The sequence below is a fragment of the Vibrio sp. 10N.286.52.F8 genome (genome assembly GCF_041468745.1).
In the GTDB taxonomy this organism is placed as follows: domain Bacteria; phylum Pseudomonadota; class Gammaproteobacteria; order Enterobacterales; family Vibrionaceae; genus Vibrio; species Vibrio crassostreae_C.
Genome location: NZ_JBFRJF010000040.1, coordinates 1 through 46,450 on the forward strand (window position 1 = coordinate 1; position 46,450 = coordinate 46,450).

Sequence of the window (46,450 nt, forward strand, 5' to 3'; positions counted from 1 at the left end):
ATATTATTTCACATCTAATATTATTAATTTAATGATACTAGAAATATACTTACCAGATAATACGTAATATCTGGTAAGTATATTAAATAAGAAAATGGCCGCTTATAGCGACCATTTGATATTAAAAATACGAGTTAAGGGGTATGAATCGCGCCATCAGGAAGGCGACTTTGAGTCCACTCGTGGGGGCGATACATAACAGGGAACTCGGCTGCAACCTCTCGGTCGATTTCAACACCAATACCTGCGATTTCAGAAGCGTATAAGTAGCCATTAATTGGCTCTGCAGCGTTCGGGAATACCTTGTGTGTATTCTCGTTGTACTCGACATGTTCTTGAATGGCAGCATTGTGTAAATGCACATTCAAATGCGTGTTTACCGCTGCGCCAATTGGCGTCATATCTGGCGGGCAATGCCATGCAATACGAACACCGAAGTTCTGACATAGATGGCCGAGTTTCAGAGCTGGGGTAATACCACCAATCTGTGAAACATGGCAACGAATGAAATCAATGCGGCGGTTAGCAATCAATGATTTCCACTCTTCAGGGTTATTAAATAACTCCCCTAAACCTAATGAAACTGAGCTCTGGCTGCGAATATTATCCAACCATTCCGTTTGATTTGGCGGCAGAATATCTTCAATGAAATACGGCTTATATTGCTCGACTTCCTTCGCAAATTGTATCGCTTGGTTCGGGAATAGGCGCTCATGAACATCATGAAGAATATGGAATTGGTTACCATATTTCTCTCTCAGCGACTTAAACATCGTTAGAGTATTGTCCATGTACTGATCTTGGTCGTAGTACGAACCTTCAGTCGGGTTTTGAGTGGTATGCAAATCCGTTGGAACGCCGCCATAGAAACCAAGCTGACAACGAATGTGCTTGTAGCCTTTGTCTAGGAAAGATTCCACCAGCTCATAAATCCCTTCCATCGTGTCGCTCGTCGCGTGTGTGTATACAGGAATAGCATCACGAGACTTACCACCAAATAACTGGTGTAACGGCATACCCGCCAATTTGGCTTTAATATCCCACAGTGCCATATCAACACCGGAAATTGCATTATTGATAACAGGGCCATTTCGCCAATAAGCGTTGACCATCATCATTTGCCATAAGTCTTCAATATTATTGGCGTTTTTACCAATAAGAATAGGTTTTAAATATTCATCGACCATTGTTTTTACAGCAAGCGGTCTTTGTTGGAATGTCGCACAACCAAACCCTGTCACGCCTTCATTCGTTTCAACTACCACGGTAATGAGGTTGTGTCTGTCTGGTTTAGTAATAATACAATGGATATCAGATATAATAGTTTCTTTCACAATTAAATAACCTAAACTTAAGTCAACTCCTATTATCTAACCGCTTTAAAAACCACATTTCAAGCGCTAATTTTGCGTAAAAATAATTGGTACGTTAAGTGATTTTTTTTGATAACCAAAACATACCAATTGGCCAAAAACGGTGAAAAAATAATTGTTCGGATTTTAAGTGTGATTGAGATCTCTTTTTACTCCGTTGGATTTAAATTGGTTGTCGTTATGATTGCTCGAGTTAAATATATTCCAATAACAGGTGTAGTATGCAAATGGTAGAAAAAAGTGATGCCGTTATTAATAACTCGAAGTCATCATCGAAGAAGAAAAATTTCAAAGAAAATATACAGTTATTAATCACTGCACTTGGTGGTGAAGACAATATCGTGAGTATCACGCACTGTATGACAAGGCTGAGATTCAAATTAGCAGACGAGTCGCTGGTAGACGAAGAAGCAATCAAGCAGATCGCAGATGTGAAAGGTGTGGTACTTCAACAAGGCCAAACTCAAGTCATCATCGGTGTTGAGGTCGAGAAGTGGTTCAACGCGCTATCAAACACTCAACAAGCTGACGCAGCTCCTGCTGATGAGCTAGAGAAAGGCAAGCTGTTCCAAGGCGTGATGCGTATTGTCGCAGGCATCTTTGGTCCGGTTGTACCCGCAATCGCTGGCGCGGGTATGTTGATGGGCCTGTTGTCTGGTCTTATTGCAACCAATGTTATCTCTGAAACCTCAGACACAGTTTATTTCTTCCGCTCGATCTCTGTTGCTGTGTTCTTCTTCTTACCTATGCTGGTTTCTTTCTCTGCTGCTAAGGTATTCAAAGTAAACGAATACATTGCGCTTGCTGTCTCTTCAGCAATGCTAGCGCCTCTGCTTGTTGATAAAGCAACAATGCTAAAAGACGCAGGCGCTGCACCTGAGCTGACGGTTCTTGGCGTGGTTCCTATTGAGCTGCTCAACTACGGCGGCGCGATTGTTCCTGCGATTCTAGCAATCTGGTTATTGTCTAAAGTGACTCCGTTAGTTGACCGCCTAGTTCCTTCTTCTGCGAAGCCTGTATTTACACCACTGCTTGCCTTTACGGTAACTTCGACCATCACGCTATCATTTGTTGGCCCTGCTGGTATCTGGCTAAGTAATGGCGCAGGTTGGGTGATGAGCTCACTACTGGAAATCTCTCCGACGTTAACAGGCTTTGTGTTTGGTCTAACTCGCCCGATCACCATCGTATTTGGTATCCACCACAGCATGACGCCAATCAGCCTGAACAACTTTGCACTGTATGGTAAGGATCTACTTATGCCAATCATGTGTTTGGGTAACATGGCAATTGCTGGCGCGACAATGGCTATCTGGCACAAGCAACGTAAAACGGTTTCTAAAGAGCAATCTTCAATCACAATGGGCTCAAGTGTTACCGCTATCTTAGGCATCACGGAACCGGCTCTATTTGGTGTACTCACGAAATACACCAAAGCGATGATGACCGCGAGCTTGGCTGCAGGCGTGTTCGGTGCTATCTCGGTAACAATCGATACGCACTTAACAAGCTACATTCTTTCTTCTGTATTCAGCTTGCCAGCTTACCTTGCAGGCGGTACGCAAAACTTCATTCAAGCACTGATGGGCGTGGTGGGTGTATTTGCACTGTCTTTCGTCCTAACGATGTTGTTCGTAAAACTAGACAACAAGTAATCGGCTAGTCTCACTCCCGTAAGATTAGAATCGAAAAAGCATGACCATATCTCATTATGGTCATGCTTTCCTCAATACGAACAAACCCAACCTTTCCTTTCTAAGGCTATATTATGACCCACATCGCAATCATCGGTGAGTGCATGATTGAACTGAATGGGGCTCCATTTGGCGACATGCATCAAAGCTATGGTGGAGACACATTAAACGCGGCAATCTACTTGAACCGCAGCGCTGCGGTTAGCAACCCCATGAACTGCAATAACACTGCGAATCCAGCGATGCGAACTAGCTATGTCTCGGCGCTTGGCTCTGACGCTATCAGCCAAGAGATGCTTAACCGATGGCAAGATGAAGGACTATCAACCGAATTCGTGCTTATTGACGAGCAGCGTTCACCCGGGCTCTATCTCATTCAACTCGACGATGTTGGTGAGCGCACCTTCCTATACTGGCGCAACGATTCGGCGGCTCGCTACATGGTACAGCACCCCGATTTCGATAAGATAGCCAACCAACTTCACGATGTTGATATGGTGTTTCTGAGTGGTATTTCCCTCGCGATATTGCCACACAGCGATCAGTTAAAGTTACTCACTATCATCGAAGGCCTACGTGAACATGGCGTTACCATCGCCTTTGATAGTAACTATCGACCAAAGTTGTGGAGCTCAGAGGCCGCAACTAAAGAATGCTATCTATTAGGCTATAAAACGACCGATATAGCCCTAGTCACATTCGATGATGAACAACTGTTGTGGACGCCACAAGACACCATAACAAGGCTGCATACGCTCGGTGTCAAAACCGTTGTTGTCAAGCTTGGTGCTGAAGGCTGCTTGATCAGCGAAAACCCCGCAAATGAGCCAGTAAAAATCACAACGACACCTGTCGAGACTGTGGTTGATAGCACCTCTGCTGGCGACTCTTTTAACGGCGGTTTCTTATCTTGCTATCTCGCTGGAGGTTCTATTGAAGAAGCCTGCCATCAAGGTAATGCATTAGCCAGATTGGTGATTCAACATCACGGCGCAATCATCCCAAAATCCATCACCGACACTCTTTCAAACTGATATTAAGAAGTACACATGTCTACAATTAACGAACAGCTAAACGCACTTAAAGTTATCCCTGTTATCGCCATTGATAACGCAGAGGATATTATCCCTCTAGGCAAAGTATTGGCTGAGAATGGGCTTCCCGCCGCTGAAATTACGTTCCGTTCAGACGCCGCTGTTGAAGCTATCCGACTGCTTCGAGAAGCTCAGCCTGACATGCTGATCGGCGCGGGCACCATCTTGAACCGTGAGCAAGCACTCGCAGCAAAAGAAGCGGGCGCAACGTTTGTGGTTTCACCGGGCTTTAATCCGAACACAGTTAAAGCATGCCAAGAGATCGGCATCGATATCATTCCAGGTGTGAACAATCCAAGCACCGTTGAAGCGGCATTAGAGATGGGCTTAACAACCTTGAAGTTCTTCCCAGCAGAAGCATCTGGTGGGATCAGCATGGTTAAATCGCTCGTTGGCCCATACGGCGATATTCGACTCATGCCTACAGGCGGCATTACGCCATCAAACATCGATAACTACTTAGCAGTGCCTCAAGTATTAGCCTGCGGTGGTACATGGATGGTCGACAAGAAGCTGGTTGAAAACGGTAAGTGGGACGAGATCGCGCGCCTAACACGCGAGGTTGTTGAGCAAGTGAATCGCTAGTCGAAAGCTAGTCGAAAACGTTCTAGAAAGGACAAACTCCCTTGATTCCATAGCAACAAAGCCACAGCACATGCTGTGGCTTTTGTTTTCGCTGCTAACTCTAATGAGTCGGTTAATTGAGCAACCAATAACTCACTGGGTTATCAGGACATTGATAAGGCCCACACTCAGTAAACGTAGCAATGGCATTGAGCGCAACCACAACGATTGCCAGTAAGCACGCAATACGCCCTAGATTGCTCATTTTGTATGGTTCTTGAGTCTCTGTCTTATTCGTTAGTATCAAGATCACAGCAACCGCAAAGATAGTGGCCGTGAACAAAACAAAAGCCCACGTATAGTAATGCATCCCGAGGATGGGGCTACCATAACCCGGAGTTCCGGGAATCACATGTAATGAGACCTGTCTTAGGGAGGTTGCAACACCATATAAAGCACCAATTAGGACGATGCCATAGTGGCGAGATTGAGGCCCATAAACCACATTCAACATGAAGCCAAACACCACCATCACAAAGCCAATACGTTGTAATAAGCATAACGGACAAGGCAACTCATTAAGAACAAACTGAAGAATAAAGCCGATCAACAAAACGGCTGTCATACCCAGCAAGCCTAGTGTATTCAAGAGAGTTAACTGATTTCGATTCATGCTAACTCCTTACAATAAGATCGATAGTGGGTCGGTGGCATGATGGTTAAACCAATACAAACCTAGGATCACTGAGCTAGCAAAAAAGCCATAAGCAGCGGTCTTCTTATCGAAAAACGCGCATAGCATCGCCACAAGTAACAACAAAAACAGTAAAGACATCATAAGAGGAATTTCCTTTCTATTTATTCTGTTCAGTCAGACTAAACGTCATAATGAATATCCACACCGATGCTCTTAATCATTCAACTTCGGTAAATCGATGGATTACGAATTGAAAATCATCAACTTAATAGTTGTTAGTAAGATCCAAGCGGTCAAGTTTGGAGCCTCGTACTTAATGCTCACAAATACGTTGAGGCAACTAATGAACCGATGATGCGCATTAATGTTGATGGGCAGGTAAGGTTGGCGAATCTGTGAATGAAGTTAGGCTTAGGAGATATCAAGAGGCTATTTTTACTGCTCCATAAAGCAAAAAACCCAGCGAAAAATCGCTAGGTTTCAAATATAAAAAATGAGGTAATACAAGTTTACTTCAGCGGGTCATTGTCCGGCAGTGCCTTATGAAGCCAGAGTGCTAAACGCTTCTTGATGTTCGCGCCATCAAGCTTATCGTCCGGTAACGGTGTGATCTGATTGACTTCAACAAGGAACAAGTACACCGCTTTAACCTTTATCGGTTGGGATGAATTTGGCAAATCAAAACCTTGTAGCTTAGCCATCTTAAAACCGACTTCAACTGCTTTTTTTACCAGCTTATCTTCATTAATGATCTTCGCGGTTTTCGACATATCATCTCCATCATCTTTATCGAATGAATATTGAGTATATCAAACCGAAAAATTCACAAGATTACTTCGCTCTCAATTTGAGGAGTCACTTTGATAAATAACATAAAACGAATAACAGGCTCTAGGATGACTCTAATTCGCTTGATAGTTACGCCACCAATACCTGTACGCAAACGGTCTCTTAACAGAACACTCAATAAATGAGATCTTAAGTCAAAAAACAAAAATTCGAATAATATTTGACTTAGCATTCCAAAGAATACGGAATATTATGATGTTCATTTTGAAAGTTAAAATTCAATAAAAGATCAATAAACTGCTGTTATTTAACTGGTTTAATACTAATTCGACTTAGATCATATTTACAACCAATTGTAACCAATTGTTATTTACAAAATACTCACTAAGAAAATAGAATAAAACCACTAATTTTATACTGGTGTTGAAAATGCGTTACCTCTGGGCTTCATTCTGTCATAAAAATCCAATTCCGGGTCGAATTGTTCATATCCTTGTTATGTTGATAGCGCTAGCTTCTATCACAATTCCATTGATTTCAAAAGACGCCACAACCATCTTAACTTCACTGTGTGCTGCTCTAGTCTGTTTCGTCGTTTTTGTCTTCTTTGCGCTCGCCGACAAAATGCGCTCAGGCATGCATTAATCAACCAATCAGTTCTCTATCACCAAGCATTCTCTTTTTAAAAATTCATTATAAAATGCTGGTTACCAAATACGGAAAAGCCCAAAGTTATTAGCTTTGGGCTTTTCTTCTATAGCGAATTCTTACATATTCCAAATAGCCTGTAGTTAGAAATTACAGCTATCAATCAGGCATCACCACAATACCCATGGTTTCAAGCAGTTGCTCTTGCTGCCAAGCAACGATTTTAATCCCCGATGTGTCTACCTTGCGAGGATCTAACCCTTCTAATTCAGCATGGCATAAATTAGCACCTTGCATACTGAATTGCCCCCATACATCTTCCGAGAACACACCTCGGCTGAGATCAGACTCTTTCAGTGACGCACCGCCAAGGTAAGTGCCTATCCAACGGTTCTCAAACAGCTCACACTTCTCTAAACAAGCTTGTTCAAAATTGGCGTATGACAGATTACAGCCCGTAATATACGCAGAGCAAAAGTACATTCTATTGCTTACCTGATTGGCAAAATTCGCACGAGTAAAGTTCGCCCCTTTCAGGTCACAATCACGTAACTCAATACCATAGCAATTCGTATTACTAAAATTCGCCATCGCCAACTGACAGTTCTGAAAACTTGCATCACGCAAATCTGCAACATCGAAGTGGCATCCCTCAATATAGCCTTGTTCGATAAACTTACAGTTAATAAACGTTGCATCACGTAAGTTCGAACGTCTGAAATCACAACGGATAAACGTACAGGCTGTAAATGTAAGCTCTGATAAGTCTTGCTGAGCAAAATTGTGGTGATGATAAGTGCTGTTATTGGTGTCCATTTAGCCCCCTAAAGAAATTAAGCTAAGACTACCATTGCGATCTTAAGAAAACACCAAATTAAAAACGAACAAAAACAGCAACTTAAAACACCCAAATTTAGCCATTTTAAGGCACCAAACAGGCCCTTTAAGGTTGTTATTTTCGATTTATAGGATGTGCTTATCTTGAAAAAAGTTTTGTCGCTTAGAAGTACCAATAAGAGAAAAAGTTACTTTGACGAAACGAGTCAATTATTGACCGCGTCCTAACGCGCTAGACTGGACGGTTGGTATGTTGCTCGTTACACTATTCCTCATTCTCAGCATAAAGAGTAAGAACAATGAAAGACATGCGACAAGCTATGCTCGATGCAGGATTTAGCCTTATTAATGAACACGGGTTTGCTGGTGTTGGCCTGATGAAGATCATCAACCAAGCGGAAGGCACGAAGGGTTCTTTTTACCACTACTTTAAATCCAAAGAGCACTTTGGTGAGATCCTTCTTACTAACTACTTTGATGAGCATCTCGCTAAGCTGGATGACTTTTTAAGTGATGAATCGCTTTCTCGTCGTGATCGCGTTAAAGCCTATTTCGAGTTTTGGTGTGCATCGAAACTGACTGAAGACTTCAATATCCAATGTCTTGTCGTAAAACTGGCGGGAGAAGTAGCTGGATCTGAAAACCCGTTGCAATCGACCATGGCTGAAGGCGCGGAAAAGATCATCCTGCGTATGGCGAAGCTGTTTGAAGAAGGCAATGAGGCCGGTGATTTCACTATCGCAGAGCCAGAATCGCTATCTCGAACGCTTTATGGTTTATGGCTTGGCTCAACGCTCATGGCCGCCATGCAGCGTAACCGTTCGATTCTAAACAATGCCATGGATGAGACCATTCTTGCCATGATCTCGGCACAAGAATCGGCTGACTAAATACCCCCGTAACCAGAAGCCAAATACCAAATACCAAATACCAAAAGGCTCGCACAATTTAGTGAGCCTTTTATCTAACTTTAAATCTTGATTGAATCCATTCACGCCTACTCCATTACCCCAGACGAGACGCAATATTATTGGCTTTGAGTAAACCCTTAATAACCGGGTCGACATGCTTGAAGAAGCTCAGCCAACCTTCACAGAGATAATTTAACCCCGCTTCACCATCTCGGCTTGTGATGATACGGTTTTTGGGGCATTCGCCATGACATGCAAATTTAAACTCACAGGCTTGGCATTGTTTCGGCAGAGACTTTTGTTTGGCGAACCCAAAACGCTGCTGCTTTGGCGAAAAGGCTAAAGTTGAAAGTGCTTGTTCCTGAATATTACCCAGCTGAAATTCAGGAAAGACATAATGATCACATGAGTACACATCGCCATTGGGCTCAACTGCTAACCCTTTGCCGCAGATCTCACTCAAGGTACACATGGTGCTTTCTCTGCCCATCCATACGCCGACAAAATTTTCAAAGTACGGCACTAATACCCGACCAAAATCATGCTCGAACCATTCGTCAAAAATGGTAGTGAGGAACTCTCCCCATTGCGCAGAGCCGACACTCCACGGTTCAACCTCACCTGATACAGGAATGATCGCTTGTTGGTTGCTCAACCATTTATTGTTGGTATGAGCTTCGCGCTTATCGACGACAGGAATAAACTGCAATTGCTTCGAACCCACTTCATCGCGTAGAAAGCGATAGACCTCTAATGGATACTTACCTGTCACATCATTCACGCAGCTTAGAGTCGCGAACTCGACGTTATGTTGTTTCAAGTAGCGAATGCCACGCATTGTTTGAGAAAAAGTGCCTTTGCCTGCACGGTTAGTTCGGTAGTGATTATGTAGGTGCTCTGGTCCATCAATACTCACGCCAATGATAAAGTCATTGTTCTTGAAGAACTCACACCACGCATCATTCAGTAAGATGCCGTTGGTTTGAAGGTCATTGCTGATCTTACTGTAGCTAGGACAATATTTTTTCTGCAGCTCGACGACCTTTTGAAAGTACTCAAGCCCCAACAAAGTAGGCTCTCCACCATGCCAAGAAAAGATGATTTCAGGCGTGTTCTGCCCCTCTATGTACTGTTTGATATAACGCTCTAACAGGACTTCATCCATCGTATATTGAGAGCCTTTTGGGTATTCAAGCAGCTGCTGTTTTTCTAAGTAATAGCAGTAGGTGAAGCTGATATTACACACCGCCCCAATCGGTTTTGCTAGCGCTTGAAGCTTGCTGTGTGCTTTGCCATTGAACTGTGGAATTGAACTCAAGTTTGATAGCGATAATGTCGTCATGAAGAGTGCCTCGATGTAAAAGTTATTGTATTAGCCAAAACAATTCGTAATTCCTTTACACGGTGTTCATCGACCAACCAAGCTTAATGGCATTAGGTTGGCCGAGTGGTTCATTTCCTCTATTTCACGTTTTCAAACGGATTCCACGCTTCGTCAACCGGGACGATGTTTTGCGCTTTTTCGTACTCTTGATATTCAGCGACCATTTCAAGGAACAGATCTGGCATTTGATTTCTCAAGTCATGTTGCTCAGCAGGGTCTTTCTTGGTGTTGTATAAGTGCCATTCACTGTCACCGCCCATACCGGTAGAGATTCGAATGATCTTGTAATCACCTTTTAGCAAAATCCCGCTACCAAACAATTCAAATGGAATCGCATTATCGGCACTGTGCACCTCTGCCGTTTCACCTTTGAAGTAAGGCAACAAGCTCACACCACTCATCGGCGCGACTTCTCGACCTTGATATTCCGTTCCTGGATGCTCTACCTCTGCAATTTCAAGAATCGTGGCTGCAATGTCTTTCACTTGTGATAAGTCGTCTGTTTGAGTTCCCGGTTGCAACGCATCTTCACCTTCTAAAAGCGCTTTGGCTGGCTTAACGATAAACGGCACACGGATGCCGCCCTCTGCTGTGTAAGCTTTGTACCAAGATAGGCCGCCGGTTGAAGCGCTTGCCCACTCAGGACCAAGTGACACACTGGAGTTCGCCTTACCTAAGTTTTCGGTCGAATTATCGAAATGATGAGCGGTCCACGTTCGGATCAGGTCACTGATGTTTTCACCGGTAATATCCGCCGCTTCTGGGCCGTTATCCGCTAGATACATGATGTAGGTATTATCGTATTCCCCGATTTCTTTCAGATAATCGACTATCTGACCGACTTGTTGGTCCTGCATCTCCATCATGCCCATTGCGACAGCCATTTTCTTGCCGTACCACTTTTGTTCTTTCTCAGAAAGCGAGTCCCAAGGGCGGCTTAATGAATTACGTCCTGAGATATCAGCCTCTTTAGGAATCACGCCCATCTCTTTCATGCGTTGGAAACGATCTTCTCGAACCGAGTCCCAACCATGTTCAACGTAGTAATCGACTTTATCTTGATAGGCAGACTCAGGCGCTTGCAGTGGCAGGTGAATACCGGTGAATGGGACGTAAGCGAAGAAAGGCTTGCCGTCGTCTTTTTTGCTGTCGATCATCTTGATGATCTCGTTGGTGTAAACTTGGTCTGAGTATTCGCCTTTGTATTTATCCTCAACCACTTCACCGTTGCGGTAAGTTGGCTCAACTTCAACACCGGGAATATCGCCTTTTTGCAGCGCATCCGCTGTCGCAGCGTTTTTGGCTGGGAACATCATATCTCGGTTAAAGTGATTCGAACCGCCCGCTAAAATACCGTAGATCATACGGTAAGAATCCATCCTCGTGCCCCAAATGCCATTTACCAGAGAGGTAAGTGTTATAGCCGCTCTCTTCAAGCAACGTGGCGACCGTAACCCCTTTCTTGGTGAGGTAACCTTCATAACCCGGCTTACCAATAGCGCCCGGATAGACGGCATAATCAAAGGTGCCTAGCCCAACCTCGTGACTGTTTGCTCCGGTTAGCATCATAGAGCGCGTTACCGATGAGGTTGGTGACGCGTGAAAGTTAGTAAACTTAACCCCCTCTTCAGCCAGCGCCATCAGGTTTGGGGTATCCGCTTCTGATCCATAAGGCTGTGTATCGGCAAAGCCCACATCATCGCCAACAATAACAACAATATTCGGCTTTTCTGATTCAGCCGCAAGAGCAGCACTGCTTGCCGCGGCCATTGCAGTGAAGACTAACGATTTCTTGAATGTCTGCATAAGACGTTCTCCAATTTCTGTGATTAACTTTTTCAGTAATTAACTTTTCTGCGAATAACTTTTTCTGTGATTAACCTGAGTTAAGATTTGAATTAATGCGCGGCTTGCGACATCCAATGTAATAAGTCGAGCGCAGGGTCATACTCTTGAGCTCCAGCCATAGAACCACTCATAATCGTTGATACACACGTTGTATAAGAAGATGCCAACGAACATCGACTTCTCAAATGCGCTGTAAATCATCGTCGAGGTTCGCAACGATTTGTACTTCGCCGAGAACATCAACAACACACCAATACAGCCAACCATCACACCCCAGTGTTGATAAGTACCGAGCAAGTACTCTTTGTTTTCCATCATGGTATCGTTGTACGAGAACAGCGTCTGCATACTCCAATCTGGCGCTAGGAAAGTGGAAAATGCCGTCGCTGTTAAGAAACCTGTAATCATCAAATACGATTTGATCGTACGTTCAAAAAAACGTTCCAACATAAAAGTAACCTCTTAAAATAATTTCGTGAAAATAACTTTTTGAAAAATAAACAGTGTCATACCAACAGTGATTTACTGGCCAAGCATGCCCATCACTGCGGTTTTTAATTCGTTGTCTTCTTTTGAAAACAGATGCTTAACGCGGTGATCTAAACCTGTTTCCAACACAGTTTTAGCGTGAGAGAAAGTGATAAACCCTTCTTTACCGTGATAATTGCCCTGGCCTGATTCGCCAATGCCACCAAACGGCGCGTCATCAACCGCTAAATGGAAAACACAGTCATTAATACACATGCCACCGGAGTGAACTTGGTGCTTAACCTGAGCCTGTAAACTCAAATCAAAGCTCATCAGGTAGAGTGCTAACGGCCTTGGTTTGCTATTGATGACTTGGAACGCCTCTTCGACATTGCGATACGTAATCAAAGGTAATAATGGGCCGAAAATTTCTTCGTTCATCACTTTGGATGACAGGCTTGGTTCAACGATCAAATGTGTCACCAATCGATGAGTATCTAGGTCCATCGCTTCGTCATGGCAAGCAACGATTCGTGTCCCAGCTTGCTGCTCTTCATTCAACAGACCAACAATACGCTCACATTGGCGAGGGTTAATGAGCGAGGTTAAACCCTCAGAGTAGATCCCGTCATCAAACAGCTGTTGGTATTGTTTTTTGTACTCCAGAATGAAGGCTTCGAGCTTATCTTCAGGGAGTAGCACGTAATCTGGAGCGACACATACTTGGCCGTTGTTTAAGCTTTTACCATAAATAATTCGCTCTACCGCAATATCGATCGGCATGTCTTCTGCCACGATAACCGGCGACTTTCCACCCAGCTCTAGCGTGACTGGGGTTAGCGTATCAGCCGCTGACTTCATCACTTGGCGACCCACTTGGGTTGACCCTGTAAACAGAAGATGATCAAACGGCAACGCCGAAAATGCGGCTGCGATTTCTACCTCACCTTCAACCAAGCACACCTCATCGGCATGGAAAACTTCCGCCAATAGCGCTGTTAATACTTGGTTCGTCGCTGGGGTAAATTCGCTCATCTTGATCATGGCGCGATTTCCCGCAGCCAGCGCCGAAATAAGTGGGCCGACGGATAACATGATCGGGAAATTCCACGGAGCAATAATCCCGACGACGCCTTTGGGTTGATAAACCACTTCAACACGAGAGGTTGAAAGCAATGGGCCGGAATGACGAATCGAAGATGTCGACCAATGAGGTAAACACTCAATGCTGTGATCAATATTTCCGATACAAGGCAATATGTCAGCCATCAAAGTGTCTTGTCGGCTGCGGTGACCATAGTCCTCACTCACGGCTACACACAAACGATCTGTGTAATCGATTAGCGCAGATTTAAGTGCGAGCAGCTGCTCAATTCTCTCCGATATCGCTGGCATCGGTTTCTGTGCAAAAGCTCGCTGCATGCTGTTCAACGTCATGGTCATTTGTGTTGGCGTCAATTCGTGTTTCATACATCACCTCGTGGTTAAGATGAACACACAACAATACACAACAGACCGGTCGGTCTAGCGTTTTATTGTCAAAGAATCGTCAATGGAGTTTTGATTACAATCCAATGAGGCGGCTACAAACGGGGCAAAAAGTCAGGGGAATTTAAAATAAGAAAGCGTAACTAACACACAGGGTAAATAGAGATTTTAAATGGCAGGATCAAAAATGGCCGCTTAGTGCGACCATTTGACAATTATTTAAGTTGTTGTTCTAAATAAACAATTTATAAACAAGGTTAGCTCTTGGCTACGTTTGCAATGCCTTCAAGTTGAAGTACTGGAGCGGCGTCGATGTCTTCTGCGTTCATCATTGATGATACTCGCTGCATTGAAGAAAGCAGTAAGCTTTGCTCCCACGGCTCTAGGTTTTGGAATTTTTTAACGAAGTTATCTTGCAGCGGTGGTGGCGCATTGTTTAGCAACTCTTGACCTTTTTCAGTCAGGTTTGCGTGTACTTTGCGGCGATCTGACGAGCTGCGAACACGTTGTACATAGCCGTTCAGTTCCAAGCGATCGATGATCGTGGTTGTGGTGGCTTGGCTTACATTGGTGTGATTAGACAATTCTTTGATCGTCACATTACCCATTTCTTGGATTGCTCTCATTAAGATTAATTGAGGGCCAGTCAAACCATACTCTTTACTCAGCTTTTTCGAGTGTAAATCGATAGCGCGAATAATTTGGCGAATAGCGACCAGGATTTCGTCATGTTTGTCCAAGATGCAGACCTTTGTACTAATATACTGTGAATGGTTTTACAGCGTCGAAGCGATGATATGTCCTGATTATTTACGTCAGGTGAGCTCGAATTACACTGTAAATTGATAAATTACTTCATTGATTTTTCCGCATTGTACTGATGTTCATACTATTCTCAATCTTTTCTATACCACTAAACTTGCGTGGTACGGCACTTTTACTTAATGAAGGGGAAATGAAAGCTTCAATGAAGTCAAAAATAGTGGGTCAGAGAATACAAGTTCAAACAATAATATATTTTAATAATCATAGAGGTAGAGAGACTTAACCCTCTCCACCTAATAAAAAACCAGCCCTAATCGCCAAGCTGGAAAACGAAATTTTACGCGGCTGTATTCATCTGAAAGTTACCCGTTAGCGCGTTGTAAAACTCGCTGTTATCCAAAATCCCTACCAATTGATTATTTTCAACCAACAGAATTGGGTGGTTACTGATCTGCTTAAGCTTAATCGCATCACGCATACCAATCTCTGGGCTTGTCACTACCACACTAGACGCGTTAATCGCGGTTAGGTCGTCAGACTCGCTCCACTCAACAAGCGCCAAGGTAGATTCACCTTTCACCGATAAATCACCTTCATTCTGTTCAATCCAGAGATCTTTAGAATCGCAGATCTTCCAGCTTTCATTCTCTTGCGTCAGTGAATCAAGAGGCTGCATTAAAGAACGACCTTTAAGCACATTCAATGGATTGGTGTGAGCAACGAAGTCTTTTACGTATTCGGTTTTTGGCGTCAGTACGATCTCTTCAGGCTTACCGTGTTGAATCAGTTTGCCTGACTCCATGATCGCAATGTTATTACCAATCTTCAGCGCTTCGTCTAAATCATGACTCACGAACAAAATCGTTTTGTTAAGCTTGTTTTGCAATAAAATTAGCTCATCTTGCAACTGCGCACGAATCAGCGGATCAAGCGCTGAAAACGGTTCATCCATAAGAAGAATGTCGGTATCCATCGCAAAGGCACGCGCTAGACCAACACGTTGCTGCATACCGCCAGAAAGCTCATGTGGAAATTTGGTTTCCCATTCCGCTAGGCCGACCATTTCTAATTGTTCACGCGCTTTTGCACGACGAACATCTTTGGCGACACCTTGCATTTCTAGACCAAACGCCACGTTATCTAATACGTTTAACCAAGGCATTAAGGCAAATTTTTGGAACACCATAGAAACGCGGTGAGTACGAAGATGACGCAAGGTCGCTTCGTCGCACTGTTCACCTAAATCAACCAGCTTGTCTCCATCTTTGATCGCTAATGAGCCACGGCTGATCTCATTCAAACCGTTAACTGCACGCAGCAAAGATGATTTACCAGAACCAGACAAACCCATCAATACACAAATCTCGCCTTCTTCCACCGTCAGCGACACATTGTCTACGCCGACAACTTGACCAGTTTCATCAATGATCTCTTGGCGAGTTTTACCTTGGTCGAGTAGCTCAAGCGCTTGTTTCGATTTATTACCAAACACAACATCGAGATTCTTAATGGTAATCGCGTCCATTGTCTTTTTTTCCTGAGAGTTAGACATGATTAAGCTTCCTTCTGGTTTGGTGTTTTGCACAAGCGATCAAGAATGATAGCGACTAATACAATCGCCAACCCGGCTTCAAAACCTTGTGAGATGTTCACTGTGTTCAATGCACGAACAACAGGTTTACCAAGTCCGTCAGCTCCGACAAGGGCGGCGATAACCACCATCGAAAGCGACAACATAATACATTGAGTTACACCCGCCATAATGCTTGGTAAAGCCGCCGGTAATTCCACTTTCATCAGCAATTTCATGCGGCTTGCACCAAACGCTTTACCCGCTTCAATCAACTCTTCAGGCACTTTGGTGACACCTAAGTAGGTCAAACGAATTGGCGCGGCAATGGCAAATATGATGGTCGAGATTAAGCCAGGAACGATGCCCAAACCGAATAAAACCAGAGTTGGAATCAGATAAACGAAAGTTGGGACTGTCTGCATCAAATCAAGAATTGGACGCAAAACTGTATAGAGCCAAGGACGGTGAGCAGCCATGATGCCAACCGGTACGCCAATTAATACGGAAATCGTTGTCGCTGCAAACACGAGGACAAAGGTTTCCAGCATTTCTTGCCAGTAGCCAAGGTTTAAAATAGTCAGCAAAGCTGCAACCACGAAAATCACAAGCGAGGGTTTACGGTGTAAATACCATGCAATCGCCGCGGTCATCACGATTGGTAAAGCCGGTGGCATCCACTTAAATACATCGACTAAAAACATAATGACGGTTTCTAGAAAAATCGAAATAGCGTCAAAGAGTCCTGCTGCATTGATTGTTAGCCAATCAACACCCGCTTCCATCCATTGACCAACAGGGATTTTGTTTTCCGTAATAAAATTCACAATATTGCCTTTTATTATGGGTGGGCTACTTCAAACCAATAGACAATTGGCAAGCCCACCTTTTTTATTTATAGAGCTTTGATAAATAGAACGATAGGTAGGTAAAACTAAGCTTTAACTTGTTTTAGGTATTCAGTAACCGCTTGAGTCGCTGATTCACCTTTATGCGTTTTTACGTTGTCTAACCAAGCTTCAACTTGTTGAGGGTTATTGTTCAACCATTGTTGAGCCGCTTTTTCTGGCTTCACTTTTTGGTTAAGAATCTCTTCCATCAACTGGTTTTCCATCTCTAGTGTGAACTCTAGGTTTTGCAGAAGTTGACCGACGTTTGCACATTCAGACAGGTAGTTTGAACGAACATTGGTGTAAACATTCGCGCCGCCGTAGTTAGGGCCGAAGAAGTCGTCACCACCTGATAGGTATTCCATCTCAACATTGCTGTTCATTGGGTGCGGCGCCCAACCTAGATAAACGATCCACTGGCTACGACGAGCAGCGCGAGATACTTGCGACACCATGCCCGCTTCGCTTGATTCCACTAGGCTGAAATCTTTCAAGCCAAACGCGTCTGAATCAATCATTGATTGTATTAGGCGGTTACCGTCGTTACCCGGCTCGATGCCATAGATGCGGTCTTTAAATTTGTCGGCATGTTTTGCTAGGTCGGCGAAGCTTTTTACACCTGAGTCGTACACGTATTTTGGTACGGCTAGCGTGTATTTTGCGCCTTCAAGGTTGGCACGAACGGTTTCAACCGTGCCCTCTTCACGGTACTTAGCAATATCGCCTTCCATGGTTGGCATCCAGTTGCCTAGGAATACGTCAATATCGCCGTTCGCCATTGAAGAGTATGTCACCGGTACTGAAAGTAGGTCGGTTTTGGTTTTGTAACCAAGGCCTTTTAATAGTTCAGAAGTAACGGCGGTTGTTGCGGTAATGTCAGTCCAGCCTACATCAGCGAAGCGGACGTTTTCACATTGCTGTGGTTCAATAGAAGCGTTAGCACCAAATGCAAATGAACTGATGGCTAATGTTGCTAATACCTTTTTTGTAGCGGTTTGTTTATGTTGAGTCGTCATAATGATTCCTTTTTATCTTTCCTTTTTCTGCCCTAACTCATACTAATCAGGGCAGTTTTGCTGACTTTTGACTAATTTTGGTTGTTACTTTTTATTATTTTTATCTCAATAACAGAGGCTTACGCTTCTCTTACTGGTTTATTGATTCTTTGCTTCTCTTGCCATTCAGGTGCAATCCACACTGGAACGTCCTGCTCTTTGAGCATTGGCTTACCCAAAATCAAATCGGAAGCACGCTCAGCCACCATAATGGTCGGGGCGTTAAGGTTGCCGTTTGGAATAACAGGGAAAACAGACGAATCGACAACGCGTAAATTATCAATGCCGCGAACGCGACACTCTTCATCAAGCACTGCCATTGGATCATCATCAGCGCCCATTTTGCAGCCACATGAAGGGTGGTACGCACTTTCCACGTTCTGTTTAACCCATTCGTCGATTGCTTCATCGGAAGTAACACTTAGACCCGGCTGAATCTCTTCACCTCGGTAAGCATCCATTGCTGGTTGAGACAAAATCTCACGCGTTAGACGAATACAATCGCGCCAATCTTGGCGGTCTTGCTCAGTCGAGATGTAGTTGAAAATGATCTCTGGCTTGGCATGCGGATCAGCAGAAGTGATCGCAACCGTACCGCGACTTTCTGGCTTATTAGGCCCAACGTGTACTTGGAAACCGTGACCATCAAAGGCCGCTTGTCCGTCGTAACGCATCGCTGCTGGCAGGAAGTGATATTGAATGTTTGGCCACTTCAATCCTTTACGAGAGCGAATGAACGCACACGATTCAAAGTGGTTAGTAGCACCCAGACCTTTGCGAGTCAGAATCCATTCCGCGCCAATCATGCCTTTGCTCACCAAGCCAAGCTTGCTGTTGAGTGTGATCGGTTCGTTGCAGTGATATTGGAAGTACACTTCTAGGTGATCTTGAAGGTTTTCACCGACACCGCTTAGTTCGTGTTTAACTTCAACGCCGGCCTTTTCAAGCACGGCTTTCGGGCCGATACCAGAAAGCTGCAGCAGTTGAACCGAGCCAATAGAACCCGCAGAAGAGATCACTTCTTTGTTCGCCACAGCCACCTGGGTATTGCCTGACTTTTCAAACTCGACACCAACCGCTTTCAAGCCTGATTGACCTTCTAAGTCTTGTGCTTCAAGTAAGAAACGACGCGCCACGATACCTTTCTTCAAGGTCAGGTTTGAACGCTTCAATGCTCGACGTAAATAAGCGTTAGAGGTTGAGGCTCTAACACCCTTGTCTACCGTCATATGCATAGTGCCGAAGCCTTCTTGCTGGTAGCCGTTGTAATCGTTGGTTTCTGGGTAACCAGCGTCTTTACCTGCATCGATGAATGCTTGGTAAAGCGGGTTAAGCTCCATATCGTTACCATTACAAGTGCCGACAGGGCCATTGTCACCACGGTATTCATCACCGCCTTTGTTCCATGATTCAGCACGGCGGAAGTAAGGCAAGCAAGATTGGTAATTCCAACCGGCTGCGCCCTCTTCTTCCCATTGGTCAAAGTCACAAGCGTGGCCACGAACGTAAACCATGCCGTTGATCGATGAGCTGCCACCCAACACCTTGCCGCGTGGACAATGCAGTTCACGTCCATCAAGGCCCGGTTCTTGTTGAGTCTCGAATTGCCAAGCGTACTTTTCAGTATTCATCGGGTAAGAAAGCGCAGTCGGCATTTGGATAAAAATGCTCTTATCCGTACCACCCGCTTCCAATAATAAAACGCTATGTTCACCGCTTTCCGTTAGCCTATCCGCTAACACACAGCCGGCCGAACCCGCGCCGACGATAATATAATCGTAGCGTTGTTCCATGTTTTGATTTCCCTGAGATGAGTCAGTAGGGCTAGCTCTGTTAAGCTAACCCATAAAATTGAGTGTTACGCGTTAGGCATAAGGGCTGGCGTAGTCGCCAAGTTCAATAAGAATGCTCTTAGTCTGCGTATAGTGGAGTAGAGTCTCTGGTCCGTTTTCACGGCCAACCCCTGACAGTTTGTAGCCACCAACAGGCATTTCTGCAGGTGAGTCACCCCATGTATTAACCCAACAAATACCCGCCTGCATTTGATGAATAACACGGTGAGCACGAGAAAGGTTTTGCGTGAACACACCAGCAGCGAGGCCGTATTGAGTATCGTTAGCACGACGAATCACATCGTCTTCGTCGGTAAACTTCAACACTGACATGACAGGGCCGAAGATCTCTTGTTGAACGTGAGGCATGTCGTCATGGCAATCTGTGAATACCGTAGGAATAACAAAGTTGCCGTTTGCTAAGCCGTTGTCCGTCACTTGATAACCGCCAGTCAGCAATGTAGCGCCAGACTGTTTAGCCAGCTCAATTGCTTCAAGAACTTTTGAAAGGTGTTCTTTAGAAATCAACGCGCCGATCTGAGTCTCCATATCCATCGGGTTACCAATGATGAGCTTCTCAGTGCGTGTTTTAAGTTGGTCGATAAATGCGTCGTAGATGTTTTCGTGTACATAGACACGAGTACCGTTAGTACACACTTCGCCCTGGGTGTAGAAGTTTGCGACCATAGAAGCTGACACCGCATCGTCCAATTTCGCATCATCAAACACGATCATCGGTGACTTGCCGCCAAGTTCCATGGTGACTGATTTCAGCGTCTTAGCACTGTCTGACATTACCGCTTTACCGGTACCGGTTTCACCCGTGAACGACACTTTAGCGATGTCTGGGTGCGCCGTTAGCATTTGGCCCACTCGGTAATCACCTTGAACTACGTTGAATACTCCATCAGGAAGGCCAGCTTCTGTGAAGATCTCAGCAAGTTTCAGTGCCGTTAGCGGCGTTTCTTCTGAAGGCTTGAAAATCATCGCGTTACCCGCAGCGAGTGCTGGAGCCGATTTCCACATTGCGATTTGGATAGGGTAATTCCACGCGCCAATGCCCGCACAAATACCTAGCGGTTCGCGGCGTGTGTAGAAAAATTGGGAGTCACTAAGAGGTTGTTGATCGCCTTGCAGCGTAGGCGCTAGCCCTGCGAAATACTCAATAACGTCGGCACCAGAAGCCACATCGACTTCGATCGCTTCTTGTAACGGCTTGCCCGTGTCGACAACCTCAAGGTTTGCAAGGTCATCATTTCGAGCTCTAAGTATTTCCACTGCCTTCAACAGAATGCGGCTGCGTTCCACAGCGGTCATTGCAGACCATACCGCAAACCCGCGTTTCGCAGATTCAATAGCACTGTCGACATCTGCTGAAGATGCTTGGCCTAAGGTCGCGATAGGTTCACCGTTGGCAGGGTTAATGCTATCAAAGGTTTCACCAGAGGTTGCTTTAACCGCTGCGCCATCGATGTATAACGAGTTCATTTCCATTTGAGATTCTGACTTAATTATTGTTATTAGACTCTACTGGTCTAGTTTGAATTTTGGGTGTAAGTATTGGTCGTTCTAGCTCTTGCTCTAGGTCTAGCTCAAGGTCTAGCTCAAGGTCTAACGCTACCACTGCGATCTATTTGCTATGACACGAGTAGAACGTAAGTTGTTTATCTAGATAATCATTGATAATGGCACGCGCCTTTTGAGCATCGATACCATCTGGGTTTAGTGTGCCTCTCAGCCATAAACCATCAATCAGAGACGCAATCCCGTGAGCAACGAGATCCGCTTGTTCATGATTCAAAATACCTTTCAACTCAAGACGTAAGTGTGAAATCAAACGTTTTTCATTCACACGCTGCAGTCTTTTCAGCTGCTCGTCATGCATTGAATATGACCAAAATGCCAACCACGCCTTCGCGACCTTATTTTCTGCTTGGTAACCTTCGAAGTTACCATCGATGATCGCGTTGATTCTCTGTTGGTGAGCATCAACAGGAAGTGCTTTTAGTGACGTGGTGATGGTATTAGAAAGTTGGCGAAGGATTTCACGCATGGTCTCTTCGAGCAGCCCATGCTTCCCGCCAAAATAGTGATTAATAATGCCAGTGGAGACTCCCGCTTCTTTGCTGATCAACGCAATACTCGCGGCATGCAAACCCACTCGATCAATCACCGTCATGGTGGCTTGAACAAGCTGTGGTTTACGTATATCAGGCATCCCAACCTTCGGCATTTCTTAGTCCTTTTAGTTTATATTGAACGTTCAGTTAAATATAAAATGACAGAAATTTAGTTAGGGTTCAAATGATTATTTAAAACAAACTCGTAACAATACAGCACTCAAATCAACAAAAACCATTATAAAACAATAAATTAAATATCATTTAGAGCACTAACGAAAACAATTAAAGATTTGAGGTGTGATAGTTATTGGTCAAATGTTTTTGCTTAGAAAGTTCAAGAATCAATCAGTGAGAGTCCTTGTAGAAACTTTTTGGGGAGGGAGTGGAAAGGAAGTATCAAGGAATTTTCATACTGAAATTTAAGACAAGGAAATCCACAATCAACACAGGTAACGAATCAAAAAATGAACAAAAAAGGTTGGCGACAACAGCGTCATCACCAACCTTCTCAGTCGTTTCTAATGTTATTGCAAGCCTAAGCTACTCAATGCGTGTGATGAAACCGTATTTATCTGACTCAGCCTTAGTCACCCAGTGTTCGCCAGAAGCCGGAGCAGAATCCAACGTGAAGATATAGAAGTCGATTCCTTTGTCTCCCATTACCTTTTTAAAGTAGGTCGCTTGCTTGCGATGGCTTTCGTTCGTGTATGGGAAGTCTTTGGCTGTTTTATCATCCTCAGCCCAACTGTGCACACCAACCTGCTTATTAAGCTCAATGGCTTTAGTGGTATCTGCTCGTTGCAAAACTCGTGGGTTACCCGCAGCGAAAAGATCCGTGCCGCCAGAGAACACCGACCCCGTAGGCGTTACGATCGTCGTCATGTTGTTACTGTGGATCATGCGACCGGTGTACATATTGATATCATCGTCGGCACTTCCACCAATATGGTTGGTAAACTTCAACGTCATCTCACTGCCTTGATACAATTTCACGATATCAAAAAGCTGAGAATAGGTTGATGCGCCTAGAGTGGAAGTAATGCGATCAACAGCGCCAGTCTCGTTGAGCACATCACGGTAAAAAGCGTTGAAAGCAAACGAGGTGGTTATCGTTACCTTGTTCCCACTTTTAGTGTTACTCAGAATGGTAGACCCAAGGCTAGTCACGTATTGAACCAGTTCATTGTGATACTCAAGCTCAACCGCTTTTTTACTGGTCGCGCTCGTTTGAATTAACGTAGTTTCATTAGAAACAGAGCGCAGCGCAGTACCGCAATCAAAGGAGTCATAAAAATTACCCTCACTGTAAATCGCACAGTCATCGACTCCTGCATCAGGAAGATACAGATCAACGCTCTGACCTAGGCGACTTGCTAGCCTTACCACTTTTTGCTTATCACTGATGTCTTCAGCAAACTGAATATTTTCATACAGCACACCATCGTAGGTGAGTTTCATGGATTCTTGGAGATCTTGCCTCTCTTGATATAACTCACCCAATTTAGCCGATGAAAATACATAATCGGCCTTAGGTTTCATTTGCACTTTGTTTGCCGCTTTACCCGAGTTAGAGCTTGAATTACAGCCCGCTAACAGAATCAAAGGTAACGCCAGTAATGCATTTCTATAGTCGTTCATACCGTTATTCCCAAAATGTTTGATGAGAAAATTCTATTGTTTAGCGCTGAATTTATCTGTCGTGGAAATGTATGAGAATGTCGAGCCTATTTGAACGATGTTTTTTATTTTCCTATAAATGCCAATTCATCATTGAACTAACTTATAAAGTGTTTAATCATTCGCTTTAGGTATTTGGCGAAGCATCTGAACTTATATGCAATAGCGTATAATCGTAATGGTTCATCACGACGAAGACTCGCTCACCTAATCTCAATAAGTGAAACGCACGACAAGGCTGATAATGGAATGACAAAACCTAAAATGATCATCGTGGAAGACGATTTGAAACTTCAGAAAATGTTGCAGGACTACTTCGTCGCGCAAGATTTTGATGTCACGGTGTTGGACGATGGCAGTGATGCCGCACACACCATCCTCACGGAGCAACCTGACATCGTACTGCTGGATTTGATGCTTCCTGTAACTGATGGACTTACAATCTGCCGACAGACGCGTACGCACTATAAAGGTAAAATCTTGATGCTCACTGCTAGCGATGACGACTTTGACCACGTCGCTGGTTTAGAGACAGGGGCTGATGACTATGTCACCAAGCCAATCAAACCAAGAGTTCTGCTGGCCAGAGTTCGTTCGCTATTACGCCGCCAAGACACCAATACCGCTTCAGTCGATGACTCAGACACCCTTCAGTTCGATCAACTCGTTCTGAAAAACACTTATAAGAAGTGTGAACTTTCAGGTGCGGTTTTATCACTCACTGACAGCGAGTTTGACCTACTTTGGTTATTGGCAAGCAACCCAGACACGCCGTTATCTCGTGACTACTTGACGCAAAGATTGCGCGGGATTGAGTACGACGGAATAGACCGGACGATTGACAACAAGGTTGTACGTCTAAGAAAGATTTTGGGCGACGACCACACACCAGCAGAGAAAATTCAGACCATTCGCGGGAAGGGTTACTTATTTGTTTCGACCGCCTGGCGTTAACCTCGCTCAATACGAGCGTAATAAAAGAGAGCGATTATGCGACGTATCTTTTTGGAGTCCTTAATAGGGCTGTTAGTTTGCTTTATGGCCGGCCTTGTCGCCTACGAGATTAGCGTCTATCAGCTCAATACCGACTACGAATACGTACTGGAAGATTACGAAGCGGCTGCCCACCAGCAATTGATCGAGAACATCGCTAAAAATCAAGGCCTTGAAGCGGCTCATCAAGCGATAAACCAGTTTGTAGAAACCACACGAAATAAATTGGTTACATTCAGCCCAGACGATGAAATACCCAGCCCCGTTTCAGAGTTCTTCAGCACGAATCCGAATACCTTTGTTTTTCACGATGATGAACGGGACCTATGGTTTCGCTTAGCAAGCAGTGACAATACCTATCACTACCTCCCCAACAGTGAAGCGTTCGTTAGGCAAAAAATAGAGTTGGAGGATGACCTCATTTGGTTGTTCTTTTTAGCGAGCTTTATCTTATATGGGTTATGTCATCTATTTATTATCTTCCGCCGAGTTAAAAAGCTTGAGGCTGCCACTCTGCGTTTTGCGGAGGGCGATCTCTCGACACGAGCCGAGACTTCAAGTGGTATTGCGATTGGTTCACTGAACAAATCCTTCAACCTAATGGCCGACCGAATTCATCGCTTGGTAGAAAGTAATCGCTCACTCACTAATGCTGTCGCTCATGAACTGCGCACGCCAATATTCCGTATTCAGTGGCAAGCTGAAATGTTGAAAGACACCCAGCTAAACGCAGAGCAAGAAAGCACGATTGAGAGTATTGTCGAAGACACGGAAGAGATGGAAAAGATGGTCGATGAACTATTGTATTACGCCAAACTCGATAGCACTGACCTAGAAAACTTAAAAAAGCCATTAGAGATTCGAGACTTTCTCGACCACGCAATGGCGCGTTGGAACAAAGACACTCAGCTCAACATCGACCTATCGCTACCAGAGCAACCTAGCTCAATAATGGCGGATGAAACGCTACTTAACCGAGCACTAGATAACCTAGTGCGTAACGCAATGAAATTCGCACGCTCACAAGTGTCGATTGCAGCGACCGTGCATCAAGATCAGCTACAAATCGCGGTACACGATGATGGTGATGGTGTGGCACAAGAGCATCAAGCTCGCCTGTTTGAACCGTTTTACGTTGGCGACAAAGCGCGTAACAAAGCCAAAAGCGGCCATGGTTTAGGGCTGTCTATCGTCGAGAAGATCTGTGCTCAACACAACGCAACCGTGGAGGTAGGTCAGAGCCAAGCCTTAAAGGGTGCGGTATTCACCATTACCATTCAGCTGTGTAATGATTCAACTGACAAACCCATACAGTAACTACAAAACACCTCTGGAATAATGTTCAACATCGGTCGGGAGATGCTGTCTCCCATGAACTTATTGAATCTTGATAATCACGACACTGCCTTTGTGGCTTGTCATCTCGATTCCAATCATTCTTAAGGTATTTTTATGAAAAAGTTATTAGTTGTTTTAGGCATTGTTTCTCTAGCAGGTTGTTCAGGTATTAACCACAATGAAGAAGTTTACACAGCGCACGCTGAGAGCTTCAACATTGTAGGCTTCCAAGTTCCGGGCAACACTCAAGATCGTGCAATGGAATTGGTTCCTGAAGGCGCAACCGTCGATACCGTTACATCAACAAATTCTGATACGACCTCTGTTTTGGGTGTTATCAACCGTATTATTGGTATTGAATATGTTCAAGTTGGCGGTAAAAAGCAGTAATTCGCTTTAGTCGCAAACCATAGCTAAGTGTATTAGTTACGTACCTTTAATCAGTAACCTGCACAAACTAAGTTAATCTAAGCCAGTGACCCGTCGCTGGCTTTTTTCATCCAGCAGTTTTTGTGCTCTGTGCCAAATAAAGCCCCATTTGGCTAACTCTCTTGTAACTAACAATTCAGAAAATAAGCCCAAAAATCGTCAATTTCTTATCAAAATTGCCTTTAAATTCGCATAATCGTCTTTCGCTCAAACTGACACTTCCAAATCGTTGATCCTTCTATCAACCCAGAGCCCGCTAATTGAGGCACAGATCAATTTACCCAAAAATCTTAATTTCCAGTAAAAAACAACACCTAATAAAATTGTCATGATTTTATAAATAAAACCTATGAGTGCGTTCAAAAATAAACAGAAACGATAACTATCTGTAAATACGAGAAATATAAGTTTCATGAATAAAAGAGATCATTGCCATGCTACTAATTAATCAGATCGAATGATGTAAATTCGTTGTGATAATTTTGTTACGTTTTCATGGATTTTACATGGAAAGAGAAAATAACAATGAAAATGAAAAAGCGTTTAGTTGCCGTTGCTATAGCCAGTGCTATGTCTTTATCAGTACATGCAAGTGAATCAGTTAGCATCGATCAACCGATCAACTTTACTAGCTTTTCTGGGTTGAACACTCAGTTAGGCGTCAGTAACGCCTCTAGCTTTAAGATGGTAAAGGAAGTTAACCTCAAAAAGCGTGGTATCTACAAAGTTAAGATCCAACAAAACATCTGGGGAACGCCAGTATGGGGACATTACCTAAATGCCACCCAAAGTGTACAAGGTGGCGCACTTAAGTCTGTTCAAGGCAACTACCTTAAAACGACGACCCTAGAGCGATCTTTTGTTAAGCCATCGATTAACAGCTCTCAAGCGGTTGAGCTTGCGAGTAAAGATCTCAAAGTTCAGGGCTTAACCAGCAAATCTTTAGACAACGTACAACATCAGCTGTTTATTTATCAGGGCGCATCTAAGCAAGGAGCTGATAAACAAGGCATTGGCTCACAAGGTGCAGACAAAACACGCCTAGTCTACGTTATCTCTTATCTCGTTGAAGGCAGCGAACAGCCGACTCGACCATTCACCATGCTAGACGCGCACACCGGCGAAGTTATCGACCGCTGGGAAGGTATTGCTCACGCACAGATCGGTACAGGCCCCGGTGGCAACGAAAAAACAGGCATGTACGAATACGGCACCGACTACCACTACCTTGATGTGGTAGAAAATGGCACAGAGTGTGTAATGGAGTCTGAAAATGTCGTTACCGTTGACCTTAATGGCGCGACAGACGGCGACACCACTTATAGCTACGAATGCCCTCGTAACGAACATAAAGAAGTGAACGGAGCCTTCTCTCCACTCAACGATGCGCACTACTTCGGTAACATCGTATTCGACATGTATAAGAACTGGTTCGACACTGCGCCACTCTCTTTCAAACTCATGATGCGTGTTCACTACGGTAACAACTACGAGAACGCATTCTGGGATGGCAAGGCAATGACATTCGGAGATGGTGAAAGCTTCTTCTATCCACTTGTTAGCCTAGACGTATCAGCGCATGAAGTGAGCCACGGTTTCACTGAGCAAAACTCAGGTTTGGTTTACGCAAACCAATCCGGTGGTATGAACGAAGCTTTCTCTGATATGGCAGGTGAAGCGGCAGAATACTACATGAAAGGCACCAACGACTGGATGGTCGGCCGTAATATCTTTAAAGGCGACGGCGCTCTACGTTACATGGACGATCCATCACGAGATGGTTCTTCAATCAACAACGCATCTGAATACTACGATGGCTTGAACGTGCATTACAGCTCTGGTGTGTTCAACAAGGCCTTCTATCACCTTGCAACCACACAAGGCTGGGATACCAAAAAAGCGTTCGAGCTTTTCGTGCTATCCAACCAAATCTACTGGTCAGAAAACAGTGACTTCTGGCAGGGTGCTTGTGGCGTGAAAAACTCAGCAACCGACCTTGGCTACAATGCCGATGATGTTGTTTCTGCGTTCGGTCTGGTGGGTGTTACCCCATGCGCAGAGCCACCACTGCCGCCAGAACCGGAATATCAACGCCTTGAAAACGGTGTTGAAGCTGCGGTTGCTGGTGAAACCGGCTCAAAAACTTACTTCGATATCGAAGTACCAGAAGGCCAAGACAAGCTAACGATTGATCTTGCTGTCTCTACTGGTGATCCGGATATGTATGTCGGTCTAGATTATGCGCCAAGCTCTCAAGAGAATATCTGTAAGAGTGAAAGTGTAACCGATGAAGTGTGTGTGATTGAAAACCCAACAGCCGGTCGCTACACGGTGAACATTCTGGGTTACTCAGATTACGCAGGTGCAAATCTGAAAGCATCATACGAATCAGGCAACGCTAACGTACCGCCAGTCTCTTCTTTCGAACACACCATTGTCGGCAAAGAAGTAGAACTGCGCAGCACAAGTTCGGACAGCGATGGTCAGATCGTCTCTTACCAATGGAACCTAGGCAATGGCAACACACAAACAGGTGAAGTGACTCGCTATACCTACGCTGAAGCTGGCGACTACGTGGTGACTCTAACCGTGACAGACGATGCAGGCGTTGCAACATCAACAAGCAAGTCGATTACGATTGAAGGTGACTCAGCGGAAGGCTTCCCATTAAAACTGAAGTTTGGTAACAAAAACCCGAGCGGTAAGGCGCGCGTTAAGCTGGCATGGGATTACGACACCAATGACTACTTCGTGATTAAGCGTAATGGCAAGAATGTTGGTGCTACAGACTTTAACTCATACGTCGACAAGTTCCGTCACAACGGCACAGTAGATGTTGAGTACCAAGTATGTACCTCAAGCGATATCTGTTCAGAAACCAAGCACTACCGTTTCATTAAAACACAATAATCGATAGTAAATTCAGGGCTCCGAAAGGGGCCCTTTTCGCGGTTATCTGTTTAGAAAATGAAACATCTACACAAAAACATCCACGCACTACACAAAATTCACACCAATCAACATAACAATATTCACCATAAAAAGGACGACAAATGGCTATTCAAAAAAGCATGCTAGCTTTGGCTGTGCTCGGAGGCTCTTTAGCCTTAACCACCAGCACTTCGGCTTACGCATCCCTAGGTATCACACCACCAGCGAACGAAGAAGTTTGGATCACCACCGATGCTGACGCACAGCATATAATGACTCAGCATGGCGCAACGGTTTATCCAAGCGTGACTGGAAACAAGCATTCCATCGTCGCGAAAATCAACCAGAAACAGCTGGCTAAACTCTCTAGCCACATGCACGAAGAAACCCACCGTTGTGGTGGCTACATGGTGCACGAAGACAAAGCAAGCGCACTCAAAGCCGCAGCAATGCCACTGACAATGAGCAGCTTCGAAAAGCCGGTGATCAGCCATCAAGATACGGTGAATGAGCTACTCGCTCAGGTCGAGCCGAACAACATGGTCACGACCATTGAAAATCTAACCAACTTCACCAACCGTTTTTATACTACTTCTACTGGTGTCGCTGCTTCAGATTGGCTTTTAGAGCGTTGGGAAACAGAAATTAAGGATGTGCCGTATGCGTCTGCACGCCAGATCACGCATGCCGAGTATCCGCAAAAATCCGTTGAAGTGACACTGCTGGGCGCTAAATACCCTGAAGAGATCGTCGTTGTTGGTGGACACCTTGATTCGACCGTTGGATCTTGGACAAGCGAAGGCACCATCTCACCAGGAGCCGATGATGATGCCTCTGGTATTGCGACCGTAACTGAGTCGCTTCGCCTGATGATCGCCAGTGGCATTCAGCCAGACAAAACCATTAAGTTCTATGGCTATGCAGCAGAAGAGGTGGGCCTACGTGGTTCACAAGATGTCGCTAACGCATTACGAGACGAGCAAGCAAACGTCGTGTCGGTACTGCAATTAGACATGACCAACTACAACGGTTCAGCGCACGATATCACCTTCATCACAGACTACACCGACAGCAACTTAACCGCCTACTTAAGCGAGCTGATCGACACTTATGCCAGTGACATCAGTTACGGTTTCGATGATTGTGGCTATGCCTGTTCTGACCACGCCTCTTGGCACAATGTTGGCTACCCAGCCGCCATGCCATTCGAGAGTATGTTCAACGACTACAACCCAAGTATTCACACTGAGCACGACACGCTTGAGAATTCCGATCCAACCGCAACACACGCGACCAAGTTCGCCAAATTAGCCATTGCTTACCTTGTCGAAACCAGCCTTGATTCACCCGTTGCAGGCCCTAAAGAGCTGCAAAATGACGTGCCTGTTGAAGGTCTTACTGCAGGATATGGTGAAGAGCAATTCTTCACATTTACGACGGAAAGTGCAGGTCAGTTAACGGTAACATTAACCGGCCCTCGAAGTGGCGATGCCGACCTTTACGTGAAACATAATGGTACCGTATCGAAAGCAAGCTACGATTGCCGTCCATACCAGAACAGCAGCAACGAACAGTGTGTATTAGACATGCCTGCGGGGGAATTCAACATCATGGTGCGTGGTTATCGTAACTTTAACGATGTCACCATCATCGCTAACTTTGTGCCTGATTGGCTGTAAGATTAGTTAATTGACTAACGTTTAACCGAGTAAACACGGCTAAAACTAAAAATCCGCAAGCCCACGATCATAAATAGATTGGAGCTTGCGGATTTTTTATTGTCTACGTTCTTCACTTGCTATGAAAAGCTCTGTTCGAACAAACAAGCCATTAGTTCAATTAACAGTTAAGACGTTTTTTTCATCACCTTGCCACAAATATACTCACCAATCGGCATTGCCGAAGTCGCTGCCGGCGATGGCGCGTTACATACATGCAAGCTTCTTGGGCTTTCGGCAAACAGAAAATCATGAACTAAGGTGCCATCCTTGAGGACCGCTTGGGCGCGAATGCCTGCTGGGTAAGGTTTGAAATCTGACACCGTAATGCTCGGGCAATATTTATTCACTAGCTTTAGATAGCCCGGTTTCCACCACGAGTTCTTAAACTCGACCAAACCGGTTTTCAGATTATTCGCAGTCACCTTCCAAAAGCCCGCAAAGCTCAGCATCTGCCAAGTGTCTTTGAAACTAAAGTTAAGCTTGCCATAGCCTTCTCGCTTCCAACCTTGAACTGCATTTGGCCCTACTGTTACGGAGCCATCAATCATGCGTGTTAAATGCACGCCCAAGAAAGGCAGTTCTGGGTCAGGGATAGGATAGATAAGGTGATTCACCACTTGGTTGTGTTTGGCGTCCAACTGATAATATTCACCGCGATAAGGGACGATTTGGAAGTCGGTTTCAATGCCAAGCATGCTGGTCATTCTGTCGGCCATCAAACCAGAGCAAGTGATCAAGAATCGACTATTCAGTTGAAGAGTCTGACCATCGACTTTGCACGTTAACTGCACCTCATCTTCTTGCTCATCCGCCATAATCACTTCCGTGCCTAGACTGAGCTTACCACCCGCTTCAACAAACTCTTGAGCCATCACTTCGGTGACTTTTTTGTAGTCCACGATACTGGTGGTTTTGACATAAATCGCGCCCAAACCGGTGATGTTAGGCTCTGCAAGTTTCAGTTGCGCTTGATCTAAGAGGTCGACATCAATATCGTTATCATGACAACGTTGATAGAGCGCGTTCATGCGCTCCACTTCCTGCTCATTGGTCGCGACCAACAGCTTGCCACAGTTTTCGACAGGGATATCGTGTTGACTGCAAAAGGCGATGGTGCGCTCTACGCCACGCTTACAAAAATCCGCCTTTAAACTGCCCGGAGCGTAGTAAACGCCAGCGTGAATCACACCACTGTTATGGCCAGTTTGGTGCTGCGCGAAGCCACGCTCCTTTTCGACTAAAAGGATACTTTTATCAGGGTGAGCTTGCTGTAATTGCCATGCCGTCGACACACCAACAATGCCACCACCAACGATAATATAGTCGTATGTTGAGTTCATAATATTCCTACATTCAATCCTTTTAATTATAGGGAAGACGCGACAGTGTTAGACCCAGTTTGAGGTAACTTTTGTTCCTCACTTTCTGATTCTTTTTTAACTTGATTTGCATCGTATTTACGACCGCTGTAGATGAAGATGCCAACAAAAATGGCGACACATACCAAGCGAATCACGACTGAAACATCAGGCCATACTAAAGCTGCACCTATTACTACCAACACTACTCGAGTAATGACATTAATTTCGCTCTCTAGATAGCCTTCAATCGCCGCGATAAATGCGTAAGTGCCAATAATAGCAAAACCACCAGTGACCAATACCGAGGTAATATCCCAACTCACCAAGTTAGTGTAGGCAATCAACAACGGCACTAGGTATAAACCTTTTGCTATCTTCCAAGCCATTAAACCGGTTCTCATTGGTGGTGTTTTAGCGATAGTCGCTGCGGCAAACGCAGTTAAACAAACAGGCGGTGTTACGTTACTGTCTTGCGACAACCAGAAAATAATTAAGTGAGCCGAAAGCAGTGCAAGACTGATCGCTTCTAACCCCAAGCTTTGCTCAAGCAGAGTTTCCACAAAATCAGCAGGGACTAACGCAATCATCTCTTTGGCTGTTTCGAGTGTCATCGGTGCATTCAACAAATCAAGCTTATCTGGTGCAGCCAACATGAAGATGGCTTTAGCTTGCTCAGGAAGCTGACCTGACACCAACAAGTCGAGCAGCTGACTTTCAGCAATCAATTTATACAAGGCAGGAGCTGACAGAGTGCCCAACACAATATAAGCCGCCGTTACCGGTAAACCCATACCGAGAATCAAAGACGCCAACGCGATCAACGCGATCATCACTAGCAACTCGCCATTCGCCCAGCTGTTGATCATTAAAGAGAAGGTGTTACCAATTCCCGTGGTACTGATGACATTGACGACTAACCCAATGCCCACCAACAACACCGCCGTGGTCGCCATGTTTTTAGCGCCTTGAGAAAGCGCTTCAATGATCGCCTTTGGACCCATTTTGTGATTTTTAGAAAACCATGATGCCACCACCACAGAAAGAATCGAGATACCCGCAGCGTAAGTCGGCGTAAAGCCCTTCACCAACAAAGTCACTAACACGGCCAGTGGGATCAGGTTGTGCCAACCCGACAGCAATACCTTTAACAAAGGTTCACAGCCAGAAGTCACCTTTTGTACTCCACTGCGCTTCGCTTCAATACGCACGAAAAAGGCCACAGACAAAAAGTAGATAAGCGCAGGAACGAAGGAAACCGCAATAATATCGACATAAGGAATTTGCGTGTAAGACGCCATGATAAACGCGCCCGCACCCATCACAGGTGGCATCAGCTGCCCGCCAGTAGACGCAGCCGCTTCAACACCCGCTGCGAAACGCGAAGGGAAGCCCGCCTTTTGCATCAAAGGAATACTGATTACGCCCGTCGATACGGTATTTGCTACACTCGAGCCGGAGACCGAGCCCATCAAACCAGAGCCAATCACGGCAATGAAACCGGGGCCGCCAATCACCTTGCCAGCGGCGGCGCGAGACACATCAATAATGAAATCACCCACCCCCGAACGCACTAAGAATGCGCCAAATAGGATGAACATGAACACGAAGGTCCAACTGATTCTTGAGATCGAACCGAACATACCTTCTGATGAGTAAAAGCTTCGATAAAGCAATGTTTCAAGGCTCAGGCCTGGAAAGTGAAAGATACCGCTGGTCCATTGCCCCCAAAGTACCACATAGCTCAAACACACCAAGATAAGTACCGGAATGAACCAACCCATGGTGCGGCGAATCAACTCAATAACGATGGCAATCGCCAAGATAGAGAAGAACCAATCACTGGCGATGAACTTCACGCCTCGCTCATAAAGAGCGTCTTCCGCAAACGGAATATAGATAAGACAAGCCAGAGCAGCGAGGGCAATACCGATATCAACGGCTAAGGCGATTTTGCTATTTTTAAGTGAAATGTGGGCGGGATACCAAAGCGCGCATATAATCGCGAAGCCAGCAAAATGGGTCGCCGAAACCCAAAGTTCCGGTAAGGTAGATAAGGTGTTAAACCAAATGTGTAATAAAGAGAGAATCACGCCCATTGTTGTTATAGCTTTACCCACCCACGGGAAATCCGTCCGGGTCGGTAATTCAAATTTTTTCAGTTCCTGCTGCAGCGAATCGCTCATAGAAAACTCCTGCTCTCCACAGCAAACGCGCAGAGAAAATCCATAAAGTGAGGAGGTGCACGAACACATTTTTGAGCGAACGCGCACCAAGCAATTAAGTCACGAAGGGGTTAGTTGATGGCAAATAGTAGTTCGTAACAAACCGTTAGTTCACAGGCCAGTATTTAGTTCACAAGCCAACAGCTCATAAACCAATAGTTACCTGACAACAGATAAGCTAGTTAACGATCAACTCAGAAGGGATCTCGATGCCCATCTCTCGATAATAACGAGCAGCGCCTGGGTGAAGAGGAACAGGCAGACCTGCGATCCCTTTCTCGAGTGCCATTGCTTTGGTTGCTTTATGGATACCTTGTAGGAAAGGTAGGTTTTCATAGATAGCTTTGGTTAGTTGGTACACATCTTCTTCAGAGATGTCTTCACGAACCGCTAGAAAGTTAGGTTGGGCGATAGTGGTGATCGGCTTATCAACACCTGGGTAGGTGTTTGCTGGGATCTCATACTTGGTCCAGATATTGTAATCGCCGTTCGCTTGTTTGATCTGCGCATCGGTAAATGACAGGATTTGAATGTCTTCCCCCAAGGCAGCAAACGCTTGAGTTACTGCGCCAACCGGCACGCCAGCAGGTGTGTTCATGCCATCAATGGTGCCATTCTGTAGTGCACTGGCACTGCCGCCGTAACCCATAAAGGCGAGTTTAAATTGTTCTGGATCTACCGACAGGCCTTGCATGATCTGGCGTCCTGAGTTTTCAGTACCTGAGTTTTTCTTACCGATAGAGAATTTCTTACCGTTTAGATTTTCCAAATCGCTCACGGTGCCTGTTTTTGCTAAATCAGAGCGCACAATGAAGTGTTCTACGTTTTGCCATAACATAGACACAGAGCGAAGCTGTGTTTGTTGACCTGATTTCTCATATGGACCAAGCCCTTGCCACGCCCACGCACCATACAAACCTTGCAGAATGGCAAACTGTGCTTCGTTCTCGTTCAACAACTTTACGTTCTCACCCGAGCCCGCAGAACTAATAGCCGCCAAAGAAAAGTGCTGCTTAGGCGCAAGCTTAACTTTACTCAATGTCGCTAGAGCAACACCTACCGGATAGTAAGTCCCACCCGTTGAGGCCGTCGCTAAAATGTAGCTGCGGTCTTCTTGAGCTGAGGCGTTGCTGATAAGGCCCATAGAGGCCATTGCGATTGCTAAAGTTTTAACTAGCTTGTTATATTTCATTGTTACTCTCCATGTAGGATTATTCACGTTATATTTTTGTTAATAACAATGGCTAGATAGCAAACACAATGCCAACTTTTAAGTTTCTGTTTTTATTGAAATTCGTTTGAAACACCACCTAAAACAAGCCATTTCTTGCTTATTTACCTACGAATGAATGAGCTATTTTTTGCTTATCCGAAGCCGCAATTAACATCCCTATAAAGGTAGCCAAGTCACACTGTGTTACATTTACGTGATCAATGTTTATAAAATGATAAATATCTGATGAGCAATTTTTTGCTCATTGATTCAGACAACACTTATAATCTCATCATCAATTACGAATCGACATAATCGCTTCGGTTCAACGCATAACGCACCATCTTTTGGTTCAATGTTCGACGGGGTAAATCCAAATCTTGCATCACATCATTGATGCGCCCTTGATAACGCACTAGCGCATCATGAATCACTTTCCGTTCAAAGCTCTGCACTTGAACCGCCAACGGGATGCCTGCCGTTGTAGACTCTGTGACAGAATTGGGGCGACACGCCAAGATATCGCCAACTGTCAGGCTTTCATCCAGTGCAAAACGAATCGCGACATTGCGCAGTTCACGCACATTGCCCGGCCATGCATACGACAACAACGCATAACGATCGGCCTCACTGGCAACTCGGGTTTCATTGTTCGCTTCTTGAGTGAAGTGTTCAAAAAGGATCAAAGCATCGTCTTCTCGTTCATTAAGGGGAGGTAAATGCAGTTGGGCAACGTTCAAGCGATAGAAAAGGTCTTGGCGAAAATCGGGGTGATTCAGTAGATCGCTTTTCGAGGCAGAGACCACTCGTAGATCAACATGTTGTTGCTGATTACCCCCTACGCGTTCGACGACATTATCTTGCAAGGTACGCAGCACTTTGACCTGCATCGACAGTGGCATGCTCTCTATTTCATCGAGAAACACCGTGCCTTTGTCGGCAAATTCAAGCTTACCAATACGTCGCTTGGCGGCACCAGTAAACGCACCTGCTTCGTGTCCAAACAGTTCGCTTTCAAAGAGATTTTCTGGAATCGCGCCACAGTTTAGCGGTACAAACGGATGGGTTTTACGCAGGCTAAACTCGTGCAAACAAGAAGCGACTAGCTCTTTACCGCAGCCGGTTTCACCATAAATGATCACATTAGTATCAATCGAGGCGACTTTTTGTATTTGCTCTCGCAATTCACACATCACTTTACTGCGCCCAATCAGCACCTGCTCAATGCCTTTCAGGTTATCCAGATAGTTCTGACGACTGTTTCTGTCTTGGCCACTTTGATGTTTGTCGACCGCTTCCGATACCGTTTGAGACAAACGTTCTGGGTCGAATGGCTTCTCAATGAAATCATACGCGCCTTGCTGTAATGCTTTCACCGCCATATCGACATCACCATGACCCGTGATCAAGATGACAGGCACGTCTGGCACAAGATGTTTAAAGCGTCCTAGCAGTTCCACACCATCAATATCTGGTAAACGCACATCACTAATGATGGTTTGGAAGTCACCCTGCTCTACCGCGTTTAACGCATCTTGCCCAACCTCAAATGCGGTTACATCGAAGCCCGCTAATTGTAACCACTGGCTGGTTGCTTGACGCACAATTGCATCATCTTCAATCAAAGCTATACGCTGCATAGTTTGGTTCCGCCACTTACATCAGAATAATATCGCCCACGGTATGTAAAAAATCCGCAGACGAAAAGGAGCTAGCTCCCACTTTGAATAACACTCCTTTAACAGTTTAATAATGTTTGTTAGCTTCGATTTGTCTCACTCTCCATTCGCTTAAAAAGCAAACATAAAACCTTGTCAAACCACTAGCTCAAAGAGGCAAGCCACTAATTTTAAAGGGATTTGATCAGAAATGATGAATAACAATCGATATTGGTTATTCCTGTGTACCTGTTTATTGATTGGTTTGGTGCAGGTCACCACCAAGAATGGCATCAGCCAGTGGAAGCTTGAACAAGCCCAACGCTATGCCGAACAGCGCTTCCTTGGCTACATTGCCGAAGCAAGGCGAACCCTTAAGCGTTTCTATTATCTGCCCTACCTAGTAACCAATGATGAAACCAGTGTGCGCTTCATTGATGGTGAAGCCCGCCTAGAAAAACGCATTAAGAAGCAGCTGATTCAATTGGATAAAGCCGCCAACACCAAGGGCTGGTATCTGCTTTCTGGCGAAGGGGACTTGTTGGTATCGAGTGTTGAAAGAAGCAAACTGAGCAATAAGAACGCCAGTACAATTGTTTCGAAGATCCACCAACAAGGTGGTGCGATTTCAGTGGTGACAAAAAACAAAGGCGTGACACCCGATTACTTCATAGCGGCACCCGTATATCGAGCCTCTGATGTGGTTGGCATTGTCGCGGTGCAAATCGATTTGTCATTGTTAACCGATCAATGGTTTGCCGATGGTGAGGCGATACTGTTTCAGAACCCTCGCGATCAGTTCTTTCTCTCCAGTGACAACAGGTTGAGTGCCGATTGGTTCAATGACACCTTCAATTCTCAGCCCACAGCGACAAAACGTGAGCTGTATGACCAAACCCATATTCGCGTGTGGCGATTGCAAGATAAAGATTACCTAATTCAGTCCATCAAGTTAGACGATCTGAATTGGCGTTTAACCTACCTAACGCCATTAACCAGCCTCAACCAGACCACGAACTGGATCAGCTGGAGTGTGGCGGTTGGCTGTCTTTTCATTCTGTTACTGTTGGTTATTCTTTACCAAAGACGCCAGAAAAAGCTCAGCAATCTGAGAATCCAAAAGCTTATCGAAGAGTCTGAGAAACGACTGTCTGGGATGATCAATAAAACCCATGTTGGGTTAATACTGATCGATAAACACGGACGCATTCACGATATCAACCTGATGGCGAAGAACTACTTTTCACTATCTGATTCAATGATCAATAACATCAAGGCGTGGCAGTTATTTGAGGCAGGTAATCCGAATTCAACCACCTTGCAACTGCTCAAAAACTTAGAGCAGCATCAAGAGCTGGCCGAGATAACTAGCGTCGAAACCATGGCAAGACGCAGCGATGGCAGCTACTTCCCTGTTTTATTCTCTATTAGCGCCTTTCCTTGGCATGCGACGACTTACTACCTGTGTACCGTAATCGATATCAGCAAACGTAAGAAAGCCGAAATTGCGGTGCAAAACGCCAATAAAACGCTACAACTGCGGGTCGAAGAGCGAACTCAAGATCTAAAAGATGCGCAGCAAGAACTTGTCGAATCTAGCAAACTGGCTGCACTAGGGCGGATGTCGAGTGCGATTACTCATGAACTCAATCAGCCGCTTACTGGCCTAAAAACGCTACTTTCAAGTAACCAGCTATTGATGGAAAGAGGCGAGACCAAGATGTTGAAAGCGAACATGGACTTAGTCATGAGCCTGATCGACAGAATGGCTAACATGACCAGCCAATTGAAGTCGTTCGCCTTCCAAAGACTTGAAAAGCCTTACCCAGTTTCACTGACAGACGCACTGCAAGAAACCCTGCGAATTCATCAAGCCGAACTGGAAAACGTCGATATTCGCGTGCGTGTCGCTTCCAATATTTCGATGGTAATGGGAGAAGAGGCGCGACTTCGTCAAGTGCTTGGTAACCTGCTTAGAAACGCTGTCGATGCCACGCAGAATCAGAAACCAGCAACCATTGTGATCAGCGCTCATACCGAGCAACAACGCGTGATCATCAAGGTTCAAGATAACGGTTGTGGTGTGTCTGAAGATCAACTCGAAACCATTTTCGAACCATTTCATACCAACAAAAAGATGGGCGAAGGCTTGGGGCTCGGGTTGGCTATCACAGCGAACAACGTGCGCGATATGCAAGGCACATTAATAGCGAAGAACAATTCAGACCAAGGCATGACATTTACGTTAACACTAAACAATAGCGATAGTGAGTAGTTACTTACACAGACCTTGAACTCCACATTCTATTGAAGCGCTAGAACTAAAAAACCGCCCACAGAGGGCGATTTTGATTCACTTATTGGCGTGTGACTTATTCACTAATCCGTTAACGACTTACTCAGCTAACTGCTTCAACAACAGTTCTGTTGGGCGCACAATCGCGATGATCGATTCATCGTAGATTTTCGCTGAATCAGACAGTATCGCTTGGTAGGCATTCACGTCAGCTTCTCTTACCTTCTCGCCAGCTTGCGCTTTAGCAATCAAAGTTAATGCTAAATCTGCAACTTCAACGGTTTTCTCTGCAACCACCACAGTCTCTACCGAAGACACGTTACCAGCGAAGACAGTTTCCGCCGCTAGTGCAGCTGATTTTGCTTGCTGATAATGCTCTGCAAGTTGCTCTAGCGCCTGCTGATTGCCTGTCGCCACTTCATTGACCAAGTCTTGCATCTCATACACCGCGTAGCTTTCTACTGGCAAAGCATCCACGAAGCGATTTAGGCGCTCGTATTGGCTGTACAAGGTGCCCTTAGGTTCAGTGGAGTTCCACTTTTCCCAGTTGCGAGCGTAGTATTGAGCCGGCTCGGTGTATTTCGCTAGCACGCGCAGGTCGTGAATATCTTGGCCTTTGGCAATGCGCTTCAACAACATATCAGCATCGGCGTGATGACGTAGCCCTACCGATACTTCCGACCATGTATCCATTGCTTTCATGCGCTTATACATACTGCGTTCGTCTGTCAGTTCTGCATCCGACCAGAAACGTTCTGCAATTGCATAACTGCGAGGCCATAGGTAGTTTTCGACCGTGAGGCTGTCTTTGTTTTCTAGCCACATGGTGATCTCGCCGCCTAAAATCAGCTCTTTTTCTTTGTCGGTTAGCTCCGCGGGGTAGCCTCCGTTTGGCTCAGGGATCACGCTGCCTTCTACATCGCTGCTCGCAATCACTTCGCCTGTGGTTGGCCAGCGCACGTTACCAATTAACTGATAGCTGCCTTCCGCAAACCCATTTGGATTCAAGTTCAGGTTGAATTCGGTATACGACATGAAGTTATCGAAGTGGCCGACAAAGGTTTTACCCGGCACATAATCAAGGATGTAGATCTCTTCACGAGACTTACCGTTGTAATCACTGAACGCGCGGAAAGTACCGTCTTGCGCTTCAATGATAGTCAGTGTTCCCTTACGTGGGCTGCCTTTAGAGCGAGGCTTTTGCCATTGGTAAGTCACAAACTTCTCACCACTGTGCAGCTTATCGTCAACCGTGATGCCACTTGGCATTGGATCATTGCGATAGTGGTAACTGGTTGGCTGAGGTTGGTCTAGGTAGTAACCCGTAGACAGAATACCTGGGTAGCCCTCTTTCGCCGCTCGACCGATACTGTCGTGTCCTTGCCAGCTTTGAATCACGATAGAAGTTGGCAGATCTTTATGCCAAATCTCATCCCAACCCGTCATCTTCTTGCCACGCTCTTCCAGCATCTTTTCAACTTTTACGTTGAGGTAAGACTGTAAGCCGCGCTCGCCATCGATACTGTTCTCTTCGATGAACTCTTGGTGCTTTTCGCTGTTTTTCCATTGCGCATAGTTCGGCTCATCGCCACCAATGTGGAAGTACTCGTCTGGGAACAGTTCTGTCACTTCATCAAACACGTCGCCCAGCATTTCATAGAGCTCTGGGTTAAGTGGGTCCATCAATGGCTCAAATACACCCCAGCCACGTTCTTGTTCGTAGCTTTGACCTTCACCACCCGACATCAAGCGTGGGTAAGCGTGCGCCACAGCAGAAGAGTGTCCCGGCAGTGAAACTTCTGGAATAACACGAATACCAAGATTACGAGCGTACTCAACTAAGTAACGAACTTGGTCTTTGGTGTAGTAATCACCATCAGTGGTTTCTGACCATAGACGCGGCCAAGATTCCGTTTGAATGCGGATACCTTGATCGTCCCAGAAGTGCCAATGGAACACGTTCATTTTCGCAGAAGCCATCGCATCTAGCTGACGAATCAACACATCAAATTCAATGAAGTGACGCGAGGTATCGTAAGAGACTCCACGCCAACGAAAGCGGGGCTCATCAACAATGGTTACGGCAGGAATATGGTAGCCAGTTGCTGTGGTTTCAACGAGCTGTAAAAGGGTTTCGATGCCGTGAATTGTGCCGTATAGGCTTGGAGAGCTCAGCGTGATTTGCTCACCCTGAGTCGTAATTTTGTAAGACTCTACAGAGTCGATGTTCTGTACTTCAGACTTTGGCGCCGCGTCGATATCAATGATCAGGTTCGCTTCGTCTGCGCTATCAACCTGCCAGTTTAGAATCGGCACGCCAGTTTGGCGCTCTAGGCGATCGATAAAGCGTTTCGCGGTGTATTCAACGCGATCAGAGTTAAAGCCTTTGATGTAAACCTTGAAGTTACCGTCGACCTTAACCTGCCCAGCTTGCAGCTCGACTGTTTGTGGATACGGCATTAAATTTAGATCGGTATTCGGAGCCATTGCTAACGCCATTGGGGACACTACTGAACTTGAAATCAATAGAGACAATATAGTTTTTTTCATTATTAGTTTTCCTATATAACGGACGTTCTGTTTTGTTTATCGGAGGCGATTCACAAAACAGAACCTTCAGCCACTACTGTTGTTTATCGTGAGCTCAAAGCCTATCGTCTGTGAAAAACGAATGAGCTCACAAACTTATGATTAGCTAACCAACTCAACCGCTTCACGAACCAACACCGCGATCTCATCCCACTGTTCGTTCTCGATCATCTTTGGAGAAACCATCCACGTGCCACCGCAACATACGACGCGATCAACGGCTAAGTAATCATTCACGTTGTGTTTGCCGATACCGCCCGTTGGCATTAGTGACACATCAACGTAAGGCGCTAGCAAAGATTTCACCATGTTGATGCCGCCAGACGCTTCTGCTGGGAAGAACTTCAAAAAGTTAAGACCTAGCTCCAACGCTTGCTCTACTTGGCTTGGGTTGTTTACGCCAGGAACGATTGGCATACCGATCTCTTGGCAACGTTTTACTGTGTTGGGATTCAAGCCCGGTGCTACGATGAATTCGCTGCCCGCCTCTTTCGCAAGGTCGATCTGCGCAGGTGTGAGTACTGTACCTGCACCGATACACATCTCTGGGTAGGCATCACGCATCGCACGAATCGAATCCGCTGCCGCTTCGGTACGGAACGTCACTTCTGCTACTGGCAGGCCGTTTTCTACCAACACTTTTGCTAGTGGAATCGCATGTTCCACCTTGTTGATTTGGATAACAGGGATAACTTTGAACTGCTTAAGTGTGTTGATCATTTCTTGAGACATAATAGTTCCGCTTTTTATTTTTTAATCAGTTGGCTCATAGCGCTCATAGGGATTATTGCGCCAGAGTATTGAATAACGATGGAAGCCAGTTGGTGGCCAAATTCGGCTGCGTCGGTGGCGCTCTCGCCAGTAAGACGCGCAGCTAAATAACCCGCAGCGAATGAATCGCCCGCAGCGCAGGTGTCGACCACGTTAGAAACACGAGTCGCGGATACATAACTCTCAACAACATCGCCTTGTTCAACTTGAACAATCTTGCATGGCTCACAGCCACGTTTGATGACGATCTCTTGGCAGCCTAAGCGAAGGCAGCGTTGTTGAACGCTCTCGCCATTGCCCCAAACCAGCAGGTCGTCGTCTTCGGTAATCAGTGCAATGTCGACCAATGGTAGTAACTTGGCGTACCAATGCTGAGCTTGTTCAGTCGTCCAAAGTTGCGGGCGATAGTTGTTATCAAAAATCAGCTTTCCGCCTTGATTTGAGAACACACCAATGGCTTTCAACAGACGTTCACGTGAGGTGTCATCTAAAATCGCGATACTGATACCGCTGATGTAAACCGCGTCGACTTGTTTCTCTGTCAGCGCGATTTCAAGCTTATTCAGGTCGTCAGTTTGAAAGTAAGATTTTACTGCCGCGTCATTGCGCCAATAGTGGAAATGTCGCTCACCCGTTTCGTCCGTTTCTACCATGTACAAACCGGGCAACTTGTTTGGAATACGTTCAACGAAATTGGTTTGAATGCCTTCTAGTTGCCAGCTATCAATCATGTTTTGAGACAGTTCATCGCTACCCAAACCAGTCGCGTAATGAACAGACAGGTTTTGATGTTGGGTTAAGCGAGAAAGGTAAAGCGCGGTATTGAGCGTGTCACCGCCAAATTTTTTGGTTAATGGAGAGCCGCTTATTTCGACCATACATTCGCCGAAGAAAGCAATATTGAAATGAGAAGATGCAGGCATAGCCGATCCTAAAATAGAGAGATATATGTGGGAGAAGGCCCTGCCACTAAGCAGGACCTGAATTAAGCAAACCAGTTGTGGAGACTAGGTTTAGCTTGTTTGATTTGCAGGACGTTGAGGTGCCGCTTCTTCTTCAAGTACGCCAGTCTCAGACATTTCCATCTCCATCAGAGCACGCTCGTCATCAAGAATCGCTTTTGCCATTTCAGGTGTTACTTGGTTAGCCGGAGTCACTAGGCTCACAACCACACCTGCCGTTAGAGCAAACAGACATGATGGGATAACTGGGTTGCCCCAGAAGGCTGTGTAGTCAGCGTTTAACATTACTACGAATGAAGCTACAGAAGCACCCGCTAGTGTTGCAAGCGCACCTTGCCAGTTGTAGCGTTTCCAGAATTTACCCAACATACCGCACACAAACATGCCCGACATAACCGTTGAAATCATCTTAGTGATGTAGCCAATGATGTCGTTTGACGTCAGTGCGAACAGTAGTGCGAAGCCAATCACCACAACCAAAGCTAGACGAGAGTAGTTCAACATTGATTCTTTGTTTGGTACGCGGCCTGTGAACATCACGTACACGTCACGCAGTAGGATAGATACACCGGCAATCGCATCTGAGCTTGCACTCGACATGGTTGCTGATAGACCTGCGATAAGAACAATCATGCCTACGCCAACAGGTAGTACCGTCGCTGCAATGTAAGGGAACGAGAAGTTCGGGTTATCCAGCGTTGGGTCAATAGCGTGTGCCGCCATACCTATGATTGCTGGAATAATAGAGAAGAAAAGGTACAACACACCAGAAGCCACGAAAGAGCGACGGATAGTTGAAACATCTTTACCAGAGTAGATACGCTGGCGGAATGAAGGTGTTGCAAGTACGCCCACACCGATAACCACAGCCAGAGAAACAGCAGGCAGAATGCCCAGTTTATCGATTGCTAAAAAGCTTGTAGCAGCAGGGTCCATCGCAGCGTAAAGGTTGTCCATGCCACCAATGTGATCAACAGACATTACCGCCATTAGGATGAAGCCAGCAAAAAGGATGATTGCTTGAATCGTATCGGTCCATACAACTGCTGTGTAACCACCGATAACAACGTAGATAGTGAAAGCTGCAGCAATAATAATTTTCGCAAGGTTAAGGTCGATGTCTGCAATCCACGCTAGGTACATGCCGCCACCTAGAATGTGCGCACCTAACCAACCGATTGACGCGATAAAGATAAGTAGGCCAACCACGTTTTTTACGATTCGGTTAGCGCCAACGTAATAAGCCAGCTCTTCACTCATGGTCATGAAGTTCAGTTTACGAACCGGAGCAAACCAAAGTGCAAGCAATAGGATGCCGACAGCACCGCCTATTCCGTACAGAGCACCCGCCCAACCATTTGCGTAGCCAAAGCCAACCGCGCCCATACTTGAACCCGTGCCGACCATAGTCGCAACTGTTGTACCAAGTACTAAGAATAATGGCAGGCCACGGCCACCTAATAAGAAATCTTCGCCAGATTTTTGATTACGCGAGACAAACCAGCCTAACCAAATTAAAAAACATACGTACACGCCGAAGCCTGTAAGAAAAAGTGTGCTGTTCATTTGACACCTCTCAGTGAAATATTGAGTTCATTCTTGAACTTTATTTATGATTCATTCATTTTTATATTTCATATAATTACTTTATTGATTTTATCTATTTTAATTAAAGTAATTTTTATAAATGTAGGGTGAGAGTATTAAAGGATAATAACAGGGATGACTAACCCCTAATACTCTCTAAGTAGGTAATTGTGATTAGGTTATTACTAAACGCGATCCGCGCGGTAGCAAGTCACATCTACTTCAACCTTCACGTCTACAACTAGGTCGCAAACCATGCAGATACGAGCCGGTGGGTTAGCACCGAAGAACTCTTTGAATACCTTATTAAAAGATTGGAAGTAACGAGAATCCGTTAGCACAACCTTTACGTGCATTACGTCTTCTAGGCCGTAGCCCGCTTCAGTCATGATATCGACACAGTTTTGGATCGCTAGGCGAGACTGGTCAACAATGCCACCCTCTACCACTTCACCATCTGTCATCGGTGTCTGGCCAGAAACGTATAGGAAACCACCCGCTTCAGTTGCGCGTGCAAATGGTAAATGTTGTCCGCCTGTACCTGTACCGCCTTCAACACCGTAACGTTTAATAGTCATTTTTTAACTCCACTTCTTTATAGATAATATTGGTTCTGTTCCAATATATTTAAATTAATTCGTCGTTTTCTTATTACTGTATATCTAATAAAAT

The 46,450-nt window shown here is 45.3% G+C and carries 35 protein-coding genes and 3 pseudogenes; 11 read left to right on the forward strand and 27 right to left on the reverse strand.

Annotated features, from left to right (window positions below; all coding sequences use genetic code 11):
• Window positions 1-134: 134 nt before the first annotated feature.
• Window positions 135-1,334, reverse strand: coding sequence for an enolase C-terminal domain-like protein (locus AB4133_RS18345; RefSeq protein ID WP_004732372.1), 1,200 nt, complete (start codon window positions 1,332-1,334; stop codon window positions 135-137).
• Window positions 1,335-1,594: 260 nt separating this feature from the next.
• Here AB4133_RS18345 and AB4133_RS18350 point away from each other — a divergent pair, with 260 nt between their 5' ends.
• From AB4133_RS18350 to AB4133_RS18360, 3 genes are all read left to right on the forward strand, one after another.
• Window positions 1,595-3,028 (forward strand): PTS transporter subunit EIIC, encoded by a 1,434-nt coding sequence (locus tag AB4133_RS18350; RefSeq protein WP_372225259.1) that lies wholly within the window; start codon window positions 1,595-1,597, stop codon window positions 3,026-3,028.
• A gap of 113 nt (window positions 3,029-3,141) precedes the next feature.
• Window positions 3,142-4,101, forward strand: a complete 960-nt coding sequence (locus AB4133_RS18355) for a sugar kinase (protein WP_372225260.1) — start codon at window positions 3,142-3,144, stop codon at window positions 4,099-4,101.
• Between the two features lie 15 nt (window positions 4,102-4,116).
• Entirely contained in the window at window positions 4,117-4,746 is a 630-nt protein-coding gene (locus AB4133_RS18360) for a bifunctional 4-hydroxy-2-oxoglutarate aldolase/2-dehydro-3-deoxy-phosphogluconate aldolase (protein ID WP_017072482.1), read from the forward strand.
• A 112-nt stretch (window positions 4,747-4,858) separates the two neighbouring features.
• On the opposite strand, the gene AB4133_RS18365 is transcribed toward AB4133_RS18360, so the two are convergent.
• The 3 genes from AB4133_RS18365 to AB4133_RS18375 all read right to left on the reverse strand — a co-directional run bounded on the left by AB4133_RS18365 (window position 4,859) and on the right by AB4133_RS18375 (window position 6,192).
• The gene (locus AB4133_RS18365; protein WP_372130868.1) at window positions 4,859-5,398 is read right to left on the reverse strand and encodes a disulfide bond formation protein B; all 540 of its coding nucleotides are present in this window, start codon (window positions 5,396-5,398) and stop codon (window positions 4,859-4,861) included.
• 9 nt (window positions 5,399-5,407) lie between these two features.
• Window positions 5,408-5,563, reverse strand: coding sequence for a DUF5993 family protein (locus AB4133_RS18370; RefSeq protein ID WP_017061085.1), 156 nt, complete (start codon window positions 5,561-5,563; stop codon window positions 5,408-5,410).
• A gap of 368 nt (window positions 5,564-5,931) precedes the next feature.
• Window positions 5,932-6,192 carry a DUF5062 family protein gene (locus AB4133_RS18375; RefSeq protein ID WP_017061084.1) on the reverse strand — a complete coding sequence of 87 codons (261 nt, stop codon included), beginning with the start codon at window positions 6,190-6,192 and terminating at the stop codon, window positions 5,932-5,934.
• Between the two features lie 448 nt (window positions 6,193-6,640).
• Here AB4133_RS18375 and AB4133_RS18380 point away from each other — a divergent pair, with 448 nt between their 5' ends.
• Window positions 6,641-6,856, forward strand: a complete 216-nt coding sequence (locus AB4133_RS18380; protein WP_029235681.1) for a hypothetical protein — start codon at window positions 6,641-6,643, stop codon at window positions 6,854-6,856.
• Window positions 6,857-7,018: 162 nt separating this feature from the next.
• Here the strand turns inward: AB4133_RS18380 and AB4133_RS18385 are convergent, their stop codons facing one another.
• A complete protein-coding gene (locus AB4133_RS18385) occupies window positions 7,019-7,675 on the reverse strand; it encodes a Qnr family pentapeptide repeat protein (RefSeq protein WP_372225263.1) in 657 nt (218 codons plus the stop codon).
• 320 nt (window positions 7,676-7,995) lie between these two features.
• On the opposite strand from AB4133_RS18385, the gene AB4133_RS18390 reads away from it, so the two are divergent.
• Window positions 7,996-8,586, forward strand: coding sequence for a TetR/AcrR family transcriptional regulator (locus AB4133_RS18390; RefSeq protein WP_372225265.1), 591 nt, complete (start codon window positions 7,996-7,998; stop codon window positions 8,584-8,586).
• Window positions 8,587-8,701: 115 nt separating this feature from the next.
• Here the strand turns inward: AB4133_RS18390 and AB4133_RS18395 are convergent, their stop codons facing one another.
• From AB4133_RS18395 to AB4133_RS18455, 13 genes and pseudogenes are all read right to left on the reverse strand, one after another.
• Window positions 8,702-9,949: an anaerobic sulfatase maturase gene (locus AB4133_RS18395; protein ID WP_372225267.1), complete on the reverse strand. Its 1,248-nt coding sequence runs from the start codon at window positions 9,947-9,949 to the stop codon at window positions 8,702-8,704.
• A 119-nt stretch (window positions 9,950-10,068) separates the two neighbouring features.
• Window positions 10,069-11,797: pseudogene (locus tag AB4133_RS18400) on the reverse strand (arylsulfatase).
• 92 nt (window positions 11,798-11,889) lie between these two features.
• A pseudogene (locus tag AB4133_RS18405) lies at window positions 11,890-11,958 on the reverse strand (sel1 repeat family protein); the annotation flags it as partial.
• A pseudogene (locus AB4133_RS18410) lies at window positions 11,948-12,289 on the reverse strand (hypothetical protein); the annotation flags it as partial. The pseudogenes AB4133_RS18405 and AB4133_RS18410, both read right to left, overlap by 11 nt.
• Window positions 12,290-12,361: 72 nt before the next feature.
• Window positions 12,362-13,777, reverse strand: coding sequence for a coniferyl aldehyde dehydrogenase (locus tag AB4133_RS18415; RefSeq protein WP_372225269.1), 1,416 nt, complete (start codon window positions 13,775-13,777; stop codon window positions 12,362-12,364).
• A gap of 275 nt (window positions 13,778-14,052) precedes the next feature.
• On the reverse strand, window positions 14,053-14,535 hold the full coding sequence (locus AB4133_RS18420) for a MarR family winged helix-turn-helix transcriptional regulator (RefSeq protein ID WP_017061075.1): 483 nt from the start codon (window positions 14,533-14,535) through the stop codon (window positions 14,053-14,055).
• A 362-nt stretch (window positions 14,536-14,897) separates the two neighbouring features.
• Window positions 14,898-16,112 carry a choline ABC transporter ATP-binding protein gene (choV, locus tag AB4133_RS18425; RefSeq protein ID WP_372225271.1) on the reverse strand — a complete coding sequence of 405 codons (1,215 nt, stop codon included), beginning with the start codon at window positions 16,110-16,112 and terminating at the stop codon, window positions 14,898-14,900.
• A gap of 2 nt (window positions 16,113-16,114) precedes the next feature.
• Entirely contained in the window at window positions 16,115-16,957 is an 843-nt protein-coding gene (gene choW, locus AB4133_RS18430) for a choline ABC transporter permease subunit (RefSeq protein ID WP_102333552.1), read from the reverse strand.
• A gap of 107 nt (window positions 16,958-17,064) precedes the next feature.
• Window positions 17,065-18,036 (reverse strand): choline ABC transporter substrate-binding protein, encoded by a 972-nt coding sequence (locus AB4133_RS18435; RefSeq protein ID WP_017070132.1) that lies wholly within the window; start codon window positions 18,034-18,036, stop codon window positions 17,065-17,067.
• A 119-nt stretch (window positions 18,037-18,155) separates the two neighbouring features.
• Window positions 18,156-19,868: a choline dehydrogenase gene (betA, locus tag AB4133_RS18440; protein WP_372225273.1), complete on the reverse strand. Its 1,713-nt coding sequence runs from the start codon at window positions 19,866-19,868 to the stop codon at window positions 18,156-18,158.
• A 72-nt stretch (window positions 19,869-19,940) separates the two neighbouring features.
• A complete protein-coding gene (gene betB / locus AB4133_RS18445) occupies window positions 19,941-21,401 on the reverse strand; it encodes a betaine-aldehyde dehydrogenase (protein WP_372225274.1) in 1,461 nt (486 codons plus the stop codon).
• 136 nt (window positions 21,402-21,537) lie between these two features.
• Window positions 21,538-22,140 carry a transcriptional regulator BetI gene (betI, locus tag AB4133_RS18450; protein ID WP_004732441.1) on the reverse strand — a complete coding sequence of 201 codons (603 nt, stop codon included), beginning with the start codon at window positions 22,138-22,140 and terminating at the stop codon, window positions 21,538-21,540.
• 430 nt (window positions 22,141-22,570) lie between these two features.
• On the reverse strand, window positions 22,571-23,668 hold the full coding sequence (locus AB4133_RS18455; RefSeq protein ID WP_372148556.1) for an alpha/beta hydrolase: 1,098 nt from the start codon (window positions 23,666-23,668) through the stop codon (window positions 22,571-22,573).
• 288 nt (window positions 23,669-23,956) lie between these two features.
• Here AB4133_RS18455 and AB4133_RS18460 point away from each other — a divergent pair, with 288 nt between their 5' ends.
• From AB4133_RS18460 to AB4133_RS18480, 5 genes are all read left to right on the forward strand, one after another.
• Window positions 23,957-24,661 (forward strand): response regulator, encoded by a 705-nt coding sequence (locus AB4133_RS18460; RefSeq protein ID WP_372225277.1) that lies wholly within the window; start codon window positions 23,957-23,959, stop codon window positions 24,659-24,661.
• 36 nt (window positions 24,662-24,697) lie between these two features.
• Window positions 24,698-26,017 carry a sensor histidine kinase gene (locus AB4133_RS18465; RefSeq protein WP_372225280.1) on the forward strand — a complete coding sequence of 440 codons (1,320 nt, stop codon included), beginning with the start codon at window positions 24,698-24,700 and terminating at the stop codon, window positions 26,015-26,017.
• 135 nt (window positions 26,018-26,152) lie between these two features.
• Window positions 26,153-26,428 (forward strand): hypothetical protein, encoded by a 276-nt coding sequence (locus tag AB4133_RS18470; RefSeq protein ID WP_004732471.1) that lies wholly within the window; start codon window positions 26,153-26,155, stop codon window positions 26,426-26,428.
• Between the two features lie 564 nt (window positions 26,429-26,992).
• On the forward strand, window positions 26,993-29,377 hold the full coding sequence (locus AB4133_RS18475; RefSeq protein ID WP_372225283.1) for a M4 family metallopeptidase: 2,385 nt from the start codon (window positions 26,993-26,995) through the stop codon (window positions 29,375-29,377).
• A gap of 143 nt (window positions 29,378-29,520) precedes the next feature.
• Complete coding sequence (locus tag AB4133_RS18480; protein ID WP_372225286.1) at window positions 29,521-31,077, forward strand: M28 family metallopeptidase; 1,557 nt, start codon at window positions 29,521-29,523, stop codon at window positions 31,075-31,077.
• A gap of 167 nt (window positions 31,078-31,244) precedes the next feature.
• Here the strand turns inward: AB4133_RS18480 and lhgO are convergent, their stop codons facing one another.
• From lhgO to AB4133_RS18500, 4 genes are all read right to left on the reverse strand, one after another.
• Window positions 31,245-32,459 (reverse strand): L-2-hydroxyglutarate oxidase, encoded by a 1,215-nt coding sequence (gene lhgO / locus AB4133_RS18485; protein ID WP_017084923.1) that lies wholly within the window; start codon window positions 32,457-32,459, stop codon window positions 31,245-31,247.
• Between the two features lie 26 nt (window positions 32,460-32,485).
• A complete protein-coding gene (locus AB4133_RS18490) occupies window positions 32,486-34,663 on the reverse strand; it encodes a TRAP transporter permease (protein WP_017078445.1) in 2,178 nt (725 codons plus the stop codon).
• Between the two features lie 217 nt (window positions 34,664-34,880).
• Window positions 34,881-35,894 carry a TAXI family TRAP transporter solute-binding subunit gene (locus AB4133_RS18495; protein ID WP_004732483.1) on the reverse strand — a complete coding sequence of 338 codons (1,014 nt, stop codon included), beginning with the start codon at window positions 35,892-35,894 and terminating at the stop codon, window positions 34,881-34,883.
• Between the two features lie 320 nt (window positions 35,895-36,214).
• Complete coding sequence (locus AB4133_RS18500) at window positions 36,215-37,555, reverse strand: sigma-54 dependent transcriptional regulator (protein WP_017095812.1); 1,341 nt, start codon at window positions 37,553-37,555, stop codon at window positions 36,215-36,217.
• Window positions 37,556-37,784: 229 nt separating this feature from the next.
• Here AB4133_RS18500 and AB4133_RS18505 point away from each other — a divergent pair, with 229 nt between their 5' ends.
• Window positions 37,785-39,848 (forward strand): ATP-binding protein, encoded by a 2,064-nt coding sequence (locus AB4133_RS18505; protein ID WP_017065171.1) that lies wholly within the window; start codon window positions 37,785-37,787, stop codon window positions 39,846-39,848.
• 120 nt (window positions 39,849-39,968) lie between these two features.
• Here the strand turns inward: AB4133_RS18505 and AB4133_RS18510 are convergent, their stop codons facing one another.
• The 5 genes from AB4133_RS18510 to AB4133_RS18530 form a co-directional block, all read right to left on the reverse strand.
• A complete protein-coding gene (locus tag AB4133_RS18510) occupies window positions 39,969-42,419 on the reverse strand; it encodes a family 20 glycosylhydrolase (protein WP_372225289.1) in 2,451 nt (816 codons plus the stop codon).
• Between the two features lie 141 nt (window positions 42,420-42,560).
• Complete coding sequence (locus AB4133_RS18515) at window positions 42,561-43,190, reverse strand: bifunctional 4-hydroxy-2-oxoglutarate aldolase/2-dehydro-3-deoxy-phosphogluconate aldolase (RefSeq protein WP_055319259.1); 630 nt, start codon at window positions 43,188-43,190, stop codon at window positions 42,561-42,563.
• Window positions 43,191-43,204: 14 nt separating this feature from the next.
• The gene (locus AB4133_RS18520; RefSeq protein WP_017070563.1) at window positions 43,205-44,152 is read right to left on the reverse strand and encodes a sugar kinase; all 948 of its coding nucleotides are present in this window, start codon (window positions 44,150-44,152) and stop codon (window positions 43,205-43,207) included.
• Between the two features lie 90 nt (window positions 44,153-44,242).
• Entirely contained in the window at window positions 44,243-45,757 is a 1,515-nt protein-coding gene (locus AB4133_RS18525) for a sodium:solute symporter family protein (RefSeq protein WP_017070562.1), read from the reverse strand.
• Between the two features lie 206 nt (window positions 45,758-45,963).
• A complete protein-coding gene (locus tag AB4133_RS18530) occupies window positions 45,964-46,356 on the reverse strand; it encodes a RidA family protein (RefSeq protein ID WP_017065166.1) in 393 nt (130 codons plus the stop codon).
• Window positions 46,357-46,450 lie beyond the last annotated feature (94 nt).

Excerpts from the sequence above, each read along its gene's own strand:
- AB4133_RS18350 (WP_372225259.1), top strand. The coding sequence starts at position 1,595 with ATGCAAATGGTAGAAAAAAGTGATGCCGTTATTAATAACTCGAAGTCA.
- AB4133_RS18355 (WP_372225260.1), top strand. The coding sequence starts at position 3,142 with ATGACCCACATCGCAATCATCGGTGAGTGCATGATTGAACTGAATGGG.
- AB4133_RS18360 (WP_017072482.1), top strand. The coding sequence starts at position 4,117 with ATGTCTACAATTAACGAACAGCTAAACGCACTTAAAGTTATCCCTGTT.
- AB4133_RS18365 (WP_372130868.1), bottom strand. The coding sequence starts at position 5,398 with ATGAATCGAAATCAGTTAACTCTCTTGAATACACTAGGCTTGCTGGGT.
- AB4133_RS18370 (WP_017061085.1), bottom strand. The coding sequence starts at position 5,563 with ATGATGTCTTTACTGTTTTTGTTGTTACTTGTGGCGATGCTATGCGCG.
- AB4133_RS18375 (WP_017061084.1), bottom strand. The coding sequence starts at position 6,192 with ATGTCGAAAACCGCGAAGATCATTAATGAAGATAAGCTGGTAAAAAAA.
- AB4133_RS18380 (WP_029235681.1), top strand. The coding sequence starts at position 6,641 with ATGCGTTACCTCTGGGCTTCATTCTGTCATAAAAATCCAATTCCGGGT.
- AB4133_RS18385 (WP_372225263.1), bottom strand. The coding sequence starts at position 7,675 with ATGGACACCAATAACAGCACTTATCATCACCACAATTTTGCTCAGCAA.
- AB4133_RS18390 (WP_372225265.1), top strand. The coding sequence starts at position 7,996 with ATGAAAGACATGCGACAAGCTATGCTCGATGCAGGATTTAGCCTTATT.
- AB4133_RS18395 (WP_372225267.1), bottom strand. The coding sequence starts at position 9,949 with ATGACGACATTATCGCTATCAAACTTGAGTTCAATTCCACAGTTCAAT.
- AB4133_RS18415 (WP_372225269.1), bottom strand. The coding sequence starts at position 13,777 with ATGAAACACGAATTGACGCCAACACAAATGACCATGACGTTGAACAGC.
- choV (WP_372225271.1), bottom strand. The coding sequence starts at position 16,112 with ATGTCTAACTCTCAGGAAAAAAAGACAATGGACGCGATTACCATTAAG.
- AB4133_RS18435 (WP_017070132.1), bottom strand. The coding sequence starts at position 18,036 with ATGACGACTCAACATAAACAAACCGCTACAAAAAAGGTATTAGCAACA.
- betA (WP_372225273.1), bottom strand. The coding sequence starts at position 19,868 with ATGGAACAACGCTACGATTATATTATCGTCGGCGCGGGTTCGGCCGGC.
- betB (WP_372225274.1), bottom strand. The coding sequence starts at position 21,401 with ATGGAAATGAACTCGTTATACATCGATGGCGCAGCGGTTAAAGCAACC.
- betI (WP_004732441.1), bottom strand. The coding sequence starts at position 22,140 with ATGCCGAAGGTTGGGATGCCTGATATACGTAAACCACAGCTTGTTCAA.
- AB4133_RS18455 (WP_372148556.1), bottom strand. The coding sequence starts at position 23,668 with ATGAACGACTATAGAAATGCATTACTGGCGTTACCTTTGATTCTGTTA.
- AB4133_RS18460 (WP_372225277.1), top strand. The coding sequence starts at position 23,957 with ATGACAAAACCTAAAATGATCATCGTGGAAGACGATTTGAAACTTCAG.
- AB4133_RS18465 (WP_372225280.1), top strand. The coding sequence starts at position 24,698 with ATGCGACGTATCTTTTTGGAGTCCTTAATAGGGCTGTTAGTTTGCTTT.
- AB4133_RS18470 (WP_004732471.1), top strand. The coding sequence starts at position 26,153 with ATGAAAAAGTTATTAGTTGTTTTAGGCATTGTTTCTCTAGCAGGTTGT.
- AB4133_RS18475 (WP_372225283.1), top strand. The coding sequence starts at position 26,993 with ATGAAAATGAAAAAGCGTTTAGTTGCCGTTGCTATAGCCAGTGCTATG.
- AB4133_RS18480 (WP_372225286.1), top strand. The coding sequence starts at position 29,521 with ATGGCTATTCAAAAAAGCATGCTAGCTTTGGCTGTGCTCGGAGGCTCT.
- lhgO (WP_017084923.1), bottom strand. The coding sequence starts at position 32,459 with ATGAACTCAACATACGACTATATTATCGTTGGTGGTGGCATTGTTGGT.
- AB4133_RS18490 (WP_017078445.1), bottom strand. The coding sequence starts at position 34,663 with ATGAGCGATTCGCTGCAGCAGGAACTGAAAAAATTTGAATTACCGACC.
- AB4133_RS18495 (WP_004732483.1), bottom strand. The coding sequence starts at position 35,894 with ATGAAATATAACAAGCTAGTTAAAACTTTAGCAATCGCAATGGCCTCT.
- AB4133_RS18500 (WP_017095812.1), bottom strand. The coding sequence starts at position 37,555 with ATGCAGCGTATAGCTTTGATTGAAGATGATGCAATTGTGCGTCAAGCA.
- AB4133_RS18505 (WP_017065171.1), top strand. The coding sequence starts at position 37,785 with ATGATGAATAACAATCGATATTGGTTATTCCTGTGTACCTGTTTATTG.
- AB4133_RS18510 (WP_372225289.1), bottom strand. The coding sequence starts at position 42,419 with ATGAAAAAAACTATATTGTCTCTATTGATTTCAAGTTCAGTAGTGTCC.
- AB4133_RS18515 (WP_055319259.1), bottom strand. The coding sequence starts at position 43,190 with ATGTCTCAAGAAATGATCAACACACTTAAGCAGTTCAAAGTTATCCCT.
- AB4133_RS18520 (WP_017070563.1), bottom strand. The coding sequence starts at position 44,152 with ATGCCTGCATCTTCTCATTTCAATATTGCTTTCTTCGGCGAATGTATG.
- AB4133_RS18525 (WP_017070562.1), bottom strand. The coding sequence starts at position 45,757 with ATGAACAGCACACTTTTTCTTACAGGCTTCGGCGTGTACGTATGTTTT.
- AB4133_RS18530 (WP_017065166.1), bottom strand. The coding sequence starts at position 46,356 with ATGACTATTAAACGTTACGGTGTTGAAGGCGGTACAGGTACAGGCGGA.